Origin of the sequence: Microcoleus sp. A6-C6, from assembly GCF_036705955.1 — a bacterium.
Taxonomy (GTDB): Bacteria; Cyanobacteriota; Cyanobacteriia; order Cyanobacteriales; family Microcoleaceae; genus Microcoleus.
Genome location: NZ_JAUBVR010000054.1, coordinates 1,709 through 42,121, shown reverse-complemented (window position 1 = coordinate 42,121; position 40,413 = coordinate 1,709). Strand labels below are relative to the sequence as shown.

Here is a 40,413-nt window from a genome sequence, read left to right as displayed (position 1 = left end):
ATATTTGGTAGGCACTCAATAATCATTCTCCAATATACCAGGTTCTGCTAACATAAAATTTAGATGCGTTCGCCCTGGCAACTTAGGTAATGGGCGCAACCTGCGGAATGGTTACGAAAAAATGGTCAAATAGCTCAAAAGTGCGATCGCGCGGTAAAATTTAAATTAGGAGGCTATGGGGAAATTTGGTTGAAAAAAAAATACTAAATTGGGAGGATTAAGTCATGGTTTTTACAGCCCAAGAAATGGCAAGATTGATGCCAGATGCCAGTCAACTTGAAAGTGATGAGCCAGAAATGGAAAGTTCCCTACATTATATTCAATTAGCATTATTAGTTGCCTGTTTGGAATGGCAATGGCGCGGACGCAATGACTTTTTTGTTGGAGCAAATCTGACGGTTTACTACAGCCAGCAACAATTGAAAAATCGGGATTTTCGCGGCCCTGATTTTTTTCTGATCGCCGACACCGAAAAACGTCCGCGTCGTTCCTGGGTAGTTTGGGAAGAAGAGGGGAGATATCCCGATCTAATTATCGAATTGCTATCTAGTTCTACCGCCAGAGTCGATCGCAACGAAAAAAAGATATTATATCAAAATCGGTTTAGAACGCCCGAATACTTTTGGTTCGATCCTGAAGATTTGGAATTTGCTGGTTTTCGTCTAATTGGTCAAGAATATCAAGCTATTCTTGCCAATGAATTTGGTAGATTGTGGAGTGAGGTACTAGAATTATATCTGGGAATTTACGATGGGAAATTGCGTTATTTTACCCCAGATGGTCAGTTAGTTGCTACGCCAGAGGAAGCTGCACTGCAAGCACAGCAACAAGCTGCACAGGCCCAAGAACAAGCTGCACAAGCCCACGAGCGGGCCGATAGATTAGCGAATCAGTTGCGGGCTTTGGGAATTGAACCAGAATAGTTGTCAAAATTCATTGACAAGATGACTCAATTTTAATGCGAGGCATACCTCAACACAATTTTTCAATAATTTAACAGCAGTAATTAATCCTCTAAGAAAGTTGAGTCAATGCCTGAAAGAATTTTAATTGTAGGCGGTGCGGGTTTTATCGGCAGTTGTTTGGCAATTGGCCTGAAGAAACTTCACCCAGAATGGCAAATAATTTGTTTAGATAACCTGCGCCGCCGGGGATCAGAATTGAATATTCCGAGGCTGAAAAGTTGCGGAATTCAGTTTGTTTACGGGGATATTCGCACGGCGGCTGATTTAGAGCCAGTTGCACTCAACCCTGATTGCATTATCGATTGCGCTGCGGAGCCTTCTGTACTGGCTGGTTTTAGTTCGCCTCAGTACGTTTTGCAGACGAATTTACTGGGTACTGTGAATGTTTTGGAGTTGGCGAGACAGACTGGTGCGAGTTTGTTGTTTTTGTCTACGAGTCGGGTTTATCCGATCGCCAGCGTGAAATCTGTTAAGCTGTTGGAGTTGGATGAGAGATTTGCGATCGGCCCTGAGCAAACATTACCCGGTATATCCGAGTTGGGCATATCAGAAGACTTCCCATTAAAAGGACACCGTTCGCTTTACGGAGCAACTAAATTAGCTTCCGAATTACTGATTGAGGAATACAGGGAAGCATACAACGTGCAGGCAATTATTAACCGCTGCGGCTTAATTACCGGTGCTTGGCAAATGGGTAAAGTGGATCAGGGAGTTTACGGCTTGTGGGTGGCGGCGCACTATTTTGAAAAATCGCTGAGTTATATCGGTTTTGGCGGCAGCGGGAAGCAAGTTAGGGATTTGCTGCACGTTGAAGATTTGCTGAGGTTAGTTAATTATCAGTTAGAACATTTTGCTGAATTTGACGGCGAAGTTTTCAATGTCGGTGGCGGTTTTAAAAACAGTCTTTCTTTGGTTGAAGCAACTGATTTGTGCCGCAAAATTGCGGGTAAATCGATTGCAATTAATCCGGTTTTGGAGGAACGGGCGGGGGATATTCCGATTTTTATTACCGATGCTTCTAGGGTGATGGAGAAAACTGGATGGAAGCCTAGGATTGGGCCGGAGGCGGCTTTACAGGATATTTATGATTGGATTGCTGCTAATGAGGTGGTTTTGAGTTCGATTTTATAGGGATTTTTTGCACCGCAGATGTTTTGTCGAATTGGGTAATAAAACCATTTATTCTGCGGTAGGGAAACGGCAGTGCGCTGTCCTGTTTCATCCCTTCGGGTGTAACGCCATTTTCGGCAGTGTTAATTATTGCCATTGAGGTCGAAGTTTTCTATAATGGGAATTTCTGAAGGTGAAGAGGCTACTATCCGCAGGTTAATATCAACTATTATTTGATTTTTGTCGAGAATTATATTGGCTTTTTTTATTAAAAATTTTATGGGTAAACAATCACCTGATTGAGCTTCAGCAGACGACTGAGTTTGATATCCTGCGTCCTCCAGCCATTCACAAATCTTTCTCCAGTTTTCTACCTTTTCAACGGGTTTTTTGTCGGTGAGTGCTTAAAAACTTTGATAGACATACCTTATGATGGCATGAATATTGCGCGCGTTAGGGGTTTTGCGGATGCCGATCAAGCTACGCTTAAAGCTTTAGGGGCGGTGTGCGATCGCACTTTGTAGAAAATCCATGTTTTCGTTTTCGGCAAGTGCGATTCAAACTGAGATGTTGCACCATTATCAATAAGCTTAAAGAAACTGGGTTTATTAACGAAAAATATACGTTTTGGCGTTGAGTTTTTGCTCCTATTCCCGGTTTCTGACTATTGTGCAACATATCAGATAAAAACGAAATTTTCTATCGCCTAGTCGATCGCAATTTTTGCGTCAAATTCCAGCAGCCATTACGATGCTGAAAAACATAAGCCCCCGGTTGTCCATAGGTTTTGACTAAATCTTCTGACTCCGTACCAGTAGTATTTCCAGTGTACTTGTATTGAGCCTTGATATAATCCACTCGAAACCTGTCTTTAGAGACGCGCCTCAAATCAATTTTTAGCCTGGTATAAGGACTATTATCGACACTAGAAGGGACAAGGATAACCCAACGATAATCCCGCAAGCTAATACTAAATTCATCGTCTTGGCGGCGCATCACTTCCAGCAATTGGCTGGGAATTTCATAATTTCGCACTTCAATGCGATTTGCTGTGTAAGTCGATCGCATATCCGTCCCTTGACGGTCTTTTCCCCTCACGAAATTCTCAAAAAACTCTTTGTATTCATCAGGCGCACAGTATGCAGGTACGGCTGCTTGACGCGCTATATTGCCTTTGGTTTCGGATTGGGCGATGTTTTGTTTTTGCGTTGCGATACTTTGGGCTAAGGAGGGGGAAATTGCACTATGAATTGGGATTAGTGCTGTGAATATTAACGGTATCAGCTTGCGATAATTCATTGATTTTTGAATTGATGATGGACTTACAGATCAAGGTCAAAGAAACCGGGTTTTTAACAGATATTAAAGAAAATTGGATTGGGTAGTGAGTCGAGAATTGCGTTACCGAAGCCCTCGCAGAGGATCGCACGTTCTTCAGTCCGCGAAGGCGGACTTCGTTTGTGTAGGGGCGGTTTTAACCGCAGACTATTATAACTTATAACTTCGATGCCTTAACAAACATTTGCCCGCCCAAAAACCGCCACAAAAAAGGCAATTTTAAGTAAATCTTTAACAGCAACGGCGAAGCCGGCCGCCCTTTCGTTGAAAACGGTAAAAATCTCGGTATCATTTCCTCAACTTTAAACCCCACAGTTTGTAAAAGCTCTTGCAGCGATAAGTGCGTAATCGGTAATTGATGGTCGATAAAATCGTAGTATTCCTTGTAAGAGTATTTAAAATTAGGCTGAATTACCAAAAGAGAACCGCTAGGCTTCAGCGCGTCAAAGCAAAACGAGATAATTTCTACAAGTTCCTCTTTGTTGCGGAGGTGTTCAAAAAAGTTTGAGATAAAAATGCGATCGAACTGTTCGCTAAAAAAAGTACGATCTTCTAAGTTAAGCACATCAATATTCAGCACTTTGACATCAGCCTCAGCAAATAATTTGGAATCAGGATTTAGGTCAATTAAACATTTTTCTTGAGCCCGAATTTGATTGATAAACTCGCAATAACCGCCGCCAATATCTAAAACCGCCGACTTGGGAGGAACATAATTTTGTAAAAAATCGTCAATCAAAACTTTCCAGAGTGCCACCTTGGCTTGCATTTGTCGGGAATCAAATCGGTTGGCGTACAACTTTTTGAGATATGTGTCAGTTTTCATAGTAAGATACCATAGACTGAGTATGAGTTTATCACGCGATACAGACCACTATGAACGTTATATCTACCGAAATACCTGAAGTTTTGATAATTGAGCCGAAAATTTTTGGAGACGATCGCGGTTTCTTTTTCGAGAGTTTCAATCACCAAGCTTTCGTAGAAAAAACAGGCGTAACGGCAGAATTTGTTCAAGACAATCATTCCAAGTCTTCTAAAAATGTCCTGCGCGGTTTGCACTACCAAATGCAGCAGCCTCAAGGTAAATTGCTGCGGGTAATTGCGGGCGAAATATTTGACGTAGCGGTGGATATTAGAAAAAGTTCGCCGACTTTTGGCAAGTCTGTGGGCTGTTTGTTGAGTGCAGAAAATAAACGGCAACTTTGGGTGCCTGCGGGTTTTGCTCACGGTTTTTTAGTAGTATCAGATATTGCTGAGGTTTTGTACAAAACTACAGATTACTATGCACCGGGACACGAACGGTGTATTGTATGGAATGACCCGGATTTGGCGATCGACTGGCCGCTAGATGGTGCCGAACCAATTTTATCACCCAAAGACAAAGCTGGACAAACGTTGAAAAGAGCTCAAGTGTTTTAATAATGAAAATTTTACTCGCAGGCGGCAGCGGACAGCTAGCTCAAGAATTGCAGCCAATCTTATTATCTGTGGGAGAGGTTATTGCAGTCGATCGCACTCGCGTCGATTTATCCCAACCCGAAACCATCCGTCAAGCAATGGCTGACATTCAACCAGATTTAGTCGTGAATGCCGGCGCTTACACTGCGGTAGACAAAGCCGAAAGCGAACCAGAATTAGCACTCGCAGTCAACGGCATTGCACCCGGAATCTTTGCAGAAGAATGCGAGAAATTGGGAGCAAGTTTGATTCACTTTTCCACTGATTATGTATTTGACGGCAGCAGCGGTTCTGCTTATCTCGAAACAGATTCTACGAATCCCCTGGGAATTTACGGCAAGTCAAAATTAGCGGGTGAGGAAGCAATTCGGCAAGCGGGAAGCAGACATATTATTATTAGAACCGCGTGGGTTTACGGTAACGGCGGCAAAGGTAATTTTGTCAAAACCATGCTGAGGTTGGGAAAGGAAAGAGAAGAAATTAGAGTAGTAGCAGATCAGATTGGCAGTCCAACTTGGACGGCAGATTTGGCTGCTGCGACTTCCCAAATTATCCCGAATCTAGGGTCGGAAATTTTTGGAACTTACCACTATACTAACAGCGGTGTTTGTAGTTGGTACGATTTTGCGATCGCCATTTTTGAAGAAGCAGAAAAACTGGGCTTTCCTCTCAAAATTAAGCGCGTAATTCCCATCACTACTGCCGAATATCCGACACCCGCAAAACGTCCCGCTTTTTCTGTACTTTCCACGGTGAAAATATCAGCACTTCTGGGAACCCATCCACCCCACTGGCGGCAAGGGCTCAGACAAATGTTAGCAAGAGAAATGAAGTAAAAAATTGAGTAAACCTCAAAAAGCAAGGGCGGGTCTTGTTTGGAAATTATCTGTTATAAGCTTTACTGCGTTTAGTTTGTATCTGTGGGGTTCTGTTTATTCCCCGGAGATCCCCCTAAATCCCCCTTAAAAAGGGGGACTTTGAGAGCTTTCTTGTTCCCCCTTTCTTAAGGGGGGTTAGGGGGGATCTAGCTTAACCTGCCCTATCAATTAAACATCTCCCCCGAAATCCATGAAACTTCAAGAAAAATCTATTTTAATTGCCGCATCAGTGCTCGGCATTCTCATACCAGCATCCTATATTTTGTACTTGATATCGCAAGCCGGAGACTTGTCTAATTTTGATTATTGGTGGATGACATGGAATTTTTATTCAGTAGATGGTTTTTCAACAAATCCTTTTAATTGGATATTTCGCGCGAACGAGCATTTTGTTTTCATTCCGGCAATTATCTATGCCTTGAATATCGCTGTCACTCAAGGTTCAAATATTGGTTTGTGCTTAGTTGCGTGGTTTTTGGCTTTGATTCAGTGCCACGTATTAATTGCTTTGCTGCCATTAAACTTGAGGCGCGATCCTCTGCAATTTATCTTAATTGTCCTGAGCATTTCTATTTTTAGTTTTACTCCGGCGGCGGCTCATAATTGGATGCGGGGATTCAGCGGTGTTCACTGGATAATTGCTAATTTCTTTGTAATTTGTTCGATATTTTGTTTGCAATTTTATGCGAGGCTTTTGTTAGAGAAAAGAGAGGCGGAATCTCTGGATATTCATTCCCCGGCAAAGTCTGGAAACGAGGGATGGAAACCAAATAACTGGGTAATTGGTAGTATTGTGTTTGGAATTTTAGGCTGTGTTAGTTACAGCACTCCTTTGGGTTTGTGGCCGATATTGTGTGGTGCTGCGATTGTGCTGCGGTTTCCTCGGCAGATAACTTATTTTTATTTTGCTGCTTCGATTGCAGTAATTGGCATTTATTTTTTAACTTATAAAACGCCCGCAAATCACCCTTCTTTAACTAAAGTTAACCCGCTCAAAACTGTCGAATATATTCCAATTTATCTCGGTGGAATTTTTACGGAAAATATTATTATTGCGTCATTTATTGGTATAATTGGTTTGATTGCTGTAGTGGGTTTTGTCTGTTATTGGCTATTTGTAAAAAAAGTAGATCGCCTAAATTGGCTACCTTGGCTGTCAATCCAATTGTACGCGCTGCAAACGGCGTTAATGGCCGCAGTTAGTCGATCGGGATTTGGTATCGAACAAGCCACCGCTTCCCGCTACGCCACACTTCCAGCCTTGTTTTGGATGAGTACAATTGTTCTCACAGTGCTTGCTGTGCGGGAGTTTCAGCCGATACCGAGAATTCAAGAACGTTGGCTGACACCGCTGTTTGCAGTCGCCACAGTCGCCGTGATTTTAATGTACGGGATGGGCGGCGAAACTGCAATGGCGATCGCCCGCAGAGCAACCTATCAACCATTAGTAGCACTGTCACTGCAATTAGGCATCACCGACATAACATTAATTAAAGACAAAGTAGGCAACAAACCGGCGGCCTTTGTCGGATTAATCGATGCTTTAAAAACTAACAACTTAGTACCATTCAATCGAAACATCAAAAAACACAATTTTTGTGCAGCATTAGACACACAAATTAATCCCAATTTACTCTCAGCACCAAAAGACGGAGTACCCGGATATTTTGATACAGTAACTACCCTCGCACCAGCCGCCTCCAGAGTAATTGGCTGGGTGGGAGACCCCGAAAATAATGTCAAATGTATTGCCATTCTTAACCAAGAAAATGTCGTTCGAGGTTTCGCAATGTCAGGATTTCCGCGTCCAGACTTAGTGAAATTGTTTGGCCCAGCCTATCAATTAGCAGCTTGGAAAGGATACGTTCAAACATCACCAACAGATACATTATTGACAGCCTATGCCTCATTTAAAAACCGTCAAGGCTGGGTAGCTTTGCGAAACTCCCAAGTTATCAATCCAAACTAAAAAACCTCCCTGTATTCTCCTCTGTGCCCTCTGCGCCCTCTGCGGTTAATAAAAAAAATATCATTAACAACACCAATGAAATAGAATAGCCCCATGCCAAAAAATCTCAGTTTCGTAATTCCCGTTCACAACGAAGAAGCAACGCTCAAAATGTTGTTTGAAAGAATCCAAATTGTCATGTCCCAAACCGGAAATGACAGTTACGAAGTTATTTTTATAGACGACGGTAGCCGCGATGCTTCTTGGCAAGAAATTGCAGAATTAGCCAGCCAACATCCTAAACTCATTAAAGCCATAAAAATGCGCCGCAACTTTGGCAAATCCGCCGCACTTTCAGCCGGATTTCGCAATGCAGCAGGGAGAATTATCTTTACTCTTGATGCCGATTTGCAGGACGACCCAGCCGAAATTCCCAAATTTTTAGATAGTTTAGAATTGGGATTCGATTTAGTTTCTGGTTGGCGCAAACAGCGGAACGACCCGCTTTCTAAAACCTTACCTTCCAAGCTATTTAATGCCGTTGCGTGTTTGATGACTGGAGTAAAAATGCACGACATGAATTGCGGTTTTAAAGCTTATCGCCGGGAAGTTTTGCAGTCGATTAAATTGTACGGGGAATTGCACCGCTATATTCCAGCATTAGCAAATAATTTAGGCTTTAAAATTGGCGAAGTAGTTGTCGAACACCATCCGCGAAAACATGGTAAATCTAATTATGGTTGGGAACGTTATGCGCGGGGTTTTATTGATTTGTTGACGGTGTTAGCCACAACGCACTATTTGCACAAACCGGGTCATTTGTTTGGGGGATTGGGATTGTCTTTTGGCTTGGTGGGCACTATTTCGCTTGGTTATTTGATTGTTATTTGGTTTCTCAATTTGGCGGGGATGAGTTTTGGGCCTATCGGTAATCGACCTTTGTTATTTTTTGGAATTTTGTGTACAATTCTGTCGGTACAATTGATTTCTTTAGGAATTTTGGCTGAGTTGATTGCGCGGAATGTGGCTGCTGATTATGTGGACAAGCAGATTTGTGAAATTATTGATGATTCGGGTTTTGATGTTTAACCGCAGATGTCGGGGAGATAAACACAGATAAACGCAGATGTGTCTATGGTAGGGGCGGGTTCACCAACAATATTTGCCAATAATTGACAATCTCAAAAACCCGCCCTGTCTGTCGGCTACCTGATTTTAAAGATAATCCATTTACCTTGTCTATCTACTATTTCTCCGTCAATATTTGGATGCCAATCGCTGCGAGTCAGGATATAATCGGCATGATAGTTTATAGCTACTTTGACTAAATCCGCACTGCTGCGGCGGATGAATAAGTCATTTCCTCCCCAAATCATTTGCGGGTTTAAGGGAGCTCCTAAAACAGCTTCCATGCGATTTTTCCACTGCTTAATACCTTTGTCGGTAAAAGGAAAGTTCTTGAAGTTAACGACAATCGCTCTTTGGGATAAAAACTGGAAATTGGTAACTGATGGTGGAATTAATACGAGTGCGTCTGGGCTGCTAACTTGCGAAAATCGCACAGCTAATCTGCTTAAATCGTCGGTGGGAAGGGCATTGATATTAATTCTTGTTTGAAATACATTTAATATGGGTTTGGGTAGAATTCCTGCTACTCCCAAAACTAAAATTGCCGTAGCTAGCAATGCTAAAATATGAGTGATAGTTTGTTTGATAGATGTAGCAAATGATGTTTTTTCGAGAATTAATGGAAAGGCGAGAATTGAGAAAAAGACTGGGAGGGTGATTAGTCGCTCGCCTATTATTTCCGATGAATCAGTCAGCGGATATGTTAAGCTAAATACAAACGTTCCTGCTGCCAAAATCCACAACAATATATTGTATTTTTGGGGAAGTATGTAGTTTTTATTTTGCCAAACTGCGAATCCTAAGAAAATGACACCTCGAAAAGGCAAAGTCATTACAGAGAGTACCAGCAAGCTAACAGGTGCTTGTTTTTGTGGGCCAACTTCATCTAACGTCAAAGCAACAGCAATAAATATAATTATTTGAGCAAAAGGTACTGTTCTAGCTAGTTGTAGTTTGGCAATAAAAGCCTGGGGGTAAACTTCGACAAATATGTAATTTAGGAATAGTGCAAAGATTGAGGTTCCGAGAATTACGTAAAAATTTATTTTGTCTTCTTTTGGGAGTAAATTTGTTTTTTTGATGCAAAGCAAGCCGCCAAGAATAAAACAGATAAAGTTGAACCAATTCCCGACAGCCCAATTTGACGGGAGGATGTGGTGGGGATTGCGAACTTGGGCGTGAATGAAGACAAACTCGGCATTGTCGATAGTGTGAGTGCTGGTAGTACCTGTCAATAACATCGGTACGTATACTATACTTGCCATTGTGCCTAAAAGCGCGATCGCCCAAATCAACGTTTTAATCTTCCGCCGTCTTACAGATTCAATCACTAAAACGGGAATCATCATTAATCCCGGTAGCAAACCCACTAAGAATTGCAGCAAACAAGCTAGTCCAAAAAAGAAATATCCTGTCAACCATTTTCGCCGCAAACTAAAGTAAATTCCCCAGATTGCGAAGCCCATCGCGAAGGTACTCGGTACTGATTTAGTGGAAAATATCAGCGTGTTGCCAACATCTGTAAATGAAGCCGCTATACATAAAAAAGCCAGCGCTGCGGCGGACAGTTTGGAATTAGTATAAATCTTGATAATTGCGTAGCAAGCTAGGATAAATGAACCGAAGGCGAGGAATTGATAAATAAAATGCGCTAGGGGAATGCTTGTTCCGAAGTTGGCTAACAAATAGATGATATAATAATAGTAGTATCGGGGATTAAACTTAACCATTTCCTGAACGTAATAATCGTTTTTGTACAGTTCAGGATTTAGCATAAATTCAATTGGTGGCACTTCGGGAAAATTGCCACCAATGGGGAAAATATAGCCAGTTGCCATCAGGGAACCGATGATGACAAAAGTATAGAGAGATAGATTAAAATACTTGTTAGATTTTTGATATTTCTGCATTATACCTCGATCGCTCATTCCCAAATCATCCTAAAATATATCTGCGTTCATCTGTGTTTATCCGCCTGCAATCTGCGGTTTCCGTATTAATTCATGATTGATGCAAACTTGTCTGTTGGCGGTTCAACTTACCTATCGACAGCTAAATTGTTAATCTCCAGTTGACATTGCTTTGTTAAATCCTGTTTGTCGTTACTCAATACTTCAAGCAGCAAATAAACTGGATTTTTACCCCCAACAGATAGATTTAGATCGATCGCACTTTTGCCACCATACTCCATCTTCGCAGAGTCTATCAACTTACCTTGTTTGTCCCACAAAGTCAAGCGCAGGGCAACTCCCGGACATTGCTGGTTAAGTAAAGTGAGTTTGCCGGTAACTTGCACCCTGTCTGAAATAGCACCTAAATACAGAAAAGAAGTATCGAGTTTAGTGCTATTTTTAATGGGATGAGTTACAATTTTATATAGGTTATCAGATTCTCGACTGACTGAATAATTAGCACTTGTGTAGACTGACTGCTGCAAACTAATCCAATCTAACTGTGTGCCTGGTCGATCGCCTATTTGTTGCTGCATCGCGTATAAAGTGCGAACTGCTGTGCCTGTATCCGTGGGACGAATTCTCCGATAAATGCTGACAGTCACGCCGTTTTCTAACTTAAACTGTTCTGGTAACAACTGAAAATCGCGGGAAATTTCCCAGTTTTGAGTAAAGACATCATAGATAACTTTAACAACATCTTGCTCGTGCGATCGCAAAACTTGCTCATCACCAGCCAATACTTGCTGAAAAGGTGTAGCAACCGCCGCATATTGCGCCTGTAATAACTCCGGTAGCGGGTAAGTATCGCGGGAGTCAATTTGCGGCCTCCCGATGGTATTTAGTTTCCACCAACCCTCCGGCGGGTTTAATTTGCGATTAGCTTGTCTGAGTACATTAGCATTAAAACTGTTAGAAGCACCTGCAATATAAATTGGTTCCTCATTTGGTGCTAATTTTCGCAGAAACTCTACTAATTTTACAACTTCGCCGTAGTCCGATCGCACTAACGGCCCAAAATTACTCACAAACAGTCTTGACAAATCAACCTTCACAGGAATCAACCCGACGGCTGCATTCACAATCAGGTAAAAAGCCGCCCCGCCCAGCATCAAATAGCGGATTTTTCCCTTGAGTGTCAGCCAAGTTGTCCAGAAAAATGCTGACAAACCCAAAAGTGCGATCGGTGTCAGATGAATTGTATAGTGCAAGTAGCCGTAACGCAACACCAACAACCATTCAACCAGCGACAAAACCCCAAACAAACAAACAAAAATAGTCGCCCTAGGAACCAGCATTCGGGTGAGAATCCCCGCCGAAAAACCAATCAGTACCAGCACCCAAGTTCCCAAACCGTAAAAAGACGCATAACGAGTTAAAATATCATTAACAGGTAAACTCCAAGCAGCATACAAATTGCCGTAATTAACTGTCAGAGCACTGCGAGTAAAATCCCCCGCTACCAACATTAAAACAGTCAAGCTAGTTGCAGCTATCAAACCCAATTTAACGCCAGATTCAAACAAATTTTTCCACGCTTTGTTTTGAATAATTTTATCTAGAAATCCTAAATAAATTGTGGGATGGCTTTGAGCAGCGTCCCCATCAAAATTCATAACTGAGTTGGGATTTTTATACTGTACACAAAACTCCACCAAAGCCTGTAAACTAGCCGCACCCAAAAATGCGATCGCACTATAAGCAAAATGTCTCCGCAACAGAATCGCCGCCGCCAGAAACAATCCAATTAACGGCATCTTCCACCAAAATTTCAGCTTAACATCCTGCAAATAAACCCAAATTGCCAACGCTATAAACACACAGCCGCCAGTATCGAGATATCCCCGCAGAGTCGGTATCCAACTCATCGGAATCAATAAACTCAGCAGCACAGTTGACCAAAACACCCGGCGCGGATCAACTGGAATTAGCTGTACAGAAATTGCCCCCAACAACAGGCGAAACGGCAGCACATAAATCAGCGAAATGCTGAGAATGTAACTCAGCCGAGATTCGCCAAATAAAAGAATAAACGGCACTAATGGCAGCGTGATTAACAGGTTTTTTTCTTTAGATAGCGAATCTATAACTCCGCGCCATGCTTGATCCGGCGAGTCTCGAAATAAATTAGCTGTGTTAACTGTAGCGGTGTTGTATCCCGCGTAATCCCACCAATAAAAAGTACGTTCGCTAGATACATAAATTGACGTTAATCCAACCGTTGCCAGAACCAGCAAAAACAGGAACAACCCATCAATCAGAAACTTGCGACGCAACTTAAAATCAAATAATCCCATCACTCGAACAACCCCAAATAATTCCTAAACTTCCTCTTTCTTCCTTCGCGTTCTTCGCGCAGCCTACACGCGGTTCGTTAACTTTACTTTAAAACAGTACCTTGCAAAAAAACATCCAACTTTTCCGCATATTGCCGATTCGCCACCGCACTGGGATGAATATCATGAGGCAAATTATTATTTCCCGGTATTTTCAAATCAACCGAAATATCAGCCGTAGCAATTCCCTCCTGACTCAACTCATCCAACATCTTAGCAGAACCGGCATTAATTCCCGCCACAACCAACTTAACATTATTAGCCTCAGCCACGCGGTGAAACTCTTTAATAATTGCCTTAGAAACATCATGACTCTTGTACAATCCCTCCTCAAATTGATTGTAATTAACCTCCAGCAAATTCACCAATGCTGAAACCCGCATCAGCGGCCACTCGCGATATTCCAGTTTAGCCATGCTGTAGGTAAAATTATTTTCTCCACTCAGCCTAGCATCGGGCTGCAACAGAATGCCGAGTTTATTCCAAGCAACCATTTGCTTGCTTCTCGCCCTCAATAAAGTATTGCGCCTATCGTGAAATCCCGCATAAGCAATCACCGCTATTTTGGGTTTTTTCCTTGTTTCAGTGCTTCTTTGAATTGAATAAACGAGTGCAGCGTGCCGTAGCCGTTAACGCCAAAATTTACTATTTCATATTTAGGTAATTTCTCTTGCAGCAACCAAGCATAAGTTTCGCTGTCATTCAATGACCAACCGTAGGTAAAAGAACAGCCAAATATCCATATTTCCGGCTTGTTTGACAATTGATTGTAAGTATTGAGTGAATGTGTTATCCTTAAACTATTATTGAGATGAGTTGCCTTAAATGAGTAATTGCCGTTAAGCGTGACCTTGAACTTTCCCGGCAAATGCTTGTAGCCGAGATCCGAATCTTTGGTGAAAAAGTTACCTTTTGGTTCGACTGCTACATCGACATTTTCTATTTGCCAGGGTTTGTATCCCGCAACTCTCAAGACAATTTCAGCACTGCCGGCAGATATAAATATTGGGATAATTATATAAGTTATTAATCTGAAAACAACATTTTTAGCAAAATCTTTTTGGATCATTAACATAAGATGAAATGTCAGCCAAAGTATAGTAAACTGCCATGCGAGTATTATCTATAGCAATCCTAAATCATTATCCCTACCGCGAACATAAATGTGATTTCCCCAAAATCCATCTGTAGGGACACTCAAGATGCCGTGTCCCTACAGAAAATCATTTAGGATTGCTATAGTTCATCGATCTAATTTAATTAGATTCAGCGCCTTTACTGCATCCCCCAATCTACCCCACTCGATTGTTTGCCAGAATTAAATATTATTCGTAAAACCCGTGCCTACAAAATATTGGTTTAAACTGAGATATTGCACCATTCTCAATTACTTGTTTAGGAACAGGCTTTCCGGCCTGTTCCACAAGAGATGAATTTTATTGTGGAACAGGCCGGAAAGCCTGTTCTTGACATCAGCAACGGGCAAGATGCCCGTTCCACAAAAAATAAACTTGATTGTGGAACGGGCATCTTGCCCGTCCTTAAGAAGAGTGCAAAATATTGGTTTGAGCTAATTGATTAATTCCTAATAACCAGCCTCTTCCTCATACTCAGGAGTCTTAGTCTTCTCAGGGATATTCACGCGAGGAGCCTTGTAAGGCTTCGGCGCTTCATCGTCAGCCCAAGCATCAGCCTCCACATCATCCTCGTACTCGTACTCAACCACCGACTCCTTCGGGCTAGAAACCTCAGGGCTGTACTGCTTCGCCTCGTACTCATCGTCCTCGTAATCGTCCTCCTCGCCGCCCCAATTATCCTCTTCGTACTCATCATAATCGTCGATCGGCTGAGGCTGCATCACGCGCATCTGCTGCGGCTGGCGTACCGGCGGCCGATTCCACTGCGAATCCTCATCCCAAGGAACTTCCTCAACCACAGGCTGCGCTACTCGGCTGCGCATTTCCGGTGCAGGAATCCGCACGCCCGGGCCCAATTGATTTCCCGTAGCCACGGGTTTCGGATAATAACCTTGCTCGTCCTCTTCGCGTTCCCAAGGTGCTTGGCCCAAACCGACGCGCTCCAGCAAACCCACACTAAGCTGTCTCAGCCTTTCCTCGGAACCTTCAAACACAATCAAGCGGTTCGGGCCACTGCTGACAATTTCCTCAATCCCCAACTCATAGGTACTGAGAACTTGGTCAGGGATTTGGGGGATTCCCAGGGAAGCGATAATTATAGAAACTAACTTACCGTCTTCGGGGTCGAACCTAAAGCCTCGCACCCTTCCCAAAAGTTCGCCGGTTTCGGTGATCACTTCGCTGTTAATCAAAATGCTGTAGACTTCAACATCAACATCATCTTCGATCGCACTTTCATCTTCCACCAACAGCACATCGCCGATTTCGCTGACATTGCTGAGGAACATAAACCTCGGTAGTCCAGCGACCGCAAATATATTATCACGTAGACCGATCGCCACAACTTCCCGCCGATCGATGTCCACCCACAATTGACTGACTACACCCAAGCGTTTACCTCTGTCGCGGGTGATGACCTGAGTGCCGAGAATATCGGAGCGTTGGCAAATTTGTTCGGATGTCATTCTAACTCTAATCCTGATTTATTAAGTACATATATCACTCAACACGATCGTCAACTGAGACACTGAGACTACAACTTAAGTCCTATGACTTGAGTATAAGCTCCCCGCGCTTGAGTAACACCAATTGTACGCTCAGCCGATTGAATCATAGGTCGCCGCAAACTCACAACAATAAACTGGGCTTGTTCAGACTGTCGTTTTATCATTCTAGCTAATCGCTCCACATTTGCCCCATCCAGAAACATATCCACCTCATCAAAAGCGTAGAACGTAGACGGGCGGTAGCGTTGCAGCGCAAAAATAAAACTCAGCGCCGTCAGAGACTTTTCGCCTCCCGACATAGAAGCCAGCCGCTGAACAGGTTTACCCTTCGGGTGAGCCACCAAATTCAAGCCACTGCTGAAGGGGTCTTCCTGATCATCTATCTGGAGATAGCCATCACCTTCGGAAAGTTCCGCAAAAATAGTCTGGAAGTTCTCGTTAACCGCATCGAAAGCTTCCTTAAAAGCGCGCCGCCTGAGTGTAGTAAAGTTTTCAATTCTCAGCAATAGTTCAGTACGTTCTCCTGCCAATGTCGTCAACTTTTGACTCAATTCTTGCAGGCGTTCTTGAGTACGATTGTACTCTTCCAATGCTAACATATTCACTGGTTCTAGAGCTTGAATACGTTTGGCGATCGCCTTTACTTCCTGCTGCAACTCCGTCAAATTAGCTTTCTCGACATCTTCTGGAATCGACGGCACCGGATCGGGCATTTCCGCCCGCTGCGTTTCCATGAGAGTGCGAACTGCGGCTAATTGTTCGCGGCGTTCCTGCTGAGTTTCGTGCAGTTTTTGCAACTGCCATTGTAACTGTTGTTTCGCCAAATGCTGCTCTCGCAGTTGAGATTCCGCCCGATCGCGATCGCCCTTTTCCACACCCAATTTCTCCTCAATTTGGGCCAAAGCCGCCTTAGCTGTCGCAATTTGGCGATCGAGTTCCAACTGCTGCGAAACAATCCGGTTGACAGCATCAGTTCCCGCATTTTGCTGCACTTGCCATTCCTGCAATTTCTCGCTGCCTTCCTTAATTTTCTCCTCCAAACGCCCGAATTGATTTTGCAAGTCTCCTTGGCGCTGCTGGGCGTTTCTGTGAGCCAATTCTCGCTCCTGCAATTGCGCTTCCAGAGTCCGCAAACCAGACTGCATTTGCTGCCATTCGCTGTGACTATTCGACTCTTCCAACTGCGCCAAAGTTTGGCGGTACTGCTGCAATTGAGTTTCCTGTGCGGGCAATTCTGCTTCCAGCAACTGCAATCGGGTTTGCGAATTAGTCAATTCCTGAGTATTTTTCGTAATTTGCGATCGCACTTGTGACTGTTGCGCTTGCAAATTCTTAATTTCTGACTCCAACTGTTCCAAGCGCAACTGATGTTCGCGCAAATTCTGCTTCGCCTCCATCAATTCTTGGCTGCGAGTTTTGACAGCAACAGACGCGCGTTCGATCGCAATTTTGCACCGTTCCAAAATCCGCTCAATTTCCTCAAGACGTTCTTGCAGAGAAGCAATTGTCCGCGCTTCATCCGCCGCCACACTAGCATCAACCGTGCCAAAATGCAAAGTTGACCTATTAGTAGAACTTCCCCCAGTCATCGCGCCGCTGGTTTCCAAAATTTCCCCATCCAAAGTGACAATCCGGTACTGTCCCAAATAGCGGCGGGCATCAGTGAGATTGCTAAACACAACCGTACTGCCAAAAACGTAAGCAAAAATCTCCTGATAGCGCGCATCGCAATCAATCAAATTCACCGCCGCATCCACAAACCCAGCCGCCCGCCGCAAATTTTCATTCACCGAAAACCTGCCACCTCTAATCTTATTCAAAGGCAAAAACGTCATTCTTCCCGCCCGTTTTTGCTTCAACAATTCGATCGCCGCAGCCCCCACACTGTCATTTTCCACCACCATATTACCCATCCGTCCGCCCGCTGCAATTTCCAGCGCCAACTGAAAACGCGGCTCCACCCTGCCCAGTTGAGCCACCAAGCCACAAACTCCGCCAATTCCGCTTTGCGCGACAATTTTTGCAGTAAACGTGCCAGTCGCTTCTTGCAGTGCTTGAAACTGCACTTCGAGCTTATCTAACTTGCGCTGTCTTTCCCGTTGTTCTTCCAACAAACGAGTTTGAGTTTCCTGTTGCAGTTGCAATTCTTGTTCAGCTTGGATTAAAATCTGATTCAGCGATTCTACTTGCAAAGCAGCGATGCCTTTGGTTTCCCCAAGGCGAGATTGCTGAACTTTTTTGCCTGCAATTTCCTCTTCCAATCCTTGCAGCGATTGGTTTTGTTCTTGAATTTGACTCTGGAGGCGATCGACTCTTTCGCCAATGGTAGCTTGTTCTGTACGCTGCGGTTCCAAAGTTTGTTGAATTGTTTCGATTTGGCGGTGCAGTTCCGTTTGCTGCTGTACCCAAACTTCGGCCGTCGAGGCGATCGCATTTGCAACTTCCCGACTCTTATCTAAATTTTCCCGCGCTTCATCCCGCTGTTCCTGAAAAGTGCCTATTTGAGACATAACATAGGATATTTCAATCTCAATTTGCTCCAAACTTTGCCGAAATTGCCGAACTTCTTGCTCAGTTTGTGCTATGTTTGCCGCCATTTGTCCAGCAGTTGTTTCCAAATCCTGTTTGCGATTTTGGAGTTGTCGCCGTTCCGCTTCCTGAGTCGCAATCGTCGCTTGCAAAGCCAACAATTCCGACTCTCCCAAAGCTTTCACGCGGGCATTCAGCGCGTCAAGTTCGGCAGTTGAGGCTTGAATTTGGGTGCTAATTGCTTGCAGTTGTTCGGTGAGAGAGGTAGAATTGCGATCGCCCGTTTCGATTTGTTCCCGCAGTTTCCATTCTTGCTTTTGCAACTGACGGAACTTGAGCACAATTTCCCACTGCGACTTTTCTTGGAATTCCGCCCGCAATTTTTGATACTTTTCGGCTTTTGTGCGATCAGAAGCAAGTCTATCGCGCTGAGAAATCAGTTCTTTTTCGACAATCCCGCTGCGTTCTTCCACTTCCTTAACTTCATCCAACTTCTGCCTTGCGAGAGAGATTTTGCGATCGAATTGAGCCACTCCTGCCAATTCGTCAATAATTTCTCGGCGTTCCTTAGCATTCATCGAAATAATGCTGGTAACGTCTCCTTGCAAAACAACGTTATAACCTTCGGGATAAATTCGCAAACGGTTAAGTTGTTCGTGCAGTTGAGTTAGTGTGCAAGGTGCGCCATTAATGTAATAAGTTGACGTGTAAGTTCCTTGACGAGTGACTCGGAGTTTGCGTGTCACACTCCACTCGTCCGGTTTTTGATCTTTAATTTTCGATTTTTGATTGGTAGCGAGTAGTTGTCCGTTGTTGTCTTGAGTTGTGGCAATTTCTATTTCTTCGACTTCTTCAGCAGATAACTCTTCCAATTTTGGATTGGTAGTAGATGATTGTCCGTTATTGTCTTGAGTTTCTGGAATTTCGACCGCTTCTACATCTTCTGCTTCAACAGACAAATCATCCGCTGCCTTTTCTTCCTCATCCTCGTCCTCATCTTCATCCTGGGCGAACCATTCATCACCCACATCTTCCAGCGCAAAGGTAGCAGTCACGCTAGCTTCAATCGTACCGCGCTTATTTTGAGCGGTGTTCACCAAGTCCGGCAAACGTTCAGCCCGCATTCCCTTAGAAGTCGAAAGTCCGAGACAAAACAGCAAAGCATCAAGGATGTTGGACTTCCCTGAACCGTTGGGCCCGGAAACCACAGTAAAACCTGGCAGCACGGGAATGGACGTTGTGCCGCCAAAAGATTTAAAGTTAGTTAGTTCGATCCGCTTAATGTGAACCATATGCTAGGAGTAGCTTTGGCTCTAGGTTGTTGTCACAGGTTAACACAGGCATTAGGGCGATCGACAACTTATGAAATTTCCGGCATTGTCGATCGAACCGATATCTTACACCTTTGTCAACAACCGAGTCGGCTTTTACTTAAAAAGTTCATTGACAAAGGTACAATATCTGTGATCCGAGCGATCGCTACAAATGAACGTAAATTTTGATACAAATAACTCCATGAGACTCGATCGACATAATTTGTGCGATTAAACCTGAAAAGCTTACCCAGACTCAATGCTAGCAAATATAATTCCCACAATTCCTAATGTTACCCCTAGACATATAAAAACTTTCCGGTAAAATCGAACCAAAATTAATAATGTATAAAGTAGCAAAGCGAATATTATGGAGGGCAAAATCATTACACCAGCTCAGAACACGTCTAACCTGCCAGCTTCACCCGAAAGCGACCAACAAGTATTGCAAATTTGGGGTCGCCAGCCCCTGAAAGGACAGGTAAAAATCAGCGGCGCCAAAAACTCGGCCCTAGTAGTCATGGCCGGAGCTCTGCTGTGTCCCGACGATTGCCACATCCGCAACGTTCCCGCCCTAGTCGATGTCGCCCGCATGGGGCAAATTCTCTCGGCTGTAGGAGTCAAAGTACAGCAGAACGGCGACGTTTTAGATATGAACGCCAGCAACCTCATAGACGCTCAAGCCCCCTACGAATTAGTCAGCCAACTGCGGGCGAGCTTCTTCATCATCGGGCCACTGCTAGCGCGTTTGGGATTTGCCAAAGTGCCTTTACCGGGAGGTTGCGCCATCGGAGCCAGGCCCGTTGAGCTTCACGTTCGGGGCCTGCAAGCTCTCGGCGCCGAAGTCCACATCGAGCACGGTACAGTTCACGCTTACGTCAAAGGGCCGAACCGTCGCTTGAAAGGAGCCAAAATTTATTTGGACTACCCCAGCGTCGGCGCAACTGAAACTTTGATGATGGCGGCGACTCTGGCTGAGGGAGAAACGGTGATTGAAAACGCGGCCCAGGAGCCGGAAGTCGTCGATTTGGCGAATTTCTGTCGCGCTATGGGAGCCAAAATTCAAGGCGCGGGCACAAATACGATCGTCATTTCGGGAGTTGAGAGACTGCACGCGGTAGACTATGCAATTATTCCCGATCGCATCGAAGCCGGAACATTTTTATTAGCAGGAGCCATCACTCACTCAGAAATCAGTTTGTCGTCGGTAATTCCCGACCACCTGACGGCAATTATTGCCAAATTACAGACAATGGGGGCGAAAATAATTGTAGAATCCGACATTGTGCGGATAGTTCCCGGCAAAATTCACACCGCCACAGACATCGAAACTCTGCCTTACCCAGGTTTCTCCACAGATATGCAAGCTCCGTTTATGGCTTTGCTGACGCTGAGCGAAGGAGATAGCATGATCAAAGAAACCGTATTTGAGAACCGCTTGCGCCACGTAGCAGAACTCAACCGCATGGGCGCCGACATTCGCGTTAAAGGCAATGTCGCCGTGGTGCGCGGAGTGCCGATGCTATCGGGTGCGCCAGTAGTCGCAACAGATTTGCGGGCTTCGGCGGCATTAGTGCTGGCGGGACTAGCAGCCGATGGTGTCACCACAATCAGCAGCTTGCAGCATTTAGACCGTGGCTACGAGCAGTTAGAGGTGAAACTGCAAAAATTGGGAGCTAAGTTGCGGCGCGTCAAGGAGGGCACAGACCCGGCTAATGCTGAGGTTCCTGTCAATCCCGTGCGATCGAGTTTAAACTGTTAAGTAGTCAGTTGACAGTTGACAGTTGACAGTTGACGGTTAACTGTTGACTGCTAACTGTTGACCATTGACTCAGGATTAAAATGTCGAACATACCGCTCATCGGTTTGAAAGCAGACCAGTTTCGCCACCCGCTAGACTTGGAAGCCACCAACACTCTCAAACAACTGCCCGGACTAGATTTGATGGTGCGGCAGTTGCTGGGACAACTTGGTGAACAGTTTTTCAGGCTCGAAAATCTGGCTTCCAGCGTCCAAGTCGGCGAAAATCAACTGCCGCACCTGCATCAATTGCTGGTGGATGCCTGCAAAACTCTGGATTTGGAGGTGCCGCAGCTTTATGTCCGCCAGCATCCGATGCCCAATGCTTACACCTTTGCGATGCGGGGAAAACAGCCGTTTGTGGTGATGCACACTTCCCTGATTGATTTGCTCACAGACGAGGAAGTTAAGGCAGTAATCGGTCATGAATTGGGACATTTGAAGTGCGAGCACGGAGTTTACCTAACTCTGGCTAATTTAATTGTGTTGGCCGCCGGTCAAATTTCGCCTGTGGGAACCATACTCGCCCAGGGTTTGCAGGCGCAAATGTTGGAATGGCTGCGGTGTGCCGAATTTACGTGCGATCGCGCAGCCTTACTCGCCACCCAAGACCCCAGAGTGGTAGCATCGGTGTTGATGAAACTGGCCGGAGGTTCGCCGACGTTAGCACCTAAACTTAATCTAGATGCGTTCTTGGCTCAAGCGCGAGCCTACGATGACCTCAGCAGCACAGAACTTGGGGAAATGTTGAAGCAAGCTCAAACCGCTCAGTTATCCCATCCAGTACCAGTATTGCGCGCCAGAGAGATCGATCGCTGGGCAAGTTCAAAAGATTATGAATCTTTGCTTGCACAAAGTCGATCGGTGTATTATGATGCTGACACCACCAAAAAGGGCGGGTGGCGAAATTGGTAGACGCATCAGACTCAAAATCTGACACCGAAAGGTATGAGAGTTCGATTCTCTCCCCGCCCATTACTAGAAAAGATGCTGATGTCTTAATAAAGAACTCTGTGAGCAGCACTCAACTGGGAGAAATGCTCAAACCAAGCTCAGACGGCTCAGTTGTCCCATTCTGTACCAGTATTGCGCGCCAGATAGATCGATCGCTGGGCAAGTTCAAAAGATTATGAATCTTTGCTTGACAAAAATCGATCGGCGTTTTATGATGGTGACACCAAAAAGGGCGGGTGGCGAAATTGGTAGACGCATCAGACTCAAAATCTGACACCGAAAGGTATGAGAGTTCGATTCTCTCCCCGCCCACTACTAGAAAAGCTAGTGATGTATTAATAAAGAACTGTGTGCTAGGTAGCCCATTAGCTCCGAGTGCATATCTCATCACTTGAGCTCGCCCTTGCTGGTGGCTGTCGTTGCTAGCCGAGTATTTTCCAAAATTCAGTTGAAATAACTGGTGAGCAACCGCACTATTACTTTCATCTGCTTTTTTAGGTAATAAAAACAGAAAAAGATGAGTAATCAGGCAAGCAATATACCTTCTGTGGATTTAGCTATCGTTCCAGGCACAGTTTATATCCAAGATTGTGTCTCGAATCAGTTAAGTAAACTGTATACTCTTGATTTAGCCACAGGTAAAGCAACATTCATCGGTGAGATCATTACAGAAGTGTATGATATTGCCTTTGTTGATTCACAACTCTATGGCATTGAGCAAGAAGGCGGCACAACGCAGCTCGTTAAAATAGACATCAAAACGGGCGATACGATTGTGATTGGGGATACGGGCTTTGCTACAGCCGGCTTGGCTTATAATGCCCAACGTCAAACCCTTTATGCCAGCACAGCTAAACAACTGATTGCCATTGATATCAAAACAGGAAAAGGTACACCAGTAGCTACCATAGCTAATAAAGACTACAACTGTGGTGAAGTTGCCTTTGATAGCAATGGCATAGCATATATCACATTAATTGGTTACCAAAAGAAGAAATTACTTGCTAGATGCAATCTCGATACTAGCGAAGTTAAAACGATTGGTGATACCGGATTTCCTGGTATTGGTAGTATGGAATTTGTTGGCAATGTCCTTTATGGCGTTACGGGCAGATTTTTTAACTTGGGAAAAGACGGTCAATTAATCCGCATTAATACCCAGACAGGTAAAGGCACATTAGTGGCTCAAACCAAGCCTAGCGGTCGTTGGGCAGGAATTGCACTTTATCAACCAGCAGCAGAAGCGATCGCAACCATCACTCCAAAAGTTAACACTGAAGCTACACAAGCGGCACAAACAACTACTACAACTCGTGAGGAAACTATGAAACTGTTAACAATTGATACCAAAGAAAACTGTTACCTTATCAATACCGATCAGATGAATAACTTGCAACAAAATGTTGCTAAGTCTCTGACATTAGACAAAGGAACTTTTGACATCCAAATTACCAGTGGTAGCTACAGTTATAGTGCCGATACCGTCGGTGAGCCTTTTGTTTTTCTCTGGATTTATGGACTTGATGGCAGTACCTTTATCAACACAAAGACAGGTGTTGAGACAGGTGGAACTTGGGCCACTTTAAACGGCAATAACGACAAATTGCAGTTAGATATCAAAGAAAAAGCTGTAGTCTGTGCTTTATTCTTTGATATCTATAGTGCTGATAATCAAGGAGAAGTCACTGTTTCAATCACTGGCAATCAACAGAATCCCCAAACTTTAACCGTTGATAGCAAGACAAACTGCTATCCGCTTGATAGCAATTCTCTCTCAAATCTTAAAAAAGCCAATGCTAATTCTATCGAGTTAGCCCCAGGAAACTATCGCGTCAAGATTCGGGAAAGCAATGCCACTTATGGAGCAGAAGCAAAAAATTTCCAATTAGAACCTTGGGCCTTACTGTTGATTCAAGGGGGAAAATTTATCTCCAAGTTGACAGGAATTGAACTTAGCGAAAGTTGGTGTTCCTTAAATGGCTTCAAAGATGAAGTTATTTTTGAAGTCAAACAAAAAACAACCATCTCCGGCTTCTTTTTTGATACCTACATAGAAGATAACGAAGGGCAAGTTGTTTTAGAAATCAACAACATCAGTGATGTAGAAGTAGCCCAAGAATATGCAAAGTTACCAGTAAAAGCTGGTATGGGCAGCAGCGGAAGCACTGTTAGTGTAGTGGGTGATGGTACAACTAGCTCTAGTAGTACAGGATTTAGCTCTGGTGGTAGCTCTAGTAGTACAGGATTTAGCTCTGGTGGTAGCTCTAGTAGTACAGGATTTAGCTCTGGTGGTAGCTCTAGTAGTACAGGATTTAGCTCTGGTGGTAGCTCTAGCTCTGGTAATGAAAATATCACTATTAGCAGTGGACCTAACTTCAGTTTTGACCAAGCTCAGATGGAAGAAATGTGGCAGCAAATGGCAGCCCAAATCAATACTTCCATCACAGTAACAGGTGACCCGAACGAGAAAAAAGAAGCTTATTGGGACAATTTGGAAAAATGGCTGCTTAAAGGCTATCAAACTCAAGCTAAAGACTTAGGGATGAAGGTAGCACGGCTGGAGTTTATGCTGAAGACTGTTACCCAACAAATGGAAGTTAGTTTTAATCAGAATTTCCACAATTGGTCGGCGCACTTCAACAAAAATCTCAACGACTTATTTATTTCCCGAATCCCCCGCATTGTTAGTGAGCAGGTGAATTTAAGAATCTCTGAACAAACCCTAGAGATTAAAAACTTAGTGCTCCAACAAATGCAAACCGAACTCAATGAGCGTGTTGAGTCCGTCGTTAATCTCAAAGTATCTAATCAGACTCAAGAAGTTAAGAACCTCGTAGTTCAGCAAATGCAAACTGAACTCGATCAACGGATTGAGAATGCAGTTAACATCAAAATTGCCAATCAGTCTACAGAGATTAATACCCAGGTAATTAATCAAATGTCGGCTGATATTGATCAGCGCATTAGTAACTCCGTTAATGTCCAAATCGCGAATCAATCTCAAGAGATCACTAATCAGGTAATTCAGCAACTCCAACATAATATTGATCAGCGTGTTGAGAATGTGGTGAGCATCAAGATTTCTGATCAAACCCAGAATGTGAAGAATCTGGTGATTCAGCAAATGCAAACCTACATCGATCAACGCATCGATAATGTCGTGAACCTCAAAGTTTCTAATCTCTCTCAAGATATTAACACTCAAATTGTTCAGCAAATTCAACACGACATGGATCAGCGGATTAATGCGGTAGTTAATCTCAAAATTGCTGACCAAAGCCAAAACATTAAAAATCTGGTCATTCAGCAGATTGAAGCTAACATGGATCAACGCATCAGTACGGTTGTTAATCAATCTAGCAATCACAACGTGCAGTTAGTGACTACTAGTATTGTCAACGATCTTGACAATCGCATTAATACTAGCTTGGATAACAAGATTCTCAACTTCCGTAATGATGTCTCTACTCTCGTCAATCAGGAGCTGAACCAAAACTTCACGCAGAACCTCAAAAATACGATTTTTGCAGAATTGAGACAGCAACAATTCTACCTGGACATGAACTTGATTAAGTCAGAAGTTGAGAACTTCTACTCTAATCTTGCACAGTTTGAGAATCAGTTCTATTTACGCATTGAACAAGGGGACACTCAACTGTATAACTGGACGCTGGAACAACTTATTGCTCTCCAAGGTTGCTTAACAGATCGTCAGGCTTTAGTGGAAATGTTTGAATCTTTCGCCAATAAACTCAAAGACGAATTAGATAATGCTGAATGCGTTCGTCCCGATCGTTTTGCTTCTTGGGTAAGAACAGATATGCGGTCACAATTTCAACCTATGCAACCTCCGCAATTACCACAACGTTAATCAGTAGGTAGACATATATATTGGGTGTCCGAAGAAAGGAACGAAGCCATCCCAAACCGCAAGCGAATTGCTTCGTTGCTCTATTCGGACATGATGGTATTGATTTATGTTCACCGCCCACTGCTAAAAAAGCTTAATAAATCTAGGGTTCCAGGTAGGCCACCGGGAACCCTAATTTATATGGCATGGGGCATGGGGAATGGGGAATGGGGAATGGGGAATAGGGAGTGGGCAATTGGTAACAACAGTCAACAGTCAACCGTTAACCGTCAACAGATTTTATGGGTGAAATTGCCGCTTTAGGTGCTGCATTTGTCTGGGCCCTATCTTCCACAATTTGGCAGCGAGTCGGACAGCAAATCCCCGCAGTCGTATTAAACTTGGTCAAAGGTGCGATCGCACTTTTCATGCTCCTCGCCACTATACTAATTTTAGGCAAATCCTTACCAGCAGTCAACCCCAATATTTTAGCAATGCTGCTCATCAGCGGCGCATTAGGAATTGGCATGGGAGACACTGCTTGGTTTATTGTCTTAAAATATTTAGGTGCAAGACGAGCGCTGCTTTTAGAAACCCTATCTCCCCCTTTAACAGCATTATTCGGCTTCATATTTTTACAAGAAAAGCTATCGCCCATTGCTTGTACAGGTATCCTTTTAACAATCTGCGGTGTAGCTTGGGTAATTGCCGAAAGAACCGCCGAAACAACCTTACCATCCAAACATCTTTGGCAGGGATTAGGCATTAGTTTATTAGGACAAACAGCCCACGCCGGAGGAGCAGTTTTATCCCGCGCCGCCTTCACTCAAATAGATATTGACCCCTTGTGGACAGCGGCCTTGCGTTTGAGCGGCGGTATGGCAGTTATGCTGTGCTTCCTCAACCCCACAAACCTTGACACTTTCCAACAATTAAAAGCGCCAAAAATATTAGGTGCAATAATTTTAGCAGCTTTTTTAGGAACCTATCTCGGAATTTACCTGCAACAGACTTCGCTGAAATATGCACCCGCAGCCATCGCTCAAGCACTGAGTTCTACCAGTCCCCTATTTATACTGCCTTTAGTCGTACTCGCGGGCGAAAAGGTTAGTCTCCGGGCTGTTGTGGGCGTGGTTTTTGCGATCGCCGGAATCGCGCTATTATTAGGTTTAAGGTGATGCTATTTGAAATTTGAGATTTTAAGTTTCAGATTTTATACTTGATACAACTTCCCAACAAGAATAAAACTATATATCAGCCCCCAATCACGATACTCGCCAGTAATCTTCAAATTTAAAATAGTATGAATTATGCTCCAGGCGAGCGGCAAGTTAACAATTTAGCAGTTGCCTACCAACAAATTAACTGGCTCCAACAACAGCCAGATGGCATCATATTTCAACAAGATTCCGGCGATAGCATTGTAGCAGTAAAAAAAGACAAATCATGCTTACTTATGGTTTTGGTAGACAGAGAAACTTTGAGTACAAGTGTTGCTCAATCAATTCTAGATCTCAACAATCCACTCAAATTAATCTTTCCATATTCCCGATCAATGCTGCTAGCATTATTATGGAAAAATCAACCAAAAAATATTTATATAATTGGCTTTGGCGGTGGCACTCTTCCCAGATATTTTCACTCCTCTTTCCCTGACGCGATAGTCGAATCTGCTGAGATTGACGCCACAGTAGTCGAAGTTGCTCAAAAGTTTTTTGGCATTCAATTCGATGACAAACTAAAAGTAGCTATTCAAGATGGTCGTCAATATCTCGCCGCACAAAATCCCACTATAAAAAATGATATAATTATTGTGGATGCTGGTTTTGGCAGCGGCTATATGCCCTATCAATTGGTGACACAAGAATTTTACCAACTCTGCCAAACTCACTTATCAAATACGGGTGTTGTAGCTATTCACCTGTTCCACAAACAAGAGTTTAATGCGGCAGCGGTGAAAACGATTCAAACTGTGTTCGCACAAGTTTATATATGTAATTTAGACGCTGGTAACAGCATTGCGTTCGCCACGAATGCTCCAGATTTAGCTAGAAATGAAATTTTCTTGAAAGCCGAACTTATTCAAGATTTCCACAATTTAGATTTTTCCTTAATAGAAATGTCGCTTCAGCTCAAAAAAGTAGCTGAATTGCCGGAATGGGTGAAAATTTGGGAAACGCTGCCAATTTTTACAGATGCTGTAATTCCGAGGGAATATTTGGACTGAGCGCAATATACCAAGCCATAAAAAATCTTGCTATCACACAAGGTTTAAGCGAAGTGAAATGGAGGGTTGTATCGTTCAATATTTTCGCTTGTGCGTCGTCATGAGATTTTCGCTATGTTTTTAGTACGAGCGATGGCGACGTACTGTACATATATTGCATTAATTTTTGAAATTGGTTAAACCAACTACTTGACACTAAAATTGTGGTAATTTATAATGGAAGTAGTGCTAACAAATAAAAACATGAGACTAAAAAGTTGGGAGTCTCCTCGAAGCGAGGGCAGAAACTCCAAAGGCAAAGGCGGCTCGGCTAGAGCTCGACAGCTCAAAAAGCAACAGCAAACTCTACGGAAAAAGTTAAAGGCTCAAAACCACAAACCAAAACAGCAAGGGAAGGAAACCGATAATTCCTTCCCTTTTTTTGTATCTTCCTGCCGTTGCTCAATCCCGCTGAATGTTCGGACAAATCGTGCGAGTAATGCTCGCGGGTGAGGGTTGCTCTTGCCAGCGGTTCAGAATACCTTGCAACTCCCCTTTCAAAGTTTCTAACGCTGCAATTTGCCCGGAAATTGCCTCTACCTTCGCCGTTAGATGCTGCTTTGCTTCAGAGCAAGGCAACTCTCCCCGATCGCGAACCTGTAAAATATCCTTAATCTCCTGAAGGCTCAAACCGAGAGCCTGAGATCGTTTAATAAACGCCAACCTGTTGAATACCGCTTCCCTAAACAAGCGATAACCAGCCGGCGAGCGCTCTACCGCCGGAGACAGCAAGCCCATCTCCTCATAGTAACGAACAGTTTTTACCGATAAACCGCTACAACCCGCTACAGAGCCAATTTTGTAGAGTTTGTCGGCAACATTAATATTCATAACCAAGCCTCAAAGATCGAAGATCGAAAGACTTTTTTGATCCTATCTTTTAGTATTGCCTCAGATGCAGGCTGGCGCGATCGCCACCTCACCGAGTCGCCGTTGCCCGCTAATCTTAATAAGGAGGATTTTTCTTGGACACGTTGTTGAGCGTGGGCAACTGAGGTCGAGAAGACTGAGGAGGAAGATAGTATTCGGCCGCAGGTGCGGGTTGTTCGGCTCCAGAGCGGTAAATTTGCCACCAGCGGAGGGCGATCGCCACCCCAGCAGTACCCAGCCCAAAAGCGAATAAAGAGCCGCTGGCACCGATACTGCCGATCGCTGCATCGACAACGCCCACCGTCACAATAAAGCTGGTAATTGGCTCTTTACGGTAAGCAGACCTCAAAAGTCGCGTCCACGAAGCATTCATTTGGTTTTACTCTGTTCTATATTTATTTGCAAGCTCTAAAAATTAGAGTTGGCGGTGCGATCGGGATTTCTAGTCTTGAAACTAGCTGAACCTAAATTTATATTCTCGCCTGTGCGGAATTGTACGGGAGCACGGTCAAATTGCCAAGCTTGTCCAATCAAAATATTTGCCCCAAATACACCTCCACAAGCCAACTATTGCCTTCGGCGAACTTAGATCTCTCGACAGACAAGCCGTTGGGCTGGTTCCTAATTAATATTCTAATCAATTGCACGTGTCGCGGTCAGCAGAGGTGACACCCACTGTTGCCTGGTCAGCATTGAGTGTGAGGCTGACCGCGCCATTGCTAAGATTAGTTGAGACCTAACCAGGCCAGCAACCCCTGCCCTGTGACATACTCGATAATTAAAGTTAGGGAAAAACCGATCATCGCGGCTCTACCGTTCAGGCGTTCCGCGTAGCTGTTGAAGCCAAACTTTGGTTGTTCCAGTTTGGGAGTGACGGTGGGTTGTAGTTGTGCCATTGCTTTGGATACCTTGCGATCGACGCTATTCAAATGTGAAATCGAATGTTAGTTACAAATCTTAAACATTTCTGCTTCTATTATAAGGAGGGTTAACCACCGTCAACCGTCCCCGCTCAAAAAACTGCTGCCAATTAAAGCCACTCAATTATATCCGCTCAAAATATGACTAATCAGTTAGATAACGATAAGCTTCCGGTAGCCGCACAGCGAGTTGCCTTTGCCCTTCGTACAGCAGGCTGGGTGTGCTTCTGGGTGCAGTCAGTGCTGGCGGTGGTGGCGACGATCATTTTGCTCTTTGCCATCCCCTTCGCTATCCCCAGCGCCACCGCCCCTGGGAGTTCAACCAGTGCCGGCACCGGCGGCGGCGTATTTTTTGCCCTTTGCGGGCTGGCAGTGCTGGTTTACAGCGTATATCGCGCTTTCCGCTTCACCCGCTTGTCGAGAGAATTGCGATCGCCCGCCGCCAATACAGTCCGCCCCAAAAAAGCAGACACCATCAAACAAGTGCAGTTAACTCTGATCAGCAACTTATCAGGAATGCTCCTGACACTGATCGGTGCAGAGGCAATCAGTGGCACGCTTTTAGCCAAATCTTTAGCTCAGCCGCAAGCTTTGTTCGGTGCGGCAGTCGATTTCAGCAGATTTATTCAGCCTTTAGACATATTTGTGGTACTAGCCAATACTCACGCCACTGTTGCCCACTTTGTCGGGATTATCGGTGCTCTTTGGTTGCTCGATCGCATCCACAAGCAATAGAAAATCGGGAATTGGGAATTGGGAATTGGGAATTGGTAATTGCGACTCTCCCCCTCTCCCCCAACTGACATCCGGAATCACTGCCAAGCTTTAGAAGAACGTACTCAGATACCTTCTAGCAAGACAACATAAACATCATGGCACTGAAACCCGAGGCTTATTTTGGGGTGACAGATCACGCAACTATTGAAATTTCTCAAGAAAGTTTTCGTTCTGTCCTCGGTCTAATAGAAGCTGAACTCCTCTGTAGCGACACCTACAGCCAAGCTCTAGCTAGCTTGCAAACGATGTTGGGTGAAGCAGCCTCCGCTGCCGAAATTTTAATTAGAGCAGTTAGCAGAGAAGCCGTTAAGCTCGCATTCGATCGGTTTCCTAAACCAAACAAAACGGAAATACAAGTTGCCCAAGAAAGTTTGGCGACTGCAATTGGCGCCGCACCCTCTGTTAAAGAATTAGAGCCACCAGTAGATGCTCCTGTTTTCTATTGGCGCAGTGCTAGTGTCGAAGCGCCTTCTAACACCGAGTCCGATACTGAAAATTGCGATCGAGAGTCTAACACTTTAGAAGACAACAAACCAGCGCCCCAAGACGAAATTCAAGTCGAGTCGGCTGCAACTGCAACTGTCATCAGCCCCGCCAAATCCTTGCCAGGGTTCGGTTTTCCCAAGAAACCTAAAAAACTCACCAACGAAGAAGCAGCAGTAATGGCAGTTCAACAGCGAGAAGAGTGCTTGCAGGAGTTGGGCAGAGAATTGCGCAAGGGGCGGCAAGTTCGATCGCTATCCCTCCAGCAACTCCACAGTCAAACTCTCGTCCCGCTGCACCACATCGAATCAATCGAAAATGGGGAAATGGAGAAACTGCCCCAAGATATTTACGTTAGAGGTTTTATCCGCAGACTCGGCGACGCTTTGGGGCTAGACGGCACCGCGATGGCGAATGCTTTGCCCAAACCCGCTCCGAGCGACATTTCTAGCACATATTTGTCTATTTCCAACTCACAGTCAGACGAAGGCTTTCAAATGCGTCCAGTGCATTTGTACATCGGCTACACCGCTTTGATGGCGGGGGCGATAGGAGGTGTAGGTTGGCTGTCGCAGCAACCCGTGGTGCCGGGGGCAAATGCAGCACCTCCAACGCAGGTGACACCGCCAGCCTCAGTTGCACCGTCTCCGAAAAGCCAAGCCCCGACACCTCAACCGGGTTTGAAGAAGTCTAACAGTCACGGAGGAATGATTATGGGGGCTGACATGGCTCCGCCGGAGGTGATTTTTGGTTAGAGTGTTGTTGGGCGATCGATCGCCCGACAACACTCTAGGCACAGGCCAAGTTTCAAAATCTCAAATCCCCCAATCGTGTCCCCAAAGTGAATTTTCAATTACATCAGGAAACCCAATATGTGCGATAAACTATCTATTTGACCAGTCATTTCGAGGTTTCCGAGAAAATGAGTTCCCCTGCCACCGTTGCTTCCTCCGATCTCGATCCGCTATCGACTCAGCCACAAACAGTCACGAGTTTGGCTGTATCGCACAGTGCTTTGGTAGCCGCTTCTCAACTGCCACAAAAATCTTGGACAATAGAAGATAGCGAGAAACTATACCGCATTCAAGGTTGGGGCGAACCCTATTTTTCGATCAATGCCGCCGGTCACGTTACAGTCTCTCCCAAGGGCGATCGCGGCGGTTCCCTCGACTTGTGCGAACTGGTAGAATCGCTCAAACAGCGAAATTTGGCTTTGCCCCTGCTGATTCGATTCTCTGATATTTTGGAAGATCGGATCGATCGCCTAAATTCCTGTTTTGCCAGAGCGATCGCCCGCTACAATTACAAAAACGTCTATCGCGGTGTCTTTCCAGTCAAATGCAACCAGCACCGACAATTAATTCAAGACTTGGTGCGTTTCGGTCAACCCCATCACTTCGGACTAGAAGCCGGCTCGAAACCAGAATTAATGATCGCTTTGGCGACCTTAAAAACCCCAGGCGCTTTGTTAATTTGCAACGGTTACAAAGACCGCGAATACATCGAAACCGCAATTTTGGCTCAGCGGCTAGGGCAAACTTCCGTGATTGTGCTGGAGCAAATTGAGGAAGTAGAACTCGCAATCGCAGCGAGTAAAGCATTAGGAATTAAACCGATTTTGGGGGTGCGAGCCAAACTCACTACCAAAGGTATTGGCCGCTGGGGAGGTTCCACGGGCGATCGGGCAAAATTTGGCTTGACAATTCCTGAAATTATCCGCGCCGTCGGGGAACTAGAAAAAGCTGGAATGCTCGACTGTTTGCAGTTACTGCACTTCCACATCGGCTCTCAAATTTCCTCAATTAGCGTCATCAAAGACGCCATTCGGGAAGCCAGCCACATCTATGTAGAATTAGCGAAATTGGGAGCTAACATGAACTACTTGGACGTAGGTGGCGGGCTCGGCGTTGACTACGACGGCTCTAAAACCAACTTCCACGCTTCCAAAAACTACAATATGCAAAACTACGCAAACGACGTAGTGGCGGGAGTTAAAGATGCCTGCGATGAGCGGAAACTGCCGGTGCCAATTATCATTAGTGAAAGCGGGCGGGCGATCGCATCTCACCAATCAGTCTTAGTTTTTGACGTACTCGGTACTAGCGATGTCCCCAGAGAAGTACCAGAACCAGTAGACGAAAACGCACACCAAATTCCGCGCAATCTCTACGAAATTTATCAATCTATCACTCCCGAAAATTACCAAGAAGTCTATCACGATGCTATCCAATTCAAGGAAGAAGCAATCAGTTTATTTAACTTAGGCTATTTGGGAATTGCGGAACGGGCAAAAACCGAACAGTTGTACTGGGCTTGCTGCGATAAAATACAGACAATCGCGCGGCAAAAAGACTACGTACCGGACGATTTGGAAGACCTAGAAAAGGTGATGGCGTCCATTTATTACATCAACTTATCTGTTTTTCAGTCAGTACCAGATAGTTGGGCAATTAACCAATTGTTCCCAATTATGCCAATTAACCGACTCGACGAAGAACCGACTCAACGAGGAATTTTAGCTGATCTCACCTGCGACAGCGACGGCAAAATTGACCAATTTATCGATTTACGAGATGTCAAGTCGGTTTTGGAGCTGCATACTCTCAAACCCGGAGAACCTTACTATTTGGCGCTATTTTTGGGAGGTGCTTATCAAGAAATTATGGGCAATCTTCACAACTTATTCGGCGATGCAAATACAGTTCACATTCAGCTAACGCCTTCTGGCTATCATATCGAACACGTTGTGAAAGGGGACACTATGAAAGAAGTTCTCAGCTACGTACAATATGATGCAGAAAGTTTGGTTGAAAGCATCCGCCGTCAGACAGAAGCAGCTTTGCAGCAAAATAAAATTACTCTTTCCGAGGCCCAACTTTTGCTGCAAAATTACGAGCGGAGTCTCAGTCAATATACTTATTTGCAGTCCTAGTCAGTTGACAGTTGACAGTTGGCAGTTGACAGTTGACAGTTGACAGTTGACAGTTGACAGTTGACAGTTGACAGTTGTCATTAGGAGTGCTGTCCCCGATCGCGAACCTCATCCAAGGTCATTAGTCATTAGTTGACAACTGATGACTAATGACCTTGGATGAGGTAGAGTGCAAAAGGAGAAATTTACCAATTAGCAATTACCAATTAGCAATTACCAATTATTCACCACCAGTGTCGCTGAGAATTTGTGCGATCGTCCGCTGCTCTTCTCCATGTACAGTTGGTAAAACTTGGCGAGCGTCAGTAATCAGCCAATCGAGAGCCGCCGCTTGCAAATCGATCGAAGCCCCGGTTTTATCAACGCAGTAGCGCCCGAACACCAGTTTGTCAACCAACCGCACCTCCGGCCCCAAACGGGAATACTCAAAAATCACGCTGTTTTCCACAGTCGCCCCGCTGCAAAGCCAACAATTTGGGCCGATCATTGTCGGGCCGACAATTTTTGCTCCGTCTTCAATTTTCGTCATCCCGCCAATGTAAACAGGCCCGGTAATATCAACTTTGTCCCAGTTCACAGCTACATTCAAACCAGCGTAAATACCCGGGCGCACTTCAATTCCCGGAATCGAAACATTTTTGATTTCTCCCAACAGCACGCTCTGAATAGCCCGCCAATAGTCAGGAACTTTTCCGATATCCACCCACTCAAAGTCCATGCTAATCCCGTAAAAAGGCGCTCCTGCTGCTACTAGGGCCGGGAATAACTGCGAACCGATATCGTATTCCTCACCCGAAGGGATGTAATTGAATATTTCCGGTTCAAAAATATAAATACCAGTGTTAATGTCGGTACTCAGAGCTTCCTCTACAGAAGGTTTTTCTTGGAAATCTTTAATTTTGCCAGAATCGTCTGTTACCACAACTCCGTAACTAGGAACCTGCTCGCGGGGAACTGATTTCATCACAATAGTAGCGATCGCCCCTTTTTCCCGATGCCACTTCACAGCAGCAGTCAAGTCCAAGTCAATCAAAGCATCGCCGCACAGCACCACAAAAGTATCGTCAAAAAACGGCGAGAAGTCCTGAATTCGCCTCATGCCGCCAGCGGAACCGAGAGCCTCTCCAATCAGTTCTCCGTCCTCAATTCGCCCTTCAAAAGAATAGCCAATTTGTACCCCAAACTTTTGACCGTCACGGAAGTAGTTTTCAATCACATCTGCGAGGTGGGAAACATTGACCATAATCTGGTCAAATCCGTGCTGGCGGAGCAATTCTACCAAGAACTCCATCACAGGCTTTTGCAGGATGGGAATCATCGGTTTGGGTATTGTCTGAGTAATGGGACGGACGCGAGTGCCTTTACCTGCCGCCAGAATCATCGCTTTCATTCTTAACTTCCTCAACCCTCTGTTAATTGATATCAACTCAACAATTAGATGCTAGCGGTTGCGATCGCATCGATGGCGATCGCAGCAAAATCCTGACCTGTTTATAGGCGACATCGTACCAGGCTATCAATCATTTATGCCCAATTTGCCTGTTTGCCTGGATTTAACCAACCAGGAATCAGAAATCAGAAATAATATCAAGTCAGGGTGAATGCAGGTACATTGCGCTAGGGACGGGTTCGCCCGGATATCTGTCAAGAGTTCCAGAGACCGGTCAACCCGCCCCGGAAGCCTATCTGATGCACATCCAAGCTCACAGCGCCCTGATTTTGAGGTCTTGATAAAACTCCTCTTGAAGCAACTCTACTTTAGACTGAGCCGACAGCAGCAACAGCGCCCAAAAAACACCCACGCGGTCATAATTGGGCAAGGGAACTTCCCCAGTCGATAGCGGGGGCTGATGGTCAACAGAGGAATGCAAACCGTTATGATGCCAGAGTTCCAGCAATTTGTCCAATTCGAGCCAACCCTCGTCAATTTCTGAGCCGCGCTGGGCGAGAAACTGATCGAGTTCATTAGCCGTTTCCACGAGATTTTCTTGGTGAGCCAGCTCAAATATAGCCTGGGCTGCTTGCGATCGCATTTTTGAGGTCGGGCGGCGCCGGGGAGCAACTGTCTGCTCCATTGCAGCTTTCATCAACTGCAACTGCTCGATCAGTTCTGGGAGAGTCACCGGGCGTTTTTGTGGCAGTTGAGCTACACCGCGACGGCGCAATTGCCGCTCCAGATGCTGCGGCAAATTTCGCCCTCGTTCTGCGTCTTCGAGGGCGGCTTCGTCCAATTCGGGATTTGGCGGGGGTTCTGAGAGGACAATACTTTCTGCTTTGAGCAAAACCAGCATTGAAGCGTACAAAAACGCTTGGCCGGAGTGGGACAAATCGGAGAAATCCGAACTTTGATCGGCATCGGAGGCGTTGGTGAGTTGGCTCAAACATCGATCAAACACTTCAATGACTTTAACGTCCCAAGGATCGATTTCTCCCCGTTCTGCTAAGTCAATTAAAATTGCGATCCCCTCAGAAATAGTTTCTAAACCATTTTGATCTCTGGAAACAGCCATTCGATTTTATGTTTTATATTTTATATTTTAGATTTGTACTCTCCGAAAACGAGAGAGCATATCAACTTAATTGGTACTCATTTCAGCAGTCTTGACCTCAGTCGAATCTGCACTTTCTAACAAAGGTGGTTTGGCTTCTACTTCGGCTTGATCAGAAAATTGGGTTTAAAACCCAATTTTCTGATAATTTGAACGGTAGTCGGCTCTGTATTTTCGATGCTGAATAATACTAGAGTCCAGCAAATCAGAAAGATGAAAAAGAAGTTTAATACTCGCATTTTCTGTTCCTAATTCTCAATTCCGGTTATGCAAATTATTTGCCATTTGTCAACTTTTTTTGCAGAGGCTCCCAGTTTTTTTTGATAATATCAAATCTGGTCAATGAACGATAATATTCGAGGGGCGGGTTTATGGGAACTTTGAGAGTTTATTGAACCGCGAACCCGCCCTGGAGCGAACATATCCTTTTTAGGTTTGGCTGATGTTTTGCGGTTTTTTGCTAATTCCCAGCGCTGGCAATATTTGATATTTCACAGCAATACCTGCCGCTACAAATAAGGCAATAATCAGCGCCCCAATGCCTACGGGACTGGGAATCCAGAATGTCGCCTCCAAATAGTTAAGTTCCCCCGGCTTCAGCTTCCAAACTAACTGCTTTCCCTGCTGATAGCTTTGGGGAACCAGCGCACCGGCGACAGTAGTTTCAATATTTTCGGCACCCCAAGGCGTGTTCAAGCTAAAGTCTAGCTCCAAAAGTCCCCCCGGACTCAGCAGCGGACTGCCGTTTGAGGAAAGCAGAGAAAGTGAGCGCAAATCCAATTCCAAGCTCAACCGATTGCGCAGCACCAATAACAAATTATTCTGCTTGACATTCAGGTGAGATTCAAACTTGGGTAAATCTGTTTCTAGGGGACTTGCGACGCGAGATTTGTTGGTTTGTGCGATCGGATTGTAGAATTGGTTGAACTTGTCTTCTAACTCGGCTCCATTATTAAAAGGAATAGTCACCATAACTTCTGTCTCGGAAAGCCGTTTAGTTTTTCCATCCAGCAATCTCACCCGCTGTTCTACGCTTTTCAACCAATCTCGAACGGTTTCGCTGCTGAAACTCGTCAACCTTTCCCCGAGTTTAATGTGCTGCACGATTTCGCCGCGAGTTTGACTCTCAAAGTTAACTCCGACATCGTACTGAACACAGCCAGTCACTAGAGTTAAAAGACACAAGACAAAAGGTAAAAGAAAGAAAAACTTTTTTTTCCTCTTCCCAGTTCCATCCTTGACAATTTCCTGCTTCATTTTACCTTTTTTCCTATTTTTACCTTTAAACCGCTTCTAAAAACCTGAAGAACTCATTCAACTGTCAACTGTCAACTGTCAACTGTCAACTGTCAACTGTTTAAGGTACAACCAATAGTCCGGCAAGGGTTGAAACCCCTGCCTCAAAGCTGAAGTCATCTCAAGAGGACTGAAGAACTCATTCAACTGTCAACTGTCAACTGTCAATTGTCAACTATTTAAGATTGCCTCGAAGCTACACCCAACTGTTGAAACAGCATACTCGGCAAATATGCTGCACCGCCTACCCATTCGGCTTCGCTGCTTAAATCTGCCAAATTTTTAAAGGCTTCAAAAATGCTGCCTGCCACCATTGTATTCTTGACGCGACCGACAATTTTGCCTTTTTCTACTTTATAGCCTAAGTCCAAGTTGACAGAAAATTCGCCAGCTAACTGATTGGATTGGCCGGCACCTAAAACTTGCTCTATTATCAGGCCTTCGTCCATGCTAGCAATCAAGTCTTGGGTGCTGGTATTTCCTGGGGAAATGCAGAAGTTAGTCAAATCTGGGCCTGGGCGAGACAATCCGCCACGAAAACCGTTGCCGGTTGATTGTACACCAGCGCGGGCGGCCCATCTACGATCCCAATAAAATCCGGCGACGGTACCTTTGTCAATCAAGGTTTTGCGGGTGGTTGGTGTACCTTCGTCGTCGAAGGGACAGGCGGAAGGGCCCAAAGTTGGGTCTTCAAAAAAGGTGAAGCGTTCGTCAAATAAGGTTTCGCCGATTTTGTCGGCTAGGGGAGAGGCTTTTTGGACTACTGTTTGACCTGACAGGATGGTATCAAATAGGCTTCCTAATGTGCTGGCGGCGGCTCTGGGGGTAAATAAGACTGGGTAGGAACCGCTGGTGATGCTGGCTGGATGTTCGGCGAGGCGGTATTTTTCGAGGAGTGATTGGAGGATACTGTTGGTGTCCAGGGGTCGATCGCGCGCGACATCATAACTGTATGCTTGCATAAAGTCTTCTCCTACTACCAAGTTGCCTGCGATCGTCCCGCTGACTATTTGGCTGCTTCTTTCGGCATACACGTCGCGCGTCGTGGCAATTTTCACCCGGCCGCTGCGGACGTGAAAGCCTACATCTACCATAATATCGGGATTGTAGGCGTGAACTTGCTCGATGAGGTTTTTGCCGTTTTCGACTAATTCTTGGGTTGTGGGCGGAGTGTAGGTGGTTTCCGGGCCTTTTAGATGGAAGTTGGAGGCGAGTTCAAATTCTGCGGGGTCGCCGATTTCGGCTGTTTGAATCGCTGCATCTACTAAGTCGTCTATCCGGGTTAAGTCTGTGGAACTAGCAAAGCCGATTTTGCCTTTGTAAATCAGCCGGAGTGCTACGCCTTGCAGTGCTTTGGTTTGCAGGGATTTGAGGCGATTGTTCTCAAATTCGATCGGCGTGTCTTGACTCGACAGGTAGTATACTTCAGCAGCATCAGCTCGCTGACTTGCCAATTTCAATATCTGTTCTATGGTGGAATCGCTCACAATAATCGCCTTTCTGGTTTGGTCTTTGTTCTATTTTAGCGATTTTGGGTGTGGGCGGAAACTGGGTTTTTTCGCAAAATTTGGAGGAATTGCATCGGAATGATTTAACCGCAGAGAGCGCAGAGGACACAGAGGAAGAGTATTGAGAGATGAATACAGGACGATGCTACCTGATTTGAGATCAGATCATTTCTGTTTGATTCGGACTTGTATGATGTTAAATTTTGTAGGGCGATGCCAGCAATAATTGCCCATAATCGATAATCTCATAAACCCGCCCCCGCCTGAATTCTAGCAATAATGCGTTTCACTGTCTCGGCATCAGGCGATCGCAAATGCTGTAAAATCTCTAAAGATTGCTGCAAATAATTCAAAGCTTTGTCAAAATCTCCCTTCTCATCTGCTAACAACTGTCCAAGCATTGCGAAACTAGCAGCTTTCCCTTGAACATTGCCAATTTTTTCCTGAAGTTCGAGAGATTGTTGATAAAATGCGATCGCCTTTTCTACATCCCCTTGATTCGCATAGATTATTGCTAGACAGTGCAAAGTAGCAGCTTTCCCTTGAACATTGCCAATTTTTTCCTGAAGTTCGAGAGATTGTTGATAAAATGCGATCGCCTTTTCT

The 40,413-nt window shown here is 44.8% G+C and carries 31 protein-coding genes and 2 tRNA genes; 16 read left to right on the top strand and 17 right to left on the bottom strand.

The features are described 5' to 3' along the window. Window positions 1-224: 224 nt before the first annotated feature. Entirely contained in the window at window positions 225-923 is a 699-nt protein-coding gene (locus tag QUB52_RS20290) for a Uma2 family endonuclease (protein ID WP_265235819.1), read from the top strand. Between the two features lie 108 nt (window positions 924-1,031). Continuing rightward, window positions 1,032-2,096, top strand: a complete 1,065-nt coding sequence (locus QUB52_RS20285) for an NAD-dependent epimerase/dehydratase family protein (RefSeq protein ID WP_332974583.1) — start codon at window positions 1,032-1,034, stop codon at window positions 2,094-2,096. Window positions 2,097-2,774: 678 nt separating this feature from the next. On the opposite strand, the gene QUB52_RS20280 is transcribed toward QUB52_RS20285, so the two are convergent. Together QUB52_RS20280 and QUB52_RS20275 are read right to left on the bottom strand one after the other, a co-directional pair. Beyond that, entirely contained in the window at window positions 2,775-3,374 is a 600-nt protein-coding gene (locus QUB52_RS20280) for a hypothetical protein (RefSeq protein ID WP_332974582.1), read from the bottom strand. A 196-nt stretch (window positions 3,375-3,570) separates the two neighbouring features. After that, the gene (locus QUB52_RS20275; protein WP_265235822.1) at window positions 3,571-4,239 is read right to left on the bottom strand and encodes a class I SAM-dependent methyltransferase; all 669 of its coding nucleotides are present in this window, start codon (window positions 4,237-4,239) and stop codon (window positions 3,571-3,573) included. A 50-nt stretch (window positions 4,240-4,289) separates the two neighbouring features. Between QUB52_RS20275 and rfbC the strand changes: the two genes are divergently transcribed. The 4 genes from rfbC (at window position 4,290) to QUB52_RS20255 (ending at window position 8,789) form a co-directional block, all read left to right on the top strand. Next, window positions 4,290-4,835, top strand: coding sequence for a dTDP-4-dehydrorhamnose 3,5-epimerase (rfbC, locus tag QUB52_RS20270; RefSeq protein WP_332974581.1), 546 nt, complete (start codon window positions 4,290-4,292; stop codon window positions 4,833-4,835). Window positions 4,836-4,837: 2 nt separating this feature from the next. After that, window positions 4,838-5,710, top strand: a complete 873-nt coding sequence (gene rfbD / locus QUB52_RS20265; protein WP_332974580.1) for a dTDP-4-dehydrorhamnose reductase — start codon at window positions 4,838-4,840, stop codon at window positions 5,708-5,710. A 232-nt stretch (window positions 5,711-5,942) separates the two neighbouring features. After that, window positions 5,943-7,721, top strand: coding sequence for a hypothetical protein (locus QUB52_RS20260; RefSeq protein WP_332974579.1), 1,779 nt, complete (start codon window positions 5,943-5,945; stop codon window positions 7,719-7,721). A gap of 93 nt (window positions 7,722-7,814) precedes the next feature. Then, a complete protein-coding gene (locus tag QUB52_RS20255) occupies window positions 7,815-8,789 on the top strand; it encodes a glycosyltransferase family 2 protein (protein WP_332974577.1) in 975 nt (324 codons plus the stop codon). 116 nt (window positions 8,790-8,905) lie between these two features. Here QUB52_RS20255 and QUB52_RS20250 read toward each other — a convergent pair whose 3' ends face one another. From QUB52_RS20250 to smc, 6 genes are all read right to left on the bottom strand, one after another. Then, the gene (locus QUB52_RS20250; protein ID WP_332976252.1) at window positions 8,906-10,756 is read right to left on the bottom strand and encodes a DUF6798 domain-containing protein; all 1,851 of its coding nucleotides are present in this window, start codon (window positions 10,754-10,756) and stop codon (window positions 8,906-8,908) included. Between the two features lie 110 nt (window positions 10,757-10,866). Beyond that, complete coding sequence (locus tag QUB52_RS20245; RefSeq protein ID WP_332974585.1) at window positions 10,867-13,077, bottom strand: hypothetical protein; 2,211 nt, start codon at window positions 13,075-13,077, stop codon at window positions 10,867-10,869. Between the two features lie 83 nt (window positions 13,078-13,160). Beyond that, the gene (locus QUB52_RS20240; protein ID WP_265235828.1) at window positions 13,161-13,610 is read right to left on the bottom strand and encodes a hypothetical protein; all 450 of its coding nucleotides are present in this window, start codon (window positions 13,608-13,610) and stop codon (window positions 13,161-13,163) included. Window positions 13,611-13,675: 65 nt separating this feature from the next. Next, on the bottom strand, window positions 13,676-14,191 hold the full coding sequence (locus QUB52_RS20235) for a hypothetical protein (RefSeq protein WP_265235829.1): 516 nt from the start codon (window positions 14,189-14,191) through the stop codon (window positions 13,676-13,678). A 510-nt stretch (window positions 14,192-14,701) separates the two neighbouring features. Then, a complete protein-coding gene (locus QUB52_RS20230) occupies window positions 14,702-15,718 on the bottom strand; it encodes a PRC-barrel domain-containing protein (protein ID WP_332967079.1) in 1,017 nt (338 codons plus the stop codon). A gap of 68 nt (window positions 15,719-15,786) precedes the next feature. Beyond that, entirely contained in the window at window positions 15,787-19,581 is a 3,795-nt protein-coding gene (gene smc / locus QUB52_RS20225) for a chromosome segregation protein SMC (RefSeq protein ID WP_332974573.1), read from the bottom strand. Between the two features lie 391 nt (window positions 19,582-19,972). Between smc and murA the strand changes: the two genes are divergently transcribed. From murA to QUB52_RS20190, 7 genes are all read left to right on the top strand, one after another. Continuing rightward, window positions 19,973-21,364, top strand: a complete 1,392-nt coding sequence (murA, locus tag QUB52_RS20220) for a UDP-N-acetylglucosamine 1-carboxyvinyltransferase (RefSeq protein ID WP_265235832.1) — start codon at window positions 19,973-19,975, stop codon at window positions 21,362-21,364. Between the two features lie 80 nt (window positions 21,365-21,444). Next, complete coding sequence (locus tag QUB52_RS20215; RefSeq protein ID WP_332974571.1) at window positions 21,445-22,317, top strand: M48 family metallopeptidase; 873 nt, start codon at window positions 21,445-21,447, stop codon at window positions 22,315-22,317. After that, window positions 22,296-22,377: transfer RNA gene (locus QUB52_RS20210), tRNA-Leu, on the top strand. Before QUB52_RS20215 ends, QUB52_RS20210 begins: the two co-directional genes overlap by 22 nt. Window positions 22,378-22,586: 209 nt before the next feature. Continuing rightward, window positions 22,587-22,668 (top strand) — tRNA-Leu (locus QUB52_RS20205). 205 nt (window positions 22,669-22,873) lie between these two features. Beyond that, window positions 22,874-26,227, top strand: a complete 3,354-nt coding sequence (locus tag QUB52_RS20200; RefSeq protein ID WP_332976251.1) for a hypothetical protein — start codon at window positions 22,874-22,876, stop codon at window positions 26,225-26,227. A gap of 281 nt (window positions 26,228-26,508) precedes the next feature. Beyond that, entirely contained in the window at window positions 26,509-27,384 is an 876-nt protein-coding gene (locus QUB52_RS20195) for a DMT family transporter (protein ID WP_332974569.1), read from the top strand. A gap of 125 nt (window positions 27,385-27,509) precedes the next feature. Then, window positions 27,510-28,433 (top strand): spermidine synthase, encoded by a 924-nt coding sequence (locus tag QUB52_RS20190; protein WP_332974567.1) that lies wholly within the window; start codon window positions 27,510-27,512, stop codon window positions 28,431-28,433. Between the two features lie 441 nt (window positions 28,434-28,874). Here the strand turns inward: QUB52_RS20190 and QUB52_RS20185 are convergent, their stop codons facing one another. From QUB52_RS20185 to QUB52_RS20170, 4 genes are all read right to left on the bottom strand, one after another. Then, window positions 28,875-29,303, bottom strand: coding sequence for a heavy metal-responsive transcriptional regulator (locus tag QUB52_RS20185; protein ID WP_265235837.1), 429 nt, complete (start codon window positions 29,301-29,303; stop codon window positions 28,875-28,877). 115 nt (window positions 29,304-29,418) lie between these two features. Further along, complete coding sequence (locus tag QUB52_RS20180; RefSeq protein ID WP_265235838.1) at window positions 29,419-29,715, bottom strand: hypothetical protein; 297 nt, start codon at window positions 29,713-29,715, stop codon at window positions 29,419-29,421. Window positions 29,716-29,750: 35 nt separating this feature from the next. Continuing rightward, window positions 29,751-29,909 (bottom strand): hypothetical protein, encoded by a 159-nt coding sequence (locus tag QUB52_RS20175; protein ID WP_265235839.1) that lies wholly within the window; start codon window positions 29,907-29,909, stop codon window positions 29,751-29,753. A 158-nt stretch (window positions 29,910-30,067) separates the two neighbouring features. Beyond that, a complete protein-coding gene (locus QUB52_RS20170; protein ID WP_265235840.1) occupies window positions 30,068-30,238 on the bottom strand; it encodes a hypothetical protein in 171 nt (56 codons plus the stop codon). 165 nt (window positions 30,239-30,403) lie between these two features. Here QUB52_RS20170 and QUB52_RS20165 point away from each other — a divergent pair, with 165 nt between their 5' ends. The 3 genes from QUB52_RS20165 (at window position 30,404) to speA (ending at window position 34,454) form a co-directional block, all read left to right on the top strand. After that, entirely contained in the window at window positions 30,404-30,997 is a 594-nt protein-coding gene (locus tag QUB52_RS20165) for a DUF3611 family protein (RefSeq protein ID WP_265235841.1), read from the top strand. A 137-nt stretch (window positions 30,998-31,134) separates the two neighbouring features. Then, window positions 31,135-32,277: a helix-turn-helix domain-containing protein gene (locus tag QUB52_RS20160; protein ID WP_332967072.1), complete on the top strand. Its 1,143-nt coding sequence runs from the start codon at window positions 31,135-31,137 to the stop codon at window positions 32,275-32,277. A 167-nt stretch (window positions 32,278-32,444) separates the two neighbouring features. After that, window positions 32,445-34,454, top strand: a complete 2,010-nt coding sequence (gene speA / locus QUB52_RS20155; RefSeq protein ID WP_332967070.1) for a biosynthetic arginine decarboxylase — start codon at window positions 32,445-32,447, stop codon at window positions 34,452-34,454. A 220-nt stretch (window positions 34,455-34,674) separates the two neighbouring features. Here the strand turns inward: speA and QUB52_RS20150 are convergent, their stop codons facing one another. The 5 genes from QUB52_RS20150 to QUB52_RS20130 form a co-directional block, all read right to left on the bottom strand. After that, window positions 34,675-35,844: an NDP-sugar synthase gene (locus QUB52_RS20150; protein WP_265235844.1), complete on the bottom strand. Its 1,170-nt coding sequence runs from the start codon at window positions 35,842-35,844 to the stop codon at window positions 34,675-34,677. 313 nt (window positions 35,845-36,157) lie between these two features. Next, window positions 36,158-36,964, bottom strand: a complete 807-nt coding sequence (locus tag QUB52_RS20145; protein WP_265235845.1) for a segregation/condensation protein A — start codon at window positions 36,962-36,964, stop codon at window positions 36,158-36,160. Window positions 36,965-37,432: 468 nt separating this feature from the next. Beyond that, window positions 37,433-38,260 (bottom strand): DUF3153 domain-containing protein, encoded by an 828-nt coding sequence (locus tag QUB52_RS20140; RefSeq protein WP_265235846.1) that lies wholly within the window; start codon window positions 38,258-38,260, stop codon window positions 37,433-37,435. Between the two features lie 218 nt (window positions 38,261-38,478). Next, the gene (locus tag QUB52_RS20135; protein WP_332967068.1) at window positions 38,479-39,786 is read right to left on the bottom strand and encodes a TldD/PmbA family protein; all 1,308 of its coding nucleotides are present in this window, start codon (window positions 39,784-39,786) and stop codon (window positions 38,479-38,481) included. 266 nt (window positions 39,787-40,052) lie between these two features. Then, on the bottom strand, window positions 40,053-40,413 hold a 361-nt coding region (locus QUB52_RS20130), incomplete at its 5' end, for a tetratricopeptide repeat protein (RefSeq protein ID WP_332974565.1).

What these genes read in the sequence shown, in the direction of transcription:
- QUB52_RS20290 (WP_265235819.1), top strand. Translation starts at nt 225, where the DNA reads ATGGTTTTTACAGCCCAAGAAATGGCAAGATTGATGCCAGATGCCAGT.
- QUB52_RS20285 (WP_332974583.1), top strand. Translation starts at nt 1,032, where the DNA reads ATGCCTGAAAGAATTTTAATTGTAGGCGGTGCGGGTTTTATCGGCAGT.
- QUB52_RS20280 (WP_332974582.1), bottom strand. Translation starts at nt 3,374, where the DNA reads ATGAATTATCGCAAGCTGATACCGTTAATATTCACAGCACTAATCCCA.
- QUB52_RS20275 (WP_265235822.1), bottom strand. Translation starts at nt 4,239, where the DNA reads ATGAAAACTGACACATATCTCAAAAAGTTGTACGCCAACCGATTTGAT.
- rfbC (WP_332974581.1), top strand. Translation starts at nt 4,290, where the DNA reads ATGAACGTTATATCTACCGAAATACCTGAAGTTTTGATAATTGAGCCG.
- rfbD (WP_332974580.1), top strand. Translation starts at nt 4,838, where the DNA reads ATGAAAATTTTACTCGCAGGCGGCAGCGGACAGCTAGCTCAAGAATTG.
- QUB52_RS20260 (WP_332974579.1), top strand. Translation starts at nt 5,943, where the DNA reads ATGAAACTTCAAGAAAAATCTATTTTAATTGCCGCATCAGTGCTCGGC.
- QUB52_RS20255 (WP_332974577.1), top strand. Translation starts at nt 7,815, where the DNA reads ATGCCAAAAAATCTCAGTTTCGTAATTCCCGTTCACAACGAAGAAGCA.
- QUB52_RS20250 (WP_332976252.1), bottom strand. Translation starts at nt 10,756, where the DNA reads ATGAGCGATCGAGGTATAATGCAGAAATATCAAAAATCTAACAAGTAT.
- QUB52_RS20245 (WP_332974585.1), bottom strand. Translation starts at nt 13,077, where the DNA reads ATGGGATTATTTGATTTTAAGTTGCGTCGCAAGTTTCTGATTGATGGG.
- QUB52_RS20240 (WP_265235828.1), bottom strand. Translation starts at nt 13,610, where the DNA reads ATGGTTGCTTGGAATAAACTCGGCATTCTGTTGCAGCCCGATGCTAGG.
- QUB52_RS20235 (WP_265235829.1), bottom strand. Translation starts at nt 14,191, where the DNA reads ATGTTAATGATCCAAAAAGATTTTGCTAAAAATGTTGTTTTCAGATTA.
- QUB52_RS20230 (WP_332967079.1), bottom strand. Translation starts at nt 15,718, where the DNA reads ATGACATCCGAACAAATTTGCCAACGCTCCGATATTCTCGGCACTCAG.
- smc (WP_332974573.1), bottom strand. Translation starts at nt 19,581, where the DNA reads ATGGTTCACATTAAGCGGATCGAACTAACTAACTTTAAATCTTTTGGC.
- murA (WP_265235832.1), top strand. Translation starts at nt 19,973, where the DNA reads ATGGAGGGCAAAATCATTACACCAGCTCAGAACACGTCTAACCTGCCA.
- QUB52_RS20215 (WP_332974571.1), top strand. Translation starts at nt 21,445, where the DNA reads ATGTCGAACATACCGCTCATCGGTTTGAAAGCAGACCAGTTTCGCCAC.
- QUB52_RS20200 (WP_332976251.1), top strand. Translation starts at nt 22,874, where the DNA reads ATGAGTAATCAGGCAAGCAATATACCTTCTGTGGATTTAGCTATCGTT.
- QUB52_RS20195 (WP_332974569.1), top strand. Translation starts at nt 26,509, where the DNA reads ATGGGTGAAATTGCCGCTTTAGGTGCTGCATTTGTCTGGGCCCTATCT.
- QUB52_RS20190 (WP_332974567.1), top strand. Translation starts at nt 27,510, where the DNA reads ATGAATTATGCTCCAGGCGAGCGGCAAGTTAACAATTTAGCAGTTGCC.
- QUB52_RS20185 (WP_265235837.1), bottom strand. Translation starts at nt 29,303, where the DNA reads ATGAATATTAATGTTGCCGACAAACTCTACAAAATTGGCTCTGTAGCG.
- QUB52_RS20180 (WP_265235838.1), bottom strand. Translation starts at nt 29,715, where the DNA reads ATGAATGCTTCGTGGACGCGACTTTTGAGGTCTGCTTACCGTAAAGAG.
- QUB52_RS20170 (WP_265235840.1), bottom strand. Translation starts at nt 30,238, where the DNA reads ATGGCACAACTACAACCCACCGTCACTCCCAAACTGGAACAACCAAAG.
- QUB52_RS20165 (WP_265235841.1), top strand. Translation starts at nt 30,404, where the DNA reads ATGACTAATCAGTTAGATAACGATAAGCTTCCGGTAGCCGCACAGCGA.
- QUB52_RS20160 (WP_332967072.1), top strand. Translation starts at nt 31,135, where the DNA reads ATGGCACTGAAACCCGAGGCTTATTTTGGGGTGACAGATCACGCAACT.
- speA (WP_332967070.1), top strand. Translation starts at nt 32,445, where the DNA reads ATGAGTTCCCCTGCCACCGTTGCTTCCTCCGATCTCGATCCGCTATCG.
- QUB52_RS20150 (WP_265235844.1), bottom strand. Translation starts at nt 35,844, where the DNA reads ATGAAAGCGATGATTCTGGCGGCAGGTAAAGGCACTCGCGTCCGTCCC.
- QUB52_RS20145 (WP_265235845.1), bottom strand. Translation starts at nt 36,964, where the DNA reads ATGGCTGTTTCCAGAGATCAAAATGGTTTAGAAACTATTTCTGAGGGG.
- QUB52_RS20140 (WP_265235846.1), bottom strand. Translation starts at nt 38,260, where the DNA reads ATGAAGCAGGAAATTGTCAAGGATGGAACTGGGAAGAGGAAAAAAAAG.